Consider the following 57,671-nt stretch of genomic DNA (forward strand, 5'->3'; position numbering starts at 1 on the left):
GTTGATGGTGTACCTGCTAAAATTACTGGTGATTTTAATTCAGCTGCTGTATCTACCACTACTTGTAATGTTTCTAAGTTATGAATATTAAATGCTGGTACAGCATATCCTTCTCTTTGAGCTTTCTTTAACATTTCTCTTGTTGATATTATACTTTTCATAATGTACCTCCAATTTTCTTTTCTATGATTTAATTTTATCACTTATATTAAGAAAATGTTTTCACAAAAATCAAAGTTATTTTTCAAGCTACTCTGTAAGTTTGGCTATTTTACTTGATTATAATAAAAAAAGTATTTTGAAAATTGCTTTAATCTGATTTTCAAAATACTTTTTTATCTATATTATTAAATAATCTATTATTGCTCTTGAAATAATAGATAGTGGTAGCCTTGATGTTACTTCAAATTCTTTAATTGATGTTCTAGATTGCTTGTATCCAATTAATGTTACATCTGAATACTCTTCTAAAATACCTTTTCTTACACAGCAACATGTAACCACCCTTGCCCCTGATTTCTTTGCACTTTTAACTGATTCTAATATTTCTTTTGTTTCTGATCTTAATGAAAAAGCAATAACTACATCTTCTCTATCTATTGTTTTACAAATTTTCATCATTATATTAGGATCTACAATTAGAAAGGTATTATAACCTAAAAGTTGAAGCTTTAAATTAAACTCCTGTGCCACTAGCTCTGTAAGACCTCTTGCTAATATGTAAATACGTTTAGATTCTTTTATTATTTTAACTATATTTAAAACATTTGTTATGGAGATATTTTCAATAGTTTTAGTTACTTCTATTAAAGATTTCCCTAGTATTTCATTTACTTTTTTAGAATCATAATTATGCTCTTCCTTAGCTGAAATCTTATATCTTAACTCTGAAAATCCCTCAAACCCACACTTTTTAATTGTTCTTGATACAGTCGCTGGTGAAGTAAAGGATTCTTCTGCTACGTCTACAATAGACATATTAGATAACTTATTTGTATTTGAATTTATATAATCAACTACAGATTTTTCTGTAGGGGTAAGCTTCTCAAACAACTCATTGCTAACCTCTATTATCATTTTTATCACCTTACTTAATATATATTTTCTTTAATTATATAATATTTAGTATAACTAATAAATATATCATCTTATTTATAACTATTATAAATAATTATGAAATTGTATAATAATCAGCAATTTAAAGTTATTATTTAGATTGTTATAATTTTTATTATCATTTACGAGTATATTATATAAGTGTGGAATCTATTACAAGTAATTTTAGTAATAGATTCCATAATTATTATTTTAAATATTTATAAAAATCCCCTTCTTTATTTAAAAGCATATCAATATTGCTAAAAGGTATCTTGAATGTAATAAATCCAGCAGAATAAGGTCCTATTTCATATGGAGGATAGTAAATATATAAATTGTTTTCGTCTATATAAAAATCTTGATTTTCTGTTATGCCTTTAAACGCATCCTTAAATACATATTCATAATTAGGATCTTTTTTTATCATTTCATCTATTATTTTATTTAATTCATCTTTCCAATTTGAACTTACTTTAAATAAATCTTCTAATTTATAAAAATTACCTGTAATTAAATTTATAGTAGGTGTTTTCCTTGTAGGCATTCCATGAGCTGCACCTAATGGATAATAGTATCCAACTAAATCTAGTGTTAATATATTATTTTTATAGAATAGAATAGTAAAATTTCCATAGTAATCATAAGTTAATACATCTTCACTAGTTATAATTATATTTTCTACTTTTTTATCTTCATCATAAGGTCTAAATAAAGACATCTCTTTTAATTTTAAGTTTATGTTCTCTTCTACCTCTTTACTTTTCAATCCAGTTACACTAGGTATATATATTAAATAATTAATATTAGGTTTATATTTATTAATAAAAATTGAGTAATCTTTACTTAATTTAATTTCTTTATTTGGTTCATATACTATATTTTTATTTTTATCTAAATAATATGGTGAATAATCTATATCTGCATATATTAAATCTCCCTTTAGTCTTAATTCTCCACTACCTTCAACTATTGGTAAGTCCTTAACTACTACCCCATTTTTATCTATAAAAAATGTTTTTTTCTCATCTGATGCATAGGATAAACCATTAAAAAAACTGCCTACTTCTCTATATATAAATTTTGTTAAAAGTGTTCCACTTGTATCTGCAATAGCATAAATGCTTCTAGTTACGAGTTTATCTTTTCCTATTGGCAAGCCTAATGCTAATTTTTCTTCTCCTAAGTATCTAATGTCATTATATATTTCACCATAAATAGCTTTTCCTAATTTATCAATAACTCCAAATGTCCCATTTGCTTTAAATTCTAAACTAACTATAGCTGCTCCATCATTAAATTTATCAGCATATGCATATTTAGGTGATATAACTATTTCACCATCTTTATTTATATATCCATAAGGTCCACCTAGAAGTCTGGAAAATGTCATTAAGCCTTCCCCATATGGGCCAACGTACTGATAATTGTAAGTGTTAACCACATTTCCATTTAAATCTATTAAAGCGAATTCTTCATCCTTAACTTTCACTATGGCAAATCCATCATTAAAATCAGAAGCTTCCATATACTTATATTCGACTATCTCATTCCCATCTAAATCTATATATCCGTATTTATAATTGTTATCAATTTTTTTCTCTATTACAGCACGTCCATTATTATAATTTCCTATATAGTCGTACTTTGCTTCTGTTATTTTATATCCTTTTTCATCTAATACTCCCATTTTTGAATTTTGTACATAAACTGCTCTATTTTCTTTATAAGGATTTATACTTTCATATTTCTCAGTAGATATATAATTTCCTTTTGTATCAATTAGCCTAAAAATACTATCCTCTGAAACTATTGCTACCCCATAATTGTTAAAATCGTATGCGCTATTGAATTTAAATGGAATTATAATATTTTTATCTTTATTTATATATCCATATCTCTTACCATTTATAGTATTAGTAAGAGCTGGATACAAGTAAAAGTCCCTATTTTTAATATTTTTCTTTTTATTTTCTTTTTTATGTTTTTTTCTTTTCATATAGCCTCTCAAAAATTTATTAATAATAGCTATTATATTTATATATTTATGTATTAGACACACTATTTTAAATAATACCTCTATAATAGAAATAGGAGATAATTATTCTTATCTCCTACTTCCATTATAAAGATTTAAATAAACCTTTTCTCTTTATAAATTTTCCAAATCCTTTTTTTCCTATAAACTTATTATCTTTGGCTATAATTTCACCTCTTAATATAGTGTATATAGGATATCCTTTTACTTTAATTCCTTCATAAGCCGTATAATCAACATTTGAATGTAAATCGCTATTTGTTATGATTTTTTCTATATTAGGATCAATTATAACTATATCTCCGTCTGCTCCTACTTGTATTGATCCTTTTTTAGGATACAATCCAAATACTTTAGCTGGATTTGTACAGCATACTTCAACAAATTTATTTATAGTGATTTTTCCTTTCATTACTCCCTCTGAAAAAATTAAAGGCATTCTTTCTTCTATTCCTGGAGCTCCATTTGGACATTTTGTAAAATCATCTTTTCCAAGTTGTTTATCCTTGCTAAATGAAAATGGACAATGATCTGTTGCTATAGTTTGTATATACTCATCATTAATACCTCTCCATAAAGAGTTTATATCATCTTCTTTCCTTAATGGAGGACTCATAATGTATTTTAACCCTTCATTATTTTCTAAATCGTATTTGCTATTTTCTAAAACTAGATATTGAGGACATGTCTCAGCATATATATTCTGCCCTCTATCTCTTGCCATTTTTATATAACTTAACCCTAAAGCTGATGATAGATGAACTATATAAAGGGGGGCATCCTCCGCAATAGATGCTAAGTTGATCATTCTATTTACAGCCTCACCTTCCGCTTCTACAGGTCTACTTAATGGATGATACTTAGGAGTCTTTAATCCATTTTTCACATAATACTCTCTTAAGAGTTTTATACTTCCATGGTTTTCACAATGAACAGTTGTAATTCCTCCAAGGTCTTTAAGTCTGTTTAATACCTTTAAAACTTCTTCATCATTAACCATATAATCATATGTTAAATAAACTTTAAAACTTGGTATCCCTTCTTCATTAACTATCTCTTCCATTTCATTAAGTATTTCTTCATTTACATGCTGTATAACTCCATGAAAACTGTAATCTATTACTGCATTTTTATTAGCATATCCATGATATACATCAACTTGATGTTTTAAATTACATCCCTTTGGTCCAAAACCCATGTGATCAACTATGGTAGTTGTCCCTCCACAAGCTGCTGCTACTGTTCCAGTGTAAAAATCATCATTTGCAACTGCAATTCCTACATCTAAATTTAAATGAGTATGAACATCTACCCCGCCAGGTAAAACATATTTGCCTTTAGCATCTATTATTTCTTCACTAAATCTATTTATATTTATTCCAATTTCTTTTATAATACCATCCTCAATATATATATCTCCTATATATGTATCACTAGCTGTCACAATTGTACCATTTTTTATTAGTAATGACATTGGATTCACTTCTCTTTCTTACATGAATTTATAATATACAATACCGCTTACATTATTTATTATATATTAGCAATGAATATGCCAAATGATATTTGGTTATACCGACTAAATTTCTAGTCTAATTTAATATCATTTTGAGAATTAATTATTATTTTGATAAGCAATAAAGCTTTAGCAATATAAAATATCATTAAAGCTTTATTGTAAATAATTAATATTTTTATCTTAATATTGATTGTGCCATTCTTCTATAAGTATGCCTTATCCCCCTTATTGTAACTGATAAGGCCATTATATTTTCAGGTAAAGCTATTCCAAAAGTGCCGCAATCTCCAATATGTTGTATATCTGCTCCAGCCATTTTTGAAGTTAATGCTATTTGCTCTATAATACTTTTACTTGAGCCTTCTTGTGAAGTTCCTATTGTAGTCATAGCAAGAGCGTCACTTTCATGAATAATCCCAATTATTTTCTTTGCTAAGTCTAAATCATACCCTGGTACAGTTCCTGGAGCTGGTATTAATATCACATCTGCTCCAGAATCTATAAAGCTTTTTATAGCACCTTCATCATATATATTACCACTGCCTGCACCATGCATCTTTCCTGCAATTATCAATGTACTATTTCCTAATACTTCCTTAGCAAGTTTTATTCCTTCACAAATAGTTTTTTCGTTAACTCCTGTATTTGGATTGCCTGTTATAACTATATAATCAAAACCATACTCTTTAACTTTTTCAAGATTATTTTTATTTAATCTATAACCTCTTTCATAGTTACTTCCCTCTGGTACAGGCTCCAAATTTACTCCTACCATTCTACCAACTAATTTTTTTATATTTCTTATATAATCTTTATTTACTATATTAGATTTTATTTGATCTTCTATTTTATTAGCTAAGCCATCTATCCCTGAAAGTAAATTAGCTCCTCCATCTATTCCAAAAATAAAAGGCTTTTCAAAGTTAAACGTATTTAAAGTTATCATATCAGCTCCAAAACTTGCAGCAAGCTCTAAATTCGATACTTCTCTTATATATGGAGTATAACTTATAATAGTTTCTGACATAACAGTTCTTCCCTCTGAGTTCTTTATTATCTCCTTAAGTGTATTCTTATCTAAACTTTCGATATCACCTGTTGTTAATTCAAATATTCTTTTCATCAATCTACTCTCCTAATAATTCCCATATATTCTATTATACAGTATTTTGTTTTTAAATAAAAACATTAATCAAAAGGAACATTAATTCTATCTAAATACTATTTAGCAATATGGAGAAAATACATATTATATGCTATCCTAATAAATATAAGGGGGTAAAAAATAATGAAAAAACTAATTTTCTTTTTAACTTTATTATTTTCACTAACAATTCCTATTGTTGTATCTGCAGACAATAAATATTATTCAATTGATAATTTATTAATAAATGCAGAGATACAAAGCAATGGAGATGTTTTAGTAAATGATGAGTTTACTTATACTTTTAATGGAAATTTTAATGGTATTTATTTGAACTTAAATTTAAATGGTTCTAAAGGATATTCAATTTACAATGTAACAATAGAAGATAATGATGGATTATATAATTTAGAAAACAAAGATGATAAATCAAATAATAGCTATGAAATTATAAATACTGGTGATAAAGTTCAAGTAAAAATTTATTCTAAAAGTAGCAATGAAAAAAAGAAATTTAAAATTCAGTATTTAGTAAACTCTGCTGCTGTAAAGTATGAAGATTTTAGTTCATTAAACTGGAGCTTTTACACTGCCTCAAAAGAACATCCAGTTAATGATATTGAACTAAATATCAATTTGAATTCAACTAATTTTAATGCTAATAATCTGTATTACACAGTTTATGGTGATGGTAGCTTTAGTACTGAAACTACAGAAAATAAAATTAAAATTAATGGAGAAAATTTAACTTCTGATTTAGGTATTGATTTAAGGTTTCAAAAAGAATTTCTTACAATACCATCAGTAGAAAAAAATAATAATACAAATATTATAGACAAAAATATGAATAAACATGTAGAAAAAGGTTCTTCTAATATGTTATTACCTATACTAATTCCATCTTCATTAATTTTATTAATAGCTTTAACTTTCTATCTTTCAAGCAAACGCTCAAAAAAGATCTTCAATGAAGCTTTAAATGAATATAGATCAAATTTTGTTTTTATAGAAGAGGATGTATTAACTTCTCCGCCTTCTAATTTAAGTCCTACTTTAGTTGCATATTTATATGATAAGAATAATATTCAATGGTCTATAGTTCCTTCTACACTTATGTATCTTGCAAATAAAGGTTTTTATAAGTTAAGTAGTGATCTATCAGATGAAAATGAACTTGTTAATGTTAAGTTTAAAAGAATAAAGGATAGTTCAAGATGTGAATATTCGCATTTAAAGATTTTAATGGATTGGTTTAAGACATATGAAGATAGTAATAATGAATTTTCATTAAACTCTATAAAAACAAAAATTGATGTCAGTAAAAATATAGCTAAAAACTTTCATAATTCATATTGGGACTTTATAAACGAAATTAGATTAAATGGAAGATCTAACAATTATTATATAAATATTAAAGATAAAGAAGTATTGACTAACGATGCTTATAACGAATATCTTAAGTGGTTTGCTTATAAAAAATATTTATTGTCACTAATAAATAGTAAAAATATATCTAATATAAAAGAATCAATTATATATGCTTCTGCATTAGGAATAAGTTATTATGATTTGGAGATAGATCCAAAAGACATTAAAGAAAACTCTCTTTTTGATAATAATTTTAATACTTCTTTTTATAGTTATTATATGACTAATGCATTTTTATTTAATGAAATACACAATTCAACAAATAATAATTACAATAATAATTCAAACTTTAATAATAGCATGGATTTTAGTAACAATAGTTTTAATGATTTTTCATCTGGAGGAGGTTTCTCTGGTGGTGGTGGCGGAGATTCTGGTGCTTTTTAATATCAATCACGGAGGTCTATTTTATTAGACTTCCTTTTATATTTTAAATTTTTGTTAGTAAATTCTTAAATAAATCTTAAAAGCCTTCTATTTTTTTAGTTTCTTTAATAATATTAAAGTAAAGTAATATTATATTTTAAAAAGGAGTTTTATTATGAAAAAAAATATACTAAAGCTAATTACAGCTTGTACTGTTGCTCTTTCTTTATTTAGTTTTACTGTACAAGCTCAAAATAAGGAAAGAGTAACTTTTGGTATTGACTTAACAGATGCTCAGGAAGCTCAAATGTTAAAAGAATTTGGAGTTTCAGAAAATGAAGTTAGTATAGATAGAATAACTAATGATGATATAATCAAACAATTAGGTCTAGATGCTAATGATAAATCAAATTATCAAGGAGGATGCTACTCTTCTTCTTACGTTAAACTTACTAATAATGGTGGGATACAAGTAAAATCTAATAATTTAACTGAAGTAACCTCTCTTATGCTTTCAAATGCTCTAGTTACATCTGGAGTAACTAATGCTGAAATTAAAGCAAGCTCACCATTTCCTGTTACAGGAACCTCTGCTCTATCAGGAATATTAAAGGGTTTTGAAAGTGCTAAAGGTGAAGAATTATCATTAAAAAATAAAAAGACAGCTCAAGAAGAAATAGAAACTACTTCAGAGCTTGGAGAAGAAATTGGATATGACGAAGCTGCTAAAGTTATAAATGATGTAAAAACAAAAGTTATAAAAGAAGCACCAAAAAACAGTGAAGAAATTTCTAAAATAGTTGATAATGTTACAAAGAATTATACAGTTCAAATATCAGATGAACAAAAAGAAGAAATAAAAGCTTTAATGGTTAATATAAATGACTTAGATATAGATTACGATAATGTTAAAGATACTTTGAAAAATATAGGTAATCAGATATCAGAAGCACTTAAAAAGTCTGGCAAGGATATTCAAGATAGTGGATTCTTTCAAGGTCTTTTTGATGCAATAGGTAATTTTTTCTCTGAAATTTTTAGTTGGATAGAAAGCTTATTTAATAAATAATAAAAACTCCCTTTTGGGAGTTTTTATTATTTATACTATATCTGCTAACTGAAACCTGATAACTTTACTTAATTCATCTAAACTTAGTTCTACCTGATATCCTATTTTACCAGCACTAAAAATAAATGTTTCAAGCTCCTCAACAGATATATCAATTGTAGTAACGAAAGATTTCTTCATTCCAATAGGTGAACATCCTCCGTGAATATATCCTGTTAATGGCAATAATTCTTTTGATTTTATCATTTCAATAGATTTCTCACCAACACTTTTTGCTGCTTTTTTTAAATTTAATTCTTTTTCTACTGGTATTACAAAAACATAGTAATTCTTTGATTTTCCAACTGTTACAAGTGTTTTAAAGACCTGCTTAGGATCTTGTCCTAATGCATTAGCAACTTCCAATCCACTTATAGCATCAGTGTCTACATAACAATAACTATTATAATTACTTTTCTTTTTATCTAAAATTCTCATTACATTTGTTTTTTCATCCATATCGTATCCCTCCAAATAATATAATTATATCACTTTATATAAATATTACTATTTAAAGCATACCATAAAATAATTTAATAAAAAGATTATCATTTATTGAAGTTCAGGAACCACTTTTTTATGATTCATTTATTATTTTTATACTTCTATTTCATAAAAATAGAGTAAAGATAATACTTTACTCTATTCCTTTATATATTATATAATCAAACTAGCTGGTATATAAAATTTAATTTATGTGTTTTAGCGGACCATTAATTAATTAATTAATTTCTATACTGGCTATTTTTATATTTAAAATCATATACTCACCTTTATTACGTAATTCTCTATTTTATTAATCAATTTAAGAACATTTTTAATGATTAAACAATTTCCCTTTTAAATATTACTGAACCTTCATCTGACTTTGGAATCCAGCCTACACCTTCATGAGGCTTTGTTAATCCCCCTACTAATTCCCATCCTGCTTCTCCATAATTGTTAAGCTCTTTTTGTAATTCTTCTGAATCACCTAATCCTTTTATAGAGTTTATTTCGATAACTTTGTATTCCCACTTCATAAATCATATGACCTCCTTTCTATTATTAATATTAATACATAAAATATTATTCTACTTTTCAATAGGAAACCACTTTCTTGTTTTGTTTGCAATTTTAACTAAAGTTAACATTACCGGAACTTCAACTAAAACCCCAACTACCGTTGCAAGTGCAGCTCCTGATTGTAAGCCAAAAAGTGAAATTGCTACTGCTACTGCAAGTTCAAAGAAATTACTTGCTCCTATCATTCCTGCTGGTGCTGCAATACTATGAGGTAACTTCCAAAGTTTTGCCCAAACATATGCAAATCCGAAAATTAAAAAAGTTTGAATTGTAAGCGGAATTGCAATTAATAATATGTGAATTGGATTGTTTAATATAGTATCCCCTTGGAATGAAAATATTATTATTAAAGTTAAAAGTAATCCTACTATAGTTACATTATCAAACTTTTTTAAAAATACATTTTCAAAATAATCCTTCCCCTTGCTTTTAATTACTAAAGTTCTTGTACCGAAACCTAGTACTAAAGGAATTACAACAAATAATACAGTTGATAATATTAGAGTTTCAAATGGTATCGATACATCACTTACACCTAGTAAAAATGCTACTATAGGTGCAAAAGCTACTAAAATAATTAAGTCATTTACTGCTACTTGAACTAGAGTATAAGCTGGATCTCCTTTAGTTAAGTGACTCCATACAAATACCATAGCTGTACAAGGTGCTGCTCCTAATAAAACTGCTCCTGATAAGTACTCCTTAGCTAACTCAGGTGCAATAATTCCCTTAAATACTACAAATAAGAAAAATGCTCCTATTGCATACATTGTAAATGGCTTTATTAACCAATTTGTCACGCAAGTCACAATAAGTCCTTTTGGCTTTTTTGTAGCATTTAAAATACTTGAGAAATCTATTTTTAACATCATTGGATATATCATAAGCCATATCAAAATAGCTACTGGTATTGATACATTGTAATATTCAAACTTGTTTAATGTTTCAGGAATAATAGGTAAAAATTGACCAACTAATATTCCTACAACTATGCAAGCAGCAACCCATAATGTTAGGTACTTTTCGAAGACTCCCAGTCCCTTTCCTTTATTTTCTTCTCCCATAATTACCTCCTATATTTCATTATCTTTAATTCTTCTTGCTAAATCTTTTACTTTTTCCTCTATAGTTTTTGCGACTTTAATAAATTCTTTATCACTCTTACCAGTAGGATCTTCTAATCCCCAATCCTCAACATGGCTAGCTAATATAACAGGACACACAACATTACATCCCATTTTTATAGCAATATCTACACCTGGTATATCAATAAGTAGTTTAGACTTTTGAGTTTCATTCATATCTACTTTATACAATTCCTTAATTATTCTTACTGCATCTTGATTAATTTCAGGTTTAGTTTCAGTTCCTGCTGAATAACTTTCAAAAATCTCGCTTCCATATAGTTTACCTAATGCTTCTGCCATTTGTGATCTACATGAATTATGAACACATATAAATGCTACCTTCTTTTTCATCTTTAATATCTCCTTCTATTTAATTATTTCTAACAATTTGTCTCCTTTTACTTCTTCTGCTTTCCATTCTATTACTGCAAAGTTTCCATTTGATATTTCATCTACTTTGTTAATCCACTTTATTTCATTGCTAGCCTTAGATTTTAATATATCATTACTTGTATTAGTTGCATAAAGGCTTGAGTTTATAACCCACCACTTACTATTTATACCTGCTCTGTTTAAATCTTTCTGTAATCTCATAGCCTCATAAACAGGAGTTGTTTCAGCTAAAGTTACAATTATAACTTCTGTATCTTTTTCATTTCTTAGTTTAGGTAAAAGCTTTTTAACTGATTCTGGTATATCCCCTTCTGATCTTTGAATCTCTCTATGATAGCTTTGCGTTGAATCTAGAAGTAATAAGGTATGACCAGTAGGTGCAGTATCTATAACTACAACTTCATTTTCTGACTTTTCAACTATCTCAGCAAAAGCTCTAAAAACTGCAATTTCTTGAGTACAAGGTGATCTTAAATCTTCTTCAATATACTCAATATCAGTGTCACTCATTGTTTCTCTTGCTTTACTTAAAACTTCTTCCTTATACTTTTCTAGTTCTTCTTTTTCATCAATACTACTCAAAGTTATTCCATAACCTTCATCTATAACAAAGTTTAAATTAGCTGCTGGATCTGTTGTCGTTAAGTGAACCTTCTTCCCCTTTTTAGCTAATCCAATTGCTATAGCTGCTGCAATAGTTGTTTTACCTACTCCGCCTTTTCCCATTGTAAAAATAACCTTTTTATTAGTATTGAATAAATCATCTATAACATTATTTAATCTCGGAATAGATTCTGCATTTACTAAATCTGTGCTTACTTTAATATTATTATTTTTCAATAATGATCTTACGTTTTCAATCCCTGTTATATTATAAGGTCTTAATGGTATTTCATAAGTTATAAGATTTTTTAATCCTTTTGGAATCTCTTCTAATGCACTTTGTTGTTTATCATATAATGCAGTAGATAATTCATCATCATAATTTTGTAAAACTCCATTTATAACTAATATTTGATTTTTAACACCAATATCTTTAAGTTCATTTGATGCTCTTTCGGCTTCTTTTAATGGTGATGGTTCTGGTCTTGAGACTAGAATAAGTGTAGTCTTCTTGTCATCAGCTAAATTAGAAACTGCATTTTTATAAACTTCTTTTTTACTTTCAAGTCCTGATAATTGTCCTAAACATGATGCTCCATGAGTATTTTCACTTATAAAATTACTCCAAGCTGATGGTAATTGAAGCATTCTTAATGTATGTCCAGTTGGAGCAGTATCAAAAATTATATGATCAAACTCATTAGCTGCTTTTTCATCAGTAATAAATGAAGAAAACTCATTAAAAGCAGCAATTTCAACAGTACAAGAACCTGAAAGTTGTTCTTCCATATTATTTAGCACAGCTTCTGGTAATTTTCCTCTATATGGTGCTATAACACTTTCTTTATATTCTGCTGCTGCTTGTTCAGGATCAAAATTAGCAACTAGTAAATTAGGAACATCCTTTATTTGAACTCCTTTATTATTTAACTCTGTATTAAAAACATCTTGAAGATTAGATGCAGGATCAGTACTAATCAACATTATCTTCTTACCTTCATCAGCTAAAGATACTGCTGTTGCACAAGCTGTTGAAGTCTTACCTACTCCACCTTTTCCAGTGAAGAATAAATATTTAGTTAAGTTTATCTCTTTTATATCAAATGCTTTGTACACCTATATCACTCCTTTTAAATTTAACAGCATCCACCTTTACAACAGCAATTATTAGTTTTTTTAGATTCAGCTTTTAATAGCTCCGCAGATATTCCTAATAGAGTACAAAATTCATCATTAGTAGGATAACTACCTGCTTTTACAATCTCACCATCAACCATTGTTACTGGAAGGATCTCAACTCCCTTTTTCATTAAAACTTCATTTATTGTTTTGTTATCAACAAATATTTGAGGGTTGCTTGTTAAGTTGTATCTTTCAACTAATATTCCTTTGCTATTTAAGTTATTTATTATTGTAGAAACCCTTAAAAGTTCTGGATTTACAGATGGTCCACAAACTCCTGTGGAACAACACATTGCTGGATCAAAAATAATCATTTTTTTCATAATAATATACACTCCTTTAGATTTTTAATCTTTTTTACATACACATTCCTTTTGCTTACAAATGCATTCCTCGGTATCAGTAATAATATTCATTAAATTTAGAATTAACCTGTTAGCATTAGTGGTATGTAATTTATAATAATTCCATATGCCTTCTTTCCTCGATAATACTAACCCACATTCAGTTAAAACTTTTATATGATGAGATAATGTAGGTTGAGTGAAATTAAAGTTTTCTAGTAAATCACAAGCACATTTTTCACCACAAGATAAAATATCTAGTATTTTTAATCTATTAGGATCTCCTAGTGCTTTAAAAATTTTTGCATTTACTTCATAATTATTATTCATACTAATCCTCCTTATATAGATAACCTTCTATATATAAATATAGATTATTATCTATATACTGTCAATATCTAGCTTATTATTACTTATATTACAAAACATTATATTGATGTATATCTATATGATATGATTTAATATTGACTTTGTTACTATTATATAGTAACAAATTTATTGTTAAGATTAATAAAATATTATTTTTTATTACTAATATCAAATCTAGATGAAAAGCAGAAATAATAACAAAATTTCTTTTTTAAATATGCTATTGTCATCGCCATTTTATCTCAAAATTCATCTCTCAGTCCTTTATTAAATTGTAATTTCATACTATTATTTCTATTTATCATTGCGAATTTTTTGTTTAAATTTGTATATAATGTAAAATAATTTACTATCTTAGTAAGTTTATGGTAAAATATTATTATAAATAAAATATGTTAATTAAAAATACATAATACATTTTTAATATTTTAAATTCTACTATGGTTTTAACTCTTTAGATATATAAACAAGTTTTTTATTTCTTGTTTTTATATAATTGACTAACTCAAAAGGAGATTGAGATTTATGAAACTACAAAAAGAATTACCAGAAATTTTTGAAACCTTTGGAGAAATAAGAAGAAACTCATTTCTTACAGCCAAAGAACTTAAAGAAAAAGATATTCCTTTAATCGGTGTATTTTGCACATACTTTCCTCAAGAAATAGCTTTAGCTATGGGAGCTTCAACAGTTTCACTATGTGCTTCTTCTGATGAAACCATCCCAGATGCTGAACAGGATTTACCTCGTAATCTATGCCCATTGATTAAATCTAGCTATGGTTTTGGAAAGACAGATAAATGTCCATTTTTCTATTTTTCAGATTTAGTTGTTGGAGAAACTACTTGTGATGGAAAAAAGAAAATGTATGAATATCTTTCAGAGTTTAAACCTGTCCATGTTATGGAATTACCAAACTCTCAAAGTGAAGATGGCTTTAAACTTTGGAAAAATGAAATTATAAGATTGAAAGATACCTTAGAAAATCAATTTAAAACAACTATTAGTGAAGAAAACATAAGAAAAGCTATAAAAATAAAAAATAATGAAAGAAAAGCTCTTAAGGAGTTTTATGAATTAGGAAAGTTAGATCCTGTACCTTTAAAGGGACAAGATATATTTAAAGTTTTAAATGGGACAACCTTCTCTTTTGATAAAGAAGCTATTCCAAATCAATTATATGGTTTAATAGAAAAAATTAAATCTGAATATGATAGCAATGAAAAATATGAATCTAAACCTAGAATACTAATTACTGGTTGCCCTTTAGGAGCTGCAACTGAAAAAGTTATAAAAGCTATTGAAGATAATGGTGCATATGTTGTAGCTTTTGAAAATTGTACTGGAGCTAAAGCTGTTGATGAATTAGTTGATGAAGAAAATCCTGATGTTTATGATGCACTAGCTCGTAAATATTTATCTATTGGCTGCTCTTGCATGACTCCTAATCCAAATCGCATAAAACTTCTTGACAGGATGATTGAAGAGTATAGAGTTGATGCTGTTGTAGATGTTATTTTAACAGCTTGCCATACTTATAATATTGAAACACTAGCTATTAAAAGGTTCACAAATAACGAAAAGAAAATTCCATATATGAGTGTTGAAACAGATTTTTCTACTAGTGATATTGGTCAATTGAATACAAGAATGGCTGCTTTTATAGAAATGCTTTAATTTTATAAAGAGGTTATTAATGAATATATATACATTAGGAATAGATTCAGGTTCAACATATACAAAAGGAGTTTTATTTGACGGAGATAATATAGTCGCTAAGTATAAGATAAGAACTTCAGCAAAGCCTAAAGACAGCATTTATAAAGTTTATAATGAATTATACTCAAGTAATGTTAAATATGTTATAACTACAGGTTATGGTAGAGACTTATTATATGAAGCTAACAAAAAAGTCACTGAAATAACATGCCATGCTAGAGGAGCTGCCTTTTTAAATAGTACAACTAGATCTGTTATAGATTTAGGTGGGCAGGACTGTAAAGCTATACAGCTAGATAATTCTTTAAATATAGTAGACTTTATAATGAATGACAAGTGTGCTGCTGGAACTGGTAGGTTTATTGAAGTTATGATGAGAATTCTTGAAGAGGATATAAATAACATAGATTCCTTTGTGAGAGGAAAGAATAAAGTTAGCATTTCTAGTATGTGTACTGTTTTTGCTGAAAGCGAAATTATTAGTCTTCTTTCTAAGGATGTTGATAGAGGAGATATCGCATTAGGTATACTTCATTCTATTGCCCAAAGAACTGCTAATTTTTCTAGAAAGCTAACTTTGCAAGAAAATATCTTTTTTACTGGTGGACTTGCTAATTCAGAAGTCTTTAAAGAAATTTTAAAAGAATACTTAAATAAAAATGTTATAACTCACCCATTAAGTCAGTATGCAGGAGCAATTGGTGCTGCAGTTATAGGATATAATAAATATATTAAGCTTATGTAAACAATAAAAAAAGATATTATTTCGTATCTAGTGATGCGAAATAATATCTTTTTTATTTTTATGAGTTTACTACTTCTCCTCCATTAACATGGATAGTTTCTCCTGTTATGTATGATGTCCCATTGCAGGCCAAGAAGACATAACTTTCTGCTAATTCTACTGGTTGTGCAGCTCTTTTCATTGGTGTTTTACTACCAAAATTTGAAACTTCATTTATACCGAAAGAAGATGGAATAAGAGGTGTCCATACTGGACCTGGTGCAACTGCATTTACTCTAATTCCTTTATCTGCTAAGTTTAGTGCTAATGATCTTGTAAATGTTGTTAAAGCACCTTTAGTCATTGAGTAATCTATTAAAGTCTTATGTCCATGATAAGCAGTAACTGATGTAGTATTAATAATGCAATCTCCAGCCTTTAAGTGATTTAAAACTTCCTTTGTTATATAAAAAGCTCCAAATACATTTGTTTTAAATGTTCTTTCAAGCTGATCTTTAGTGATTTCATTTAAAGTATTACATACATGTTGTTCTGCTGAATTATTAACTAGTATATTAATAGTATTAAATTTACTTATTACAGAATTTACAGCTGAGATGCAGAAAGCTTCATCTCCTATATCACCCTTTATTAACAGACATTCCCCATTACTATCTTCAATTAATTTTTTTGTTTCGTTTGCATCATTATCTTCATTCAAGTAAATTATAGCTAGTTTTGCACCTTCTGTAGCATAAGCTAATGCTACAGCTCTTCCTATTCCACTATCTCCACCTGTTATTATTGCTACTTTATCCTTTAATCTATTAGATCCTGTACTATATCCCTCTGCTTTATATATTGGTTTAGGGTTCATATTTCCTTCTATTCCAGGTTGAACAATTTGATGTTGAGGAGGAAACTCCTTAGGAAAATTATTATTCATTTGACTTCTCCTTAATATTGAAATTATTATTTTCAGACTTAGTATTATCTATACTTTCTAAAAAATTAGTTTTATTAACTATGTTTTCTTCGAAATTTTCAACAGCATTTTTAGTAAAGTTACCAACCTTATGCATATTTCCATAAGTTTTTTCCATATCAATTACTCCTTTCAGTAAATATATATCTATATTTTTTGTTATTTAATATAAAATATACTTTTTATTAAATTTAAAATCTTCATATATTTATTAAGCAGTGATATAATATTTTTATAATTTCCTAAAGAATAAAAAATACTAGAGGTGGAAACGTATGCATTTAAAAGAAATTGAGAAGGCTAAAGAAAATATTAAAGACGTAATTAATAAGACTCCAATCTTATACAGTCCAATTTTCTCAAAAATTTCAAATTGTTCTGTTTATATGAAATGTGAAAACTTACAAGTTACAGGAGCTTACAAAATAAGAGGGGCTCTTAATAAAATACGCTCATTAAATGAAGATGAAAAAAATAAAGGAGTTGTATGCTCATCTGCTGGAAACCATGCTCAAGGTGTAGCCTATGCTGCTAAACTTTTAGGTGTTAACTCTACTATAGTTATGCCAGAAACTACCCCTTACTTAAAAGTTCAATCTACAAGAGATTTAGGTGGTAAAGTTGTACTTCATGGTTCTTGCTATGATGATGCTTTTATAAAAGCTAAAAGTATTGAAGAAAATAATAATTCAGTATTTATTCATCCTTTTAATGATATGAAAGTAATATACGGTCAAGGAACTATAGCTTTAGAAATACTGGAAGAAATTAAAGATGTTGATATAATATTATGTCCTATTGGTGGAGGTGGATTAATAAGTGGTATATCATTAGCTGCAAAAGAAATTAATCCATCAATAAAAGTAATAGGCGTTCAAGCTGAAGGTGCAAATGCAATGGAATTAAGCTTTAAAAGCGGCTCTCTAATTTCATTAAATTCAGTTAATACAATTGCAGATGGAATAGCAGTTAAAAGTCCTGGAGATTTAACTTATACCATAATAAAAGAATATGTTGATGATATTATTACAGTTTCAGATCAGGACATAGCAGAGGCTTTTTTAATATTGTGCGAAAGGCATAAATTATTGGCTGAAGCTTCTGGTGCCGCTTCTCTTGCCGCACTAAAAAAACTTAATATTGAAAATAAAAAAGTAGTCTCTATAATTAGTGGTGGAAATATAGATATGCTAACTATTTCATCTTTAATTAATGATGGATTAGTTGAAAGAGGAAGGTTATTTTGCTTTTCAGTAGAGCTTCCAGATACTCCAGGTCAATTACTTGATATATCTAGAATACTTTCTGAATTAAATGCAAATGTTGTTCAACTTGAACATAATCACTTTAAAGCTCTAAATAGAATAAAAAATGTATTAGTAGAAGTTACTGTTGAAACTAATGGATTTGAACATATAAATTTAATTAAAGAATACTTTACAAATATGGGTTTTAAAATAAATCAAATGTATTAAGGCATCCTCAAAAAATAAAAATAACTTAGATACTTAAATTGGTACTCTAAGTTATTTTTATTTTATTCTCTAATCAAATTTATTGCTAAATAGGAAAAAACATTTACTGTATTTCCTAATATATCCTCATCAAAATTAAACTTAGGACTATGAAGTGGATAAATTATATTTTTAGATATATTTCTAGTTCCAACGTATATAAATAATGATGGTACCCTTGAACTAATATAACAAAAATCCTCACCTGTCATTGATCCATGCTTTAAAATATTAACTTTATAATTTGTTTTATTTAATATTTCATTAGCTTTATAAATTAAATTTTCATCATTTATAACTGCTTTAATTGGTTTTAAAGATGTCAATTTATACTTTGCTCCTTGACTTAACGCTATTCCTTTTGTTAAATCTTCTAATAATTTAGTCATCTCTATAACCTTATCATAACTTTCTGCTCTAATTGTTCCTTCCATTAAAACTTTATCTGGGATTACATTATAAGCTCCTTCCCCTATAAACTTACCTATAGTCAAAACTGCATTACTAAATGGTGATGTATGTCTACTTATTATTTGCTGACTAGTCATATAAATTTGATTTGCGATTGCTATTGGATCAATAGTTTTATGCGGCTCTGCTCCATGTCCACCTTTTCCTTCTATTTCTAAAATGAACTTATTAGCTGCAGCCATTGCACTTCCATTTACAATTCCATATTCTCCTGAATTTAACTCTGGCCATATATGACCTGCAATTGCAAAATCTACTTTTGGTGGTAAATTTAATATATCTATAGTTTTTAGTAATTCCTCTGCTCCACCAACTTCTTCTTCTGCTGGTTGAAATAATATTTTTATATTACCACTTATTTTATCTTTTAACTTATTTAATACATATGCAACTCCTAACATCCATGTTACATGACCATCATGTCCACAAGCATGCATGACTCCTCTTTTTAATGACTTATAGTCACAATTATTTATTTCTTCAATTGGCAATGCATCCATATCGGCTCTTAAAAGTATAGTCTTCCCAGGATTTTTTCCTCTTATTATTGCTAAAATAGTGGTTTTATAAATATTATTACTAATTTCCTCTATTCCAAACTCTCTTAATTTTTCATATATATATTTACTAGTTTCATATTCCTTTAAAGATAATTCAGGATTAGAATGTAGTTTCCTTCTAATATTAGTCAATTCTTCTTTTATTTCATCTAAGATATTTTTTATTTCTTCTTGCATTAATACACCTCCCTCAAATTAAATATAATTATATAATATACATTCTATATATAAATGATAATTATTGACAATATAAAAAATAATACCCAATATTTCAATAATATTAGGCATTATTTTTTATATTATTTTTTATTTTTATTAATTCTCTTGTATAGTCTTGCATTGTGAATTATGTCCATAAAATCATCTGCCATCTCTAGCAATAAATTACCTTTAATCTTCCTTCTTTTAGAATTCTTTTGGAATCTTTTTGTAAGTTTATTCATTTGTAATACCTCCTAAGATTATACTATACATTCTATAGCTTTCCCTTAAGATAAAAATTTATTATAAATTAATTACATTATTGCATTAATTATAGAATTTATAAAATCTTCTTTTTTTGAATTTAAGTAATTTCCATAAAATTCATTGCAATTTTCTATATTTAACTCATTTAATTTTGATAGTATAAAAGCGTCTATATCATTAGAATATCTAGTTTCTATTTCACTTCTAATAGCCCTAAATGAATCAATGCCACCATCTTTTTTATATTTTCTAGTAAGAGAATCTAAATAAGTATTATATTCTTTTATTTTATATACTATTTTCTCAATATATTTCTTCTTATTTTTTATATAATTTTTTTCATATTCTAATTTTATTTTAAGAAGTTCTGAAATAGAATACTTTCTTTCTAAAACTTCTATTGAAGCATATTCATCTTGAAAAGAACTTTGTAATATAAAAAGTGCTAATTCATTATCATTTTTTATATTTTCTAATAATTCATTTCCTCCAACTATTTCAATAGCTTTTCTAAGTTGTTTTATTTTCTCTTCTAAAGTTTTATTATCAATAGTTAACATACTCTTCTCCTTAAATTAAATACTTCTCCTTTGTAATCCATTAATTATTATATAACCTAGAAACTCCATTGTCTATGTATTATTAAATTAAGAATATATAAAACTCACTATAATATATTGATACAATTTATATCTAAATTATATGTTACATCTTTTCTCTCTACTATAACCTTTATTTTTTCTCTTATTTCTTTATCCATCATAACCTTATCTAAAAGTTCTTTTGTAGGATTTATTGCATAAGGTATACCAACTGACTTAAACATAGTTATATCACCAGATGTATCTCCATATGCATAACTTTTGCTTAAATCTATATTATATTTTTGTTGTAATTCATTTATAGCACTTAGTTTACTTTCGTGGTCCCACATAGGTATAACTTCTCCACTATACTTATTATTTTCATCTAACTTGTATATTGTTCCTTTATAATCGTCCATATTATATTTCATAGACATTTCCTTAACTAACTCACTAGGTGACCCTGATATTGCAATTACTATGTGCCCTTGCTCTTTATGCCATTTAATTCTCTCTCTACTAAATGTATATACTCTATCACCTTTTTGTTCTATTACTTTTTTAGCAATATAATCAATGTGATATTTATCTATTCCTTCTATTGCTTCTAAATACACATCAACCATTTTTAATAAGTATGTATCATAATCCCCTTGTCTTTTATCCCACTTTATATATGCTGGTCTTACATCTTTATACCACTTGTTTTCACTAACTAATTCATATTTTATTATTTTTTTAAATACTTCAGTAATTAGTCCCTCTCTATATATTGTTCCATCAATATCAAAAAATGCTGCTACGTTTTTCATGAAACCCCTCCATTTTATTTTTATATCTATTATATCGTATTTTTTCTAAATTTCCATAATTATTGGTATTATTGTTGGTCTTCTTTTTGTTTTATCATATATATATCTTTCTAAAGACTTTTTGACATTAGTTTTTATTAAATACCATTCTAAAATATTCTTATCTAAACAATTTTGAAGTTCTTCAGTAGCTATTTCCTTTAACTCGTGTATTAGTTCTTCTGATTCTTTCACATATACAAAGCCTCTAGTTATTATATCAGGCCCTGCAATTATGCTATAGCTTTCTCTTTCTATTGTAACAACTATATTTACTAATCCATCTTGTGCTAAATGTTTTCTGTCTCTTAAAACTAATGTTCCTACATCTCCAATACCTAAGCCATCAACTAAAACAACTCCGCTATCAACTTTACCTGATATCGTAGCACAATCATTATTTATCTCTAACACTTCTCCACGTTCAACTATAAAGACATCTTTTGAGTCCATTCCAAGTCTTAAAGCTAAATCCTTATGGTGTTTTAAATGCCTATACTCTCCATGAACAGGCATAAAGTATTTTGGTTTTACTAATCTATGCATAAGTTTAAGTTCTTCACTATATGCATGACCTGAAACATGAACCTCTTCTAAATCTTCATATATGACATTTGCTCCTTTTTTAAATAACTGATTTATAACCTTAGATATTAATTTATCATTACCAGGTATTGGGGCAGCAGAAATAATAAATAAATCATCTTTCTCTATCTTTATTTTTCTATGATTTTCAAAAGCTATTCGCGCTAAAGCTGCCATAGGCTCCCCTTGGCTTCCTGTAGTAATAATAGTTATGTTTTCATTAGAATAATTCTTTATATCATCAATTTCTATCAACATATCCTCTGGAATATGAAGATATCCAAGTTCCACCGCAAGCTTTGAAATACTTTCCATACTTCTTCCTGAAAATGCAACTCTTCTGTTATTATCCAAAGAAGCATTTATAATTTGTTGCATCCTATGAATATTAGATGCAAATGTTGCTACAATTATCCTTCCCTTTGCTCCTGTAAAAATTCTTTTAAATGTATTACCTATTGATTTTTCTGACATCGTATGTCCAGATCTTTCTACATTAGTACTATCAGCCAATAATAGGATAACACCTTCTTTTCCTATAGTAGAAATTCTATCAATATCTATAACTTTATTATCTATAGGCGTTAAATCGATTTTAAAGTCACCAGTGTGAAATATTACTCCAATTGGAGTTCTTATTGCTAAACAGCATGATTCAGCAATACTGTGTGTACTTTGAATAAATTCAACACTTACTTTTTCTAAATGAATTGTTTGGCCTGGATCAACACTTATTAAGTTACTTTTTTCTAGTAAGTCATGCTCTATAAGTTTATTTTTAATAATTGCAAGTGCTATTTTTGTTCCATATATAGGCATATTAAATTGCTTTAATATATATGGAATAGCGCCAATATGATCCTCATGGCCATGAGTAATAAAAATACCCTTAACCTTTTCTTTATTTTGCATTAAATAACTTATATCAGGTATGATTAAATCAACTCCGTACATTTCTTCATCTGGAAAACCAATACCACAGTCTACTACTATTATTTCATCTTCAACCTCAATTGCTGTAATATTTTTCCCTATTTCTCCAACTCCACCTAAAGGAATAATCTTAACAGATAAATCTTCACTCATTTTAAAAACCTCCTATTCTAATTAAGAATAGTATTTCCAAAATATTAATTTAAAATTATAGTATAAGATTAAATTTTAATAATTTATAGTAAAAAACTATCTTTAGAATAATCTAAAGATAGTTTAAATTAGTATTAATTATTATAATATAGATTTTCACTTTGATATTCAGGATCACAAGTTATATCTATTCCAAGTCTTCTAAATGTTTGTTCATCATTCGTAGGTATTATTGTTGTTGAGTGTGCTTGACATCCTTTTAGCATAGTTAATTTTTCAAGTGCAACTTGAGCTGTTGGATTAGTTGCTGCACATATACTTAAAGCTATTAATATTTCCTCGCAATTTAAAACTGTATTTTTTATTCCTAAAGTTTTTGATTTTAGATTTTTAATAGGTTCTAATATAACAGGAGATAATAAATGCATATCATCTGATATATTTGCAAGATATTTAATAGAATTTAAAATAACTGCTGCAGAAGCATCCATTACATCTGAACTTTTTCCTGTAACAATTTTTCCATCTTCTAATTCTAAAGCAACTGATGAATATCCTTCACTTTTCTTTTTTAAACTTCTTTGTTTTAATAAATATTCTCTAGCTGGTATTACTACACTTCTATCAGTTTCCTTTAAATTTAGTTCTTCCATTATTAATTTTGATCTATCAGAAGTTTCTTTATCTACATAACCTTTTTTATATTCACAAACAGTTTTAAAATATCTTCTTATTATTTCTTGTCTTGATGCTTCTTTAACAACTTCATCATCTACTATTCCATAACCTACTCTATTTACTCCCATATCAGTAGGTGATTTATAAATTGATTCTTCTCCAGTAATTTTTTCAATTATTCTTTTAAGTACAGGGAAGCTCTCTATATCCCTGTTATAATTTACAGCTACTTTATTATAGGCATCAAAATGAAATGAATCTATCATATTTACATCTTTTAAATCTACAGTTGCAGCTTCATAAGCTATATTTAGTGGGTGCTTTAGTGGAACGTTCCAAACTGGAAATGTTTCAAATTTAGAATATCCTGCAACATTTCCTCTTTTATGTTCATGATATAATTGACTTAAACATGTTGCAAGCTTCCCACTTCCTGGTCCTGGCGCAGTAACAACTACTATAGGCTTAGTAGTTTCTATGTACGGATTTTTTCCATATCCTTCATCACTTACTATAGTGTCAACATCTGTTGGATAACCTTTGGTAGCTTCATGCTTATATACTTTTATTCCTCTACGTTCTAATTTATTTATAAAAACAGTTGTAGCCGGTTGTCCATCGTATCTTGTTATAACAACACTATTTACATCTAACTCATAAGTTCTTAAGTCATCTATTAATCTTAGAACTTCTAAATCATATGTAATACCAAAGTCTCCTCTTATTTTGTTTCTCTCTATATCTCCTGCATAAACACAAATTACTACTTCAACCTTTTCTTTTAACTTTTGAAGAAGCTTTATTTTAGCATTTTCATCAAATCCAGGTAAAACTCTTTTTGCATGTAAATCGAACATAAGTTTTCCACCGAATTCTAAGTATAGTTTATCATAGTTATTTACTCTTTCTAAAATATACTTAGATTGTTCTTCTAAATATTTCTTATGGTCAAATCCTACTTTCATCCTATTGCCTCTTTTCTTTATTTTCTTTATGTTTTTCATTAAGTATTAATTATACATCAAAAATTTTTTTCTTTCTATATTAAATTATATAAAAAAGTCGTCAAGGCGAGCTTGCCGAGCTGTCGACTTTTTAGCGCATGTGCATTTCCGAAGCTTGCCTGAGGAAAATCTTGCACGCGCACTTTATTCTATTTTTACTCTATGCGCTAACTTTAATAACTTATATGCTATAAATAATTTATCCATAGATTTTAAAAATATAATTTCTTATAGAGTAAAAAACATATGCATATTTTTATTCATATGCATATGCTTATAGGTAATATCATTATTATTTTTCCTTTTATATTACATTCAGGTTTTTTAGGAAGAATTATATTATTTTCTTTTAATACTTCTAAATATGGATCAATAGAATCTATTATTTGTTGATAGTACTCTTCTTGCGCTGATTTTCTTAATAAACTTATACATTTATCATTATCTTCCTTTATCATCATGACCTTCCCAAATACTTTACAAGAACAATGCACTAAATCAAACATATGGGAGTGATTACTTAAAAAGTTATTTTCATTTATTGTAAGTATTAAAGATGCACTATCATTTTGAATTAACAAATCATGAGCTCCATTTGCTGTTATAGATTTTCTTAGCCCTTCTAAAAGCTTACAAATTATACCGAAATTTAAATTTTTTAATTCTTTTTTTTCTAAAAAAGTATTTAAAAAATCTACTCCATAACAGTTAATACTATCAAGTAAAGTATCTATATATATAGGCATGGAAGTTTCTTGAACACACCCATTTATTTGTATATAATCTCCCTCTTTAATTTCACCATTTACTATGAACCTGGATCCAAATTTTTTCACATCTTTACTCTTATGCATTTTATTCAATAAATCATTATGCAGTGTAAATACAGTACTTATCTTCTTTACTTCTTGCTCACTTCTATCAAAATCTCTTCCTTCAAATCCTAGGCTTCGATCTCTTGCATTTTCATAATTATCTTCACAAGTTTTATGTTTACTTTTATATCCTAATATTTTATCTTTTTGATACCTAAACTCTGAACCATTGGACTCTCTATCACCTATTCTAACATTTCCTCCAAATGTTCTATCTTTAATTCTCCTAAAAGTTCTTATATCAATATATCCATTTAATGTTAGTGAATTCAAATTTTTTATTAGTGCTTCATCTAAATATACTAGTAAGTCTAACATTAGCGTCCTCCTAAAGCAATTATATACTTTTACACCATATTATATTAGACTAAACTATTTTTAATAACTTAAGAAATTACTTTTTATTTTTATTTGATAAAATATTTTCTATTTCATTAAGGAGTTCTTTATCACCTTTTTTTAATTTTAACTCTCCATTTTTGTTAGATTCTAGTATCTTCAATATTGTTACTTCATCTTCTAATTCCTTTATTTTTTTATTCAATTTATCTTTATTCTTTTTAGATAAATCTGATGAATAAACTTCACTTCCACAAACTGAACAATTTCCATATAATTTTTCATAAGTTATTTTTCCTATATTAAAATCCTTAGTTTCCATATAACTATTCACTTCAATTGGTTGAATCTTATTACATTTTTCACAAAAACATCTATTTTCTAGCATAATTTCACCTCTATTATATTGTACCATATGAAAGTACTGATTATATAATCTTTATATTGTATTTTATTTGATAAACATAATATAAACTAAACTATGATTCTCAAAATTCAAGTGAAATTTTCTTATATTATAAGTATTCTTAAATGTATATTTTCCCATTAATTCTTCTATCGAACTCAGTCCATTCACCTGATTCTAATCCTTCTGATATTATGCTTATTTTATTTAATGTTGCATCTACATAATCTGCATAATGTACTATATAAGACTCTAAGGTATTAGGTTCTTTAGGTGAACCAAACTCTGCTTTACCATGATGTTGAACTACTATAGCTTTTAATCTATTTATAAAATTTTCTGAATAAATCTCTTTATTATTATTAAAAGCATCATCCAGCATATTTAATCCAATAACTATATGACCTTGAAGCTCACCTTCTAAAGTATATGAAAATGGGCCATCATAATTCATTTCTCTTATTTTTCCTATATCATGAAGTTTTGCACCTAATATAGCTATTTCTTTATTTTTACAATTGTATTTATAAGCAAAATCTCTTGCAAGAGAAGTTACAGCTAAAGTATGTTCTGCTAACCCGCCAATATAATTATGATGATTAAAAACTCCTCCAATTGCTCTAGTGAACTTATTTAAAAAGTCTTCATTATTAAAAAAATATTCATTTATAGATTTTGCTTCTAAGCTTTTAAATTCTTTTTCACTTATCTCATTTAATTCTTTCATTATTTCATTTATTGGACGTTTTACTGAAGGTAAATAATCAGATATATCTATGTCTGAAATTTTTTTAATAAAATTAACCTTAAACTTTGAAGCTAATTTACCTTTTATTAAAATAACATCGCCTACTTTAAGTTCAGTGCCTATATTTTTTATATATGATTTTACTTCTCCAGAGCTATCTCCAATTACTGCAATTAAATTCTCTAAATCATATGAAAGTATTTTTATAATCATAAAAGTACTTTCAACAGTTTGATTTTGTTTTATATCTTTTAAATATAATTTTTTCATATGTATCACCTTACTTATGTTATTATTTCTAGATTATTATTAGCTTATATAAAAAAAAAATTCTAATATAAGAGTTAAATAAAAATATAACTCTTATATTAGATCTTTTAAAAACTTTTCTAGTAATACTCCTTCCCTTCTAGGATAGTTGTATTTCGAACTTTCAATTATGCAATTTCTTGTAAAATTTATTGAAGATTTTACTGATTCAAAAATATCTTTTTTATTAACAATATTAGAAAACAAAACGGATGAAAAAATATCACCTGTACCTGGATAACTATACATTTCTTTATTATGAACTATTAATTTAAATTCATTTTTTTCTGAATCATAAACAGCAACTCCTAATTTATCTTCATTAACTGGAACACTGGTAATTATTATAGTTTTTGCACCTAATGACGCTAATTCAATACAAATTTTATAAATATCATTATCACTTACTTTATTTCTGTATTGATTTCTTGATAATAAACATGCTTCAGTATAATTTGGTGTTATAATATTAGCAAATTTAATAAAAGTTCTTATATTATCTACATAACTACTGTCAAAATTAGAATACAATTTGCCATCATCTCCACAAATTGGATCGAATAAAATTGGAATATCATTTTTATATCCAAAGCTCTTTATAAAATTAATACTATTATGTAGGTTTTCTTCATTTCCTAAATACCCAATGAATATTCCATTAAATTTTATATCTAAAATTTTATAATGATTTATTAATTCATAAAAAAAGTTGTTCATATTTTGTATTGCAGGTGCTCCAAACCCACCAGTGTGAGTAGAAAGAGTTAATGTTGGTATTGGACATACTTCTAAACCTGAAACACTTAAAATAGGAACTATATTAGTTAAAGCTGCCTTACCTAAAACACATAAATCATGAATAACAGCTACTCTCTTTATAGGTTTATTCATAATAAAACCTCCTATCTTAGATTATATTAGTCTTTGAGACAATTTTTTTTATGGCTGTAGCTAAAGGTACTGCTATAATTATTGCTATAGTCGTTGTTGTTATTGATGTAACTAAAGAAGCTATTGCATTTCCTAATGTCATTCCAAAAATAAATAAATTAGCTAAAAAGTATCCCACTAATGATATTATGCCACCAGATATAAATGCAATTATATTACATTTTAAACTTTCACCATTTCTTTTCTTTGAAAATGATATTTTACCTGCTACATATCCAGTTAAACCCTTTATTATAAATGTTGGGATTGTCCATACAGCAAAATCACTTAACAAGTCAAATAATGCACATCCAATCCCCCCTGCTAATCCAGCATCTTTTCCAACTAACACTGCAGATATGAATATGGCTGTAGTTCCTAAGTGAATCATTGATGTGCTAGTTCCTATAGGTATCCTTATATTAATAAATGTACCTACGTAACATAATGCAGCTAATAAAGAAATTACTATTAATCTTTTTGTATTAAATCTCATATTTAAATCTCCTAACTTTAAACTATTTTTTATAATAACCTAATAGAATTAATTTATCTTTCATATTTATGGTAAATTTATTAACACAATAAGTCAAATGTATCGTTACAATTTATAAATAATAATAAAAGGATGCATAATGCACCCTTTTATTATTATTTTACTACCAACAGCCGCCTAGCAATAATATCCATAATAATGGGAAACAGCCGCCACATCCAAATCCACCGCCGAATCCACCGCCGAATCCACCACCGAATCCACCGCCAAATCCGTCACAGCAGCAATTTCTTCTAACGCAGCAACAATTTCTTCTACTACAACAATTACTCCTACAACAGCTAGTACAACAAGATCTTCTTGACATGTTTATCAACTCCTACTCTTTGGTTTATTACATTCTATTCATTATATATTGCTTATGTTCTGTTATATTTTTTATATTTTTTATTATCATTTACGAGTATATTATTTAAATGTACACTTAATAGTTTTTATGATAAAATACATATTAGGAGGTTGTTTTATGGAAAAAAGAAATAGACTTGTGGCACCTAGAAATGTAGTAAATACAAAAATGCTTTATAGTTTTTATATATTAAAGGAGTTATCAAAAGGAAATGTTATATTTGGTAATAGAGTCCTTGAAGAGTTTAGAAATAGATTTTCTGAAACCTCGTTGCCATTTCCAGTTTCATCAAGTACCATATATGAAACACTCTATGATTTAGAGTTAAAAGGATATGTTAAAAGTAATTGGACAGGAGATGAATTTCTAAATAAAAGAAGTAAAAAGATATATTCAATAACAGATAGTGGAATTGAATATTACAAATATCATATTTCTGACTACATTGATAATTTAAATAAAACTAAATCTACTTTAGATATAATGATAGAAATGCTGATGAAATAATCAGCATTTTTTAATGCCTAGAAATTATAAAAGTTTAAAGCTTTAAAAATGTGATTATATAAGGCTTTTACTAATTAAAAGTGGACATATGCATTTAACTAAGAGTCCAAATAGTGGAAGTTACACTACTCAGTGCCCAAAGCTTGCCTGAGAAAAATCTTGCACCAGCACTATATTCATATTTTTTACTCTTTAGGAGATAACTTTAATAGCTAAATATCTTAAAATAGTTATCAATAATAAATTTAGAAATATAATTTCCTAAAAAGTAAAAAAAATTAAGGGTAAATATCTATTTACCCTTAATAATATTTAGAGCTTAAATCCCTTAAAAAACATTCCTTACAACAATATATATTTAAATTATCTTTATTTATATATGCAACTTTAATATTAATATCACTATTACAATATATACAGTTTGCTAATAACTCATTAGTATTTTCCACTTCAAAATCTTCAATGTTAATTTTCTCTATTAATTCCCTTAAGAGATTCATTATGATTCCTCACTTATATAATATAATAGTAATTATTATGATATATAAGCATTTTTTATGAATGAATATTTTAATTAATTATAGTAAGTCATTATCTCTTGCGATTTTTAAGTATTCTTGTATTGAATATTCATTACAATAAAATAAAGGGAATTTTAAATTATAATTTCCCCATACCGTTATTGGTCCTTTAGTAAAGTAGAAAGTTATAAAAAACAACTCCTTAACACAAAGCTTCGTTAATAATTTTATATATCTCTTATCAGTTATTTCAAAAAATATATCTTCTTCACTACCTTCCTTTAAGATATTATGAAATAGCTCCTTTTCATCATAATTAAGATAAGATTCTATATATTTAATACTATCTGAATTTAACTTGTTTTTATAAAAATCAATTATTAATTTATCTTTATCAGAATTTAAATGAAAAAAATCTTCTAATGTATTAATAAAATCATTTTCTATATTGATTTGGCTTTTATTCTTCCTAGGATAAAGCTCAACATATTTATAATTATCAAAACCCTCTAAAATATTTTCAAATTTTAACTTTATAACCATGTTAAATTCGTTCTTTTTTATTGCTTTAATTCCCATATTTTCCTCACTAATTAAGTTATTCTATCCCATTCATTAAGCTGCTGTCTTACTTTACTCATTAAGGAATTCAGACTTTTAGTTTCTATTTCTGCAACTTCATTTAAAGTATTATTTCTTATTACTTGCCTATATTTTAATACCTTATTATGATTATCATTCCATACCTCTATTATTTTTCCCTTTTGTATTTCCATAGTTTATCTCCTTATAAAGACTTATTGTAAATTAAGGCATCTGAAAATAAATAACAAGTCAAAGATGAGAAGTATATTTTGAGTTAGACAAGGAAACAGGTTCCGCAGATAGTAGCACTATCTAAGGGCTCTGTTGACGCAGTATAACACAAAATAGACGAGCATTCTGACTTATTTATTTTTTGAAGATGCCTAAACTTTAAAGATACCTTTCATATTTCCAACTGCATCACTATAACAAATACCTACCTTATCTTTAGTAATTTTCCCTTTTTCAAATAAATATGCATTGTAATAACTTGTATCATTTAATATATCTCTAATTATATAAATTGCTAAAATATCTTTTTTTATGCCTGTAGTCGATGTTGCAATTATATTATTAAGATAATCTATTCTTGTCTTGGAAGATGTTTCTATTATTTGGATATACACACAATTTGGATTTTCTTTTACTTTATTTAATAAATTTTGTATTGCAGATAAATCATTTTCTAAATCGTTCTCTCTAAATAACTGTAACTTAGTTACTCCAGATGCCATCTTATTAAAATCATTATCTTTCCATGAAAGTTCAATTTTATTAGAAGCTATTTTGTCATTTTCATTTAGTCCCTTATAAATAACTGAATAACCTAATAATTGCCCTAACATTATAAAATATCTCGTTTCTTGCTTGACTATATAAAACTTGATACTATCCTTTTTTAAATTAAAATTTATATAATTTTTTATAAACCCATTAAATACATTCATTAAATCAAAATCTAACATTTTATCACCTTATTTCAATTTATATATATGTATTTTATCATTTATATTTATAATAGCAAATATAAACGGTAAAAGTAATAATTTTTTATGCTTTTAATATATTCTTTATATTATTTTCATTTTTATTTGTTATTATAATTATACCTTTTAAATAGCTCTGTTAGCTGAAGATGTTGATATGAAAGTCACTATATTCCATATAGTTTCTATGATGTTATCACAAAGTATTTTTTGTACTCACTCTCTAAGTAAAGCATTTACTTTGTAAAATATTTATTAACATAGTGTCATATTAACAATTACAGCACTATAATAATATATAATCTCTTTGCACTGCATATTAATCTACAGTACAAACTGATCAGGCCGATGAATTATTTTATTTATGGAGCCGGGCCATATTGGCAACAGGATATTATATACCTGTGGGACAGTATATTGTTCTACAGGTATTTTTTTATTTACCTTAAGAACAATAACTGAAAATAAGATCTTTAATGCATTGCCATAGAGCTATCAAACAAAAATTCTTAGAAAATCTAAGAATAAAAATGGAGGTAACTTTTATGACAGAATCAAAAAAATTAAAGAAATTTGTAGGCTTAACAAATGAAGAAGTAAAAAAAGCACAAGAAAAATATGGGAAAAATCAATTGGTTCCTGAAAAAAAACAGAATTTCTTACTAAAAATTTTAGAAGTATTAAAAGAACCTATGTTTCTACTTTTGCTTCTAGCAGCAGCAATTTACTTTATTCTTGGTGAACCACGTGATGGAATAATAATGCTAATATTTGTAACTGGGGTTATTAGTATCGACGTAATTCAAGAATGGAAAACAGATAAGACATTAAAATCACTAAAAAATTTATCAGCACCTCATATTTCTGTAATTAGAAATGGATTAGAAATTACTATTAATAGTGAGGATTTAGTTCCTGGTGATTTAATGATTATAAATGAAGGAGTGAAAATTCCTGCTGATGGTAAAATTATAAAAACTAATGACCTTTGCGTAGATGAGTCATCTTTAACAGGTGAAGCAGAAGGTGTTTTTAAATCTATTGATAACTATGATAATAAAGATTATTGGAAAAGAAATTATTGTTATGCAGGAACTTTAGTAATTCATGGAAGTGGATTAATTGAAGTAGAAAAAATAGGTGCCGAAACTGAGTACGGAAAGATTGGAGTAAATGTTGTAGAAGCACCAGAAGCCCCTACACCAATGCAAAATCAAACTAGAAAATTAATTAAAATTTGTGCATACATTGCTGCAATCTTATTTATATTAGTTTGCCTATTAACCTATATAAATCTATCTGAACTTACAATCAAAGATAGGATAATAGAAAGTATCTTATCAGGAATAACTTTAGCAATGGCTATGATACCTGAAGAGTTTCCTGTGATTTTAACAGTGTTTTTATCAATGGGGGCATGGAGATTGGCTAAGAAGAAATCTCTCGTAAGAAATTTAAACTCTGTAGAGACACTTGGTGCAGTATCAGTATTGTGTGTTGATAAAACAGGTACTATTACTATGAACAAGATGGCTGTTACTGATATATGGTCAATTAATAGTGATATAGATGATTTAATTAGAGTTATGGGAATGGCTTGTGAAACAGATGCTTATGATCCTATGGAACAAGCCATGATTAAATATTGTGAAGATAATAATATTTCTAAAGATGAAATTTTTAACGGAAAACTTTTAGCTGAGTATTCTTTCACAAACGAAAGAAAAATGATGGGCCATATATGGGAGCAAAATAATAAAATTATATTAGCTTCAAAAGGTTCTCCAGAAAGTATTTTAACTCTTTGTAAACTAGATGATAATTACAGAAAGACTATTGAAGATAAAATTTTTGAGATGTCTTCAAAGGGTTTAAGAGTTATAGCTATAGGAAAAATGTTATTGCCAAATGAGGATTCTATACCTAATGAGTTAGAAGAATGTACTTTAGACTTTATAGGATTAATAGGGCTTCAGGATCCCCCAAGGGAATCTATAGAAAATGATATATCAAGCTGTATAAAAGCAGGTATTAGAATTGTAATGATTACTGGTGATAACGGTATAACTGCAAGTGCTATTTCAAGACAAATTGGTATTTCTAATAGTGATGAAGTTATAACTGGAGATATGATTAATAATATGAGCGATGAAGAGCTTAGAGAAAAAATTAAAAATGTTAGTATATTCTCAAGGGTAGTTCCATCTCATAAGATGAGAATAGTTAAGGCTTTTAAAGAAAATGGAGAAATTGTTGCTATGACAGGTGATGGAGTTAATGATGCTCCTGCCCTTAAATATGCTGATATTGGAATAGCTATGGGTAAAAGAGGATCTGAAGTATCTAGAGAAGCTGCAGATTTAATACTTTTAGACGATAATTTCTCAACAATAGTTGATACAATTAAAGATGGTAGAAGAATTTATGATAATATAAGAAAAGCAATAGGATATGTATTTACTATCCATATTCCCATTGCATTGGCATCACTTTTAACACCTTTTTTAGGAATAACTTCCTCTGCATTATTATTACCAGTTCATGTAGTGCTTTTAGAGCTTATTATAGATCCAACATGTTCTATAGTACTAGAAAGACACCCCGCAGAAGATGATGCTATGAATCGTAACCCTCGTAACCCAGATGATAATATTCTAACTCATAGTATATTAATTAAAAGTATTATCCAAGGAATAGTACTATTTGCAGCATCTTTTGGAACCTACTATATATATTTAAATGGCAATTCTTATGATGCCTCTGTAGCACGCTCAATGGGACTTTCTATAATAATGATTTCTAATTTACTTTTAGTTCAAGTAAATAATTCTAATCACGAATATGCCTATAAATCCTTTATTAATCTTCTTAATGATAAGGTTATGTGGGCAGTCATCATAGGAACTATACTAGGACTTGCTGTAATTTTATATACCCCATTAGCACAAGTACTAAATTTAGCAGCTTTAAGCTTTAATCAACTTATTATAGTTTTATCTGTATCAATAGTTTCTATAATGTGGTATGAAGCCGTTAAATTTATTAAAAACAAAAAATAGATAAATAATATAATGTAAAATAAAAGATAATAGATATATTTTAATTTATACAAATATATCTATTATCTTTTTATATTTAAAATATATTAAACATAGCTATCTCTTTTTTGAGGAATCTTCAATGTCACAACTGCTCCGTTTCCCTTTCCATTCTCAATTAAAAAGCTTCCATTATGAGCCTCTAATATGCTTTTAACAATAATTAATCCTAATCCATGATTTTTATTTTCTTTATTATAAAAAGTATTTTCATTATTTATCTTATTGATTTTTTCCCCTGAGATACCACATCCATTATCTGAAATTATTATAATAGCATAAGGATCTTTATATACCTTTGGAACAGTAACTGTTATATTACAGACTTCTTTATTATGCTTTACACTATTTATTATTAAATTTATTATGGCTCTTAAAATCAAATATTTATCTGCAAGAATAGTAGCACCTTCATCTTCTATAAGTATATCAATACTAGAACTTTTAATAACATTACTATTTATACAATTAGCTATTGCTTCTCTTACTAAATTCCCTACTCTTAATTCCTCTATCTTTAATGGCTGCATATTGTATTGTAATGATGTTGCAAGATTTAAGTTTGTAACAAGTTCTTTTATTCTTATAGAGTTTTCAGTTATTATTTTCGCTTGTTCCCTTGTTTCTTTAGACAGCTCATTATCTTCTTCAATCACTGCTGAATATCCTAAAATCATAGATAAAGGTGTTCTAACATCATGTGAAATTGATGCAATCCAGCTTTCAATAGCATTATCGCGAAGTTTTATTTTATTATTTTTATCTATAATTATTTTTGATGTTTCATTTATACTTTTTGCTAAATCCTTATACATTCCTTTTTCATTTAATAATACTTCTTTTTCTTCCTTTAATGAAAATACTGCTTTTATTAATTTAGTTAGTGGCTTATTTAATACCTTAACTAAAACTATAGATAAGATAACAGTAACCCCTATATTAAGTAAAATTATATATAAAAAACTAGTTAATTTAGAGTCTTTAAAATTTGATGGTATAAAAAAATTATATTTTTCTATAGAATTTTTAGGATATCCTAGTATAACTAAATTCTCATCACTTTCCCACAAAAAAACTGGATAATCATTTAGATAGCTCTTAGATAGTACTGCAATATCTTTTATCGAATAATAATTTCCTATATCTTTTGGTTTATTATTGCTATAAATAACTTCACCACTTGGACTTATAAGTTGTACCCACATATCATTGTTTTTTATTGTTTCTGAAGTTTTATCAGATAACTCATTTTTGTTCTCACTTAATTCCTTTGCAATATCTTCTACTAATTTAGTGGGCTCTTTTATATATGAACTATAACGAGTAAAATAAATAATACTACCATAATTTAATGCAATTACTATTGAGACAACTAAAACAATTGTAGCTATATATCTTAAAATAAACTTTAATGAACTATTTTTCATAATAATCACCTGTTATTTATTATTAAGCTGTATCCAAGGCCTTTAACGGTAATAAGAGCTTTAGGTTTAGAAGGATTTTCTTCTATCTTTTTACGAATATGTCTTATATGTACCATCAGTGTATTTTCATAACCATATGAATCATCTTCCCAAGCCTTTTCACAAAGCACATTACTAGTTACTATTTTATTTGTATTTTCATATAAAACAGTTAAAATAGCGTGCTCCTTAGCAGTTAAATAAAACTTTTCATTATCTTTTACTACTTCAGCTTTTCCTAAATCAATTGTTGATGAATTAAGATATATAATTGGCAATTCTTCTTTTAAATTCTTAGAATATGTTCTTTTTAATATTGCATTTAACCTTAAAGTAAGTTCTCTTGGTAAAAATGGCTTTACTATATAATCATCAGCTCCAAGTCCTAAGCCTAAAAGCTTGTCCTCTGCTTCTCCTCTTGCAGTAAGGAATAATACTGGTATTTCACAGTACTTCTTAAATTCATTAAAAAGTGAAAATCCATCTCCATCTGGCAACATAACATCAAGAATTGCAATATCAGGATTATTATTAATTAATTTATTCATTGCTTCTTCACAGGATTTAGCTGTATATATATCATTAAAACCATCTTTTTTAAATATGGTTTCTAGCATTTCTAACAATTGAGGCTCATCATCTACAATTAATATCTTTTTTTTCTTAATTGAATACATAATTCTTATCTCCCTTTTTAATATTTCTCATTATATCATATTAATTTTATACAACTTAAGCTTATATGAAATTTAAGGTTGCCTTAAGGTAGTATATAGCTTATCTTAACATTCTATTGATAGACTAAATTAACTTGAAAATTTAAATTAATATATTTGGGATGGTGAAGTAAATGAAAAAAATATTAAAAAAGATATTAAAATTTACTAAGTTTAGCATAATTGCTGCTATAGCTCTTTTTATAATTTTTATTTCTGTATCTGTTATAAATAATAAAATACAATTAAAGAAAGAATCTAAGATTTTAAACCCTCCTGGCAAACTTGTAGAAGTAAATAATAAAAATATCCATGTATACTCTGAAGGCGTAGGTGATTTAACCTGTGTATTTATGTCTGGATTAGGTAACGTTGCCCCAGCAATAGACTTAAATCCCTTATATAAAGAAATGTCTAATGAATATAGAATAGCTATTGTAGATAGATCGGGTTATGGCTTTAGCGAAAGTTCAAATAGTCCTCGAGATATTGATACTATTTTAGATGAAACAAGAAAATCTTTAACCTTAGCTGGTGAAAAACCTCCATATGTTTTATTTCCTCATTCTATATCTGGATTAGAAGCAATATATTGGGCACAAAAATACCCAAGTGAAGTTAAGGCTATAATTGGACTTGATATTGGATTCCCAGAAGGGTATTTAATGGAAAGTGAAAGAATGAAATCAAACTTATCTATAATGAAAGTCCAATCTCTTTTTGCTAAACTTGGAGTTCATAGGTTTTTACCTTCTCTTAGTCTTGATGAGAGCGTTTTAAATTCAAATCTTATTTCAGAAGATGATAAAGAAATATATAAAGCTCTAACATATAAAAATTTATCTTCTAATGATATAATTAATGAATTTGCTTTATTAATAGATAACTCAAATAAATCCAATAGTCTAGATTTACCTAGCAAAACGCCTATTTGCATTTTTCTTGCTACTCCTTTAAGAGAAGAAGAGAGATTAGAAAAGAAGGATTTTATAGAAGGAAGATTTAAATATTACAATGATTATATATCTAAATTTGAAAAAGGAGAATTAATTACTTATGAAGCTAAACATTCTATATATTTATATTCTCCTGAAAATATTGCAAAGAAAAGTAAAGATTTTTTAAAAAGTATAGATAACTAATAAAAAAGTGGACATATGTAAGTTTACTTATTCCGTCACTTCACTCCAAGTCAACACAAACTTGCATATATCCACTTATAAACTAAAGTTAAGGACAGTATAAAACAAATCTACTTTTTAACATTGAATTACTAAAAATTATTTTTGATAAAAATAATAAAACACCTACCTGAGTAAGTGTTTTATATAAATATTATTTAATTTCCAAAGTACCAAACTCTATAAAATTGTCTTTATAAAGATGAGGATATTTTTTTTGTATATCACTTTTAGACATACCTTTTGTAGCATCTTCCATTGCAGCTCCTAAATCACTGTAATCTTTAAGATTATATTTTAAATTTATTTTATCTAAATTCAAGCTCTTTTCTACTGGAATCTTAACTTTTGCCTCAAAAGAATATTTAGATGGCACCTGCTCATTGTTTAGTTTATCTGTAACTATTATGTCTTTAAATTCATAACCATCTGCTGCTGTTGCATACCATCCAGTTTGAAATAACTTTACAGCTTTATCAGTAGTATTTTCAACTTTTAAGTCAATAACAACATAATCATAATCAGATACCTTTTTAGCAGTTAATCCTGTTTGAAAATATTCTCCCTTTTCATTATAGGACATATCTGCATTCATATCACCTATAGGTGCTTCTTTTGAAACTTTTAATACTGTGTACTTTAATCCATCTAAAGACTTTTCATTTGTAGATTCTTGTTTTTCATTGCTGACTTTAGTATCACTTTCCTTTGGCCCCTCGTTCTTTGTTTTAGCACTACATGAAATAAGGCCTATACTTGCAATTAAAGCTATAATTAAAACGTATATTTTTCTCATAATTTACCTCCATAAAATATATTTTAAAGCATTTTACATCTAAATGTTTGTAATAAAGCTTTTATTATCGTTTCTCATTTTCTAGCAATATTTTTCAAAAGGTATCCACTCCAAAGTTGTAGATAGATTTATCCTCTTTTTCTTTAATTATATTTTCTATTTTCTCTCTGTCTAGAAGTTCCATAAATAACATAAATCCTATCAAATCTGGTAAAACCTTATTGATAAATTTAGAATCATCTACAAACTCTGATTTATTTCTATTCTTTCTTTTATGACTATGTATATCTATGAATAGGTCCCATTTTAAACACAAGCATGCTACTATAAAAAATATTATACTAGGTACTGCTAATAGGATATTACCTACAACACCTAATATAGGATATCCTTGTGTACCTTTAGATTCTAAATACTTTATAGTAGGTTTTAATACTACGGCTATAATACCTATCCCCTTCCAGCGTATACAATTAAAACACTTACTTATACCATTACTAAACTTCTTCATCTGATTTGACCTCTCAATAATAATTTACTTCTTTTAATCTAGGAAATAGTACTGAAAACTTCTTATCTTCCGTGATTTGATTAATAGTGTACTAAATTCATAAATCATGAAAACTAACCTTTAATTTACTTCTGTATTAAATTATACCATTTTCATAATTAGAAGTACATGTAATATTGACTTTTTACAGACTTCATGAAATTTCTGGAACTAGTCAATGGGAAACCAATATCTCCCTATAAAACGCCAAGAATTTATACTTTCTTATAATATATAAAAGGTTTATTGAAATATAAAAAAGAGCCCTGTTAAGAGCTCATTTCTTATTTAACTTTTCATCAATAAACTTATTATACTGATTTAATGCTGCATTTAATACCTTGCTCGCTGCTACTACTTCCTGATCAACTAAATTCCCCTGTTTTTCGTTTATTAAACGCTCTAGTTGTTCCCTTAATATATCTATATCTTTTAATAATTCATCTAACTCAGACATACTAACACCTCCTTAATTAGTATTAACTACGAAAGTGTTTTTAATCCTTTTGGTATATAATTTTAATTAATTTATTACTAAGTAGTTACTTTATTTGTTTTTTTAGTAACTACTTCAGCTGAAACCTTTTCTGTTAAGTCTCCAGCTTCTGATTTTATATTTAGTAATATCTTAGATACAACAGAAAAAAGAGCTCTATTTTAGAATAAAAATTCTAAAATAAAGCTCTTTAATTTACACAAATTCGCCTATTGTCTCAATACTAATTATTTATTTTTTCTCTTCATCATAAATATTCCAGCAATTGAAGTTAGTACTCCAATAACTCCTACAGCAGAAGATGATGTTCCTCCTGTGCTTGGTAACTTTCCACCATTATTATCAGAACCATTTATATTGCTATTACCATTATTGCCTCCAGTTCCTGGCTTTGGAGTTTCAATTGGTTTTGGATCTGGTGTTACAACTGGTGGTTTTGGATCTGGTTTTTCTGGTGTTTTTATATCATTCATTTTGTTATTTAAGATTTCTATAATATTAGCAACCTCTTCCTTTGTACCTGAAATCAATGTATCTTTAGCCTTTTTAATTGCTTCTTGTAATGACTTCCAAGCATCTTTTTCATAATATTTTTCTTCAAGCTTTTCTGCTTCCACAATTAATTGCTTTAATTTTGATACATCTACTAATTTATTATCTATATCTCTTAAATCTTCTACTGCCTTATTAACTTCTTCCTTACTTGAATCAGATTTATTTAAAACAGCCTTTGCTTCTTCAACTACACTCATATACTCATTCCATGAATTTATAGTGTAATTTACCTGATCATAATTAGGTAAGTTTTTAATTTTTTCTTTTAATATTGTCAAATCAACTAATGATTTTACCTTTTCGTCTGTTTTCGCTATTACTAATTGAATGTCTGCATCAGTTGCTTTAACATCATTTAATATTTCAATAGCTTCCTTAATACTAAGTTCATAAGCACTCCAAGATGATTTTGTATAAGAATCTTTATCTTTTTCATTAAATTCATTAATAATATTAATTAAAGATTTTCTACTTTCATCTAATGGAATTAAATTTTTAAATGCATTTCTTAATTCATTTATTAATGATGTTACTTCTTCTGTTGTTGCTAGTGGATTTGCTAGTAAAACCTCTCCTCTTGCTAATACATCATTAAATTTATTAAAGCTATCTTCTACAAATAATGTAGAATCTAATGCCTTATATTCTCCTACTGTTACTTTTAAATCCTTAATATAAACAAGACCTTTCTTAGCAGACGCTAAAGCATTAACTGCATTATCAATTTCGTCTTGAGTTACATCTTCTGCTTTAAATATTTCTGTTGCTACATTATATGCATTTGTATATAACTCAAAACTTCCCTTTGTATAATCTTCCTTATTTCCTTCAATTACTTTATACTCTCTTATCGCTTCTTCTAAGCCTATCTTTGAAACTTCATAAATTAACTTTGCATCAGCCCATACAGCATGGTCATTAGAATCTGCTCCATTAGTTTCTGTAATAAGAGATACTGTTTCAGCTCCACGAATATCTACATTTACTGGAATAGATGTTTTGAACATTACACCATCTTTACGGAATACTTCCTTGCCATCTACTTTAACTACATAATTCACATTACCATTTCCACCTTGCTCCATGCCAATTCCTGCAATTGCTGTAAATTTTGTAGCATTCTTACCCTTAACGTTAATCTTTACTTCTGAAGGTGCATGAGATCCAACTCCTTTTGTAAACGGAGTTTTTACTCCATCTATCCAAACTCCAAGTGGGTTACCGCATGTACAGAAATCCCTTTTATTTGAGCTGTATCCACTCTTATCCACTATCCAATTCATATCACTTACATGAATTTCATCAACAATATTAAATTGAATTTTATATTCCTTTTTTATACCAAATGAAGAAACTGCTTCAATTATTGCAACTGGATTTTCAATGGTTGGTTGTGTTATTTTTACATCTACATTTTCAGCTGTTTTAATAGCCTCTACCTTTGGAAGTGCAATATCCTTTTTATTAATTAACTCATAATTGTAAGTTGTCCTTATAGGGTCAAACTCATCTAACTTAATGCCATCTAATGTAACTCCAGTAACCGGCATTGTTGAGTTTACATTTAATTTACTATTTTCCATTCTTTCTTTTACAAATTCATCTTCATTAGCAGCTTCAGTAGCAATAGGTGTAATTCTAAATGAATGTGTATAAGTTTGTCCCTTGTTTAGTATATATTCCCCTAAAGGTCCAGGTCCACAACTTGCATTACCAAGACCTCTTTGTGCATAATCTACTGTTAAAACTGTATCTTCAATAGTTGGCACTTGGAATGGATGTCCAAAACTCTTCCATACATTATTTATATCTTCTGCCCTATAATGTAATGCACTTGTTTCCATCTTATCATCAGCAACTACCATTATACCTTTTCCATTTTCTCCATTTGTTAAAGCTGTCCATCTAACATCTGTTTTATTTCCATTCTCTTGAGGTCTAGTATATTTACTAGAGAAGGCATTTGTAACTGTATCTTTATAAATACCAAGCTTAGCACCTGTTTTTCTATCTATATAGTTTTCTTGAGGCCCTCTTCCATAATACACTAGATTTTCATATCCTTTAGGAACAACCATCTTCATACCAATCCTTGCAATTTCTCCAATAGAACTTGAGTTTGAAGGGGTAAAGCTATTACTTACTACAATATCACCATTTGCATAAATCATATAATCAATACTATTCGGAGAGTCTATACCTTCAATATTTCCATCTATACGTACTGATACTACTTTTTCCTTAGCATCTATTGTATAATTTTCAACTTTAAAATTATCTGCTGCATTTTTCATACCATCAGTAAAATCAGGATCATTACTTACTCTTGCTCTCCAATAATTTGGCTTTGGACCTTCTTTTAGTAGTACATCTCCATTAACAACATAGTTTGTTATATAACCAGTTGTTTTATCAATTGTAACTGAAAAGGATTCTTTCTCTTTTCCACCAGTAATAACTGTTTCTTTTTCTGTTTCTTCTACATTTATTGGATTATAATCACTTACATCAATAGCAGGACGTGCTACTTCAGGTGTATAATTTAATGTTAATTGCTCAAATGCTACTTCATCTCCCTTATGACCATAATAATCTCCAGCCCAAGGTTTATCTTCTTTTAATGTAACATTAAATTCTAATGTATAATCAGAACCTTCTATTACTTTAATTTCTGGTAATTTTAATTGAATTGTTTTTTCCTCACCAGCTAAAATATTTTTTTCTTCTTCTGAAAGCTTTCCTTCTGCTTCAATACCATTATCTGTTAATAGATTCCAATTAACATCATATTCATTTAAATTTGAATTTAAAAACTCATTTACAATTCTTACTTTTCCATTCTTTGCTTCTCCATCATCATAAAAAGATACCTCTTGATGTACCTTTTTAACTTCATATAATTCAGCTGATGGAGTCCTGTCCGCATTCATTAGACCATTTCCACAAAAATCATTATCAGTAACCTTTTCTCCCCAGTCACCACCATATCCAAAGAAATACTCTCCCTCTGGATAGTTAGTTGATTCTTTTCTAACTTCATTATCTGCAAAACTCATAGAATATACTATATTTTCCTTTGGAGCTTTATAATTTTCACTAATTTCTTTTTCTGTAAGTGCTTTATTTAAAACTTGTACACTATCAATTAAACCATTGAAAACACGACCATTATATTCTGGATCATCCCCAATTCCAATATTATAACTTTTGCTATCCACTGGATTTTGCTTTGAAATATTCTTTTCTCCAGCTTTCTTTCCATCTATATATATAGAATATTTACCATTTGCATATGTCCCAACAATATTAGTCCATTTACCTATATTTTCTTTTGGGAAATCAACTGTTAGTGTTCCAGCGCTCCAACCATCTACAAAAAATTCAATTTTATTGCCAGATTTGCTAACTTTTAAATTGTAACCACTATCGCCTTTTGAAATAATTGCCTGATCGCTTCCTGTCATTCCATCAAGCTTTACCCATGCAGATAAAGTTAATTCGTTGCTATTAGCATTTACACTTGGAACAAAAGCTCTTCCCTTTAATGCTTTTCCACCTTCTTCTCTACCTTCTTCTAAAGTTCCCTTTACTTCAGATTCAGAGCCATTAGAATTTTTCAAATAATATTTTGTAACATTTTCAATTTTTGTTGAAATAGATTGGTCAATCCAATCCCAAATAAATCCACCTTGCGCATTTTCATAGTTCCTAAATACATCCCAATATTCTTTAAAGTTACCAAGAGCATTTCCCATTGCATGTGCATATTCAGATTGAATATATGGTGCCTTATTTGCAGTATTCGTTACATGACCAAGTACTCCTGATACTGACCAATATTGAGATGAGTAAATATCAACAATAGATTTTTCAGGATTTCCTTTAGTATAACGATTATCTCTTTCATATTTTCTCAATCTTGATGGATCTCTCTTTAAAATCCATTGTGTAGAATTATAGAAAGGATAATTTTCATCCATAGGATAGGTTCTATAAGTTGCCTCATTTCCCAATGACCAAATAACAACAGATGGATGGTTTTTATCTCTTTCTACCATATTTATTGTTCTGTCCATAACTGAATTATTCCACTCAGCTTCAGCAGATGGAATTCCTGCCTCTGTTGCACCCTTATGAGATTCAATATTTGCTTCATCACATATATATAATCCTAGTTCATCTGCCAATGCATAAGTATATGGATTATTTGGATAGTGTGAAGTTCTAATTGCGTTTACATTAAATTGCTTCATTATTGTTAAATCTTCTTTAATATCATCTTTTGTAATAGCACGTCCATCAATAAGATCTGACTCATGTCTATTTACTCCTCTAAACATTATCTTTTTCCCATTGATTTGTGCTTGTTCTTGACCTGCCTCATTTATATCTACTTTATCAATTTCTCTAAACCCTACTCTTTGAGAGGTAACTTCAATTATATTTCCATCTTCATCTTCTAATTGAATTAATAGCCTATAAAGATTTGGTGTATCAGCAAACCACTTTTTAGGGTTTACAACTTCTTTAGAACCTGTTCCTCCTTGTCCTGTATCTTCTGCACCTTCTTCAACTGTTGATTTTCCTGCATTTACTTTTACATCAAAAGAAAGTGGTTCATTCCAAAGCTTTGTATCACTATCTATTTCATATAAATCAGCCTTTACTGTGTACTTACCTGACTTTTCTGGATTTAAACTCCTTATATCTGCATCTAATGTAAGTACTGCATCTTTATACTCTTCATCTAAATCTGTTTTTACAAAAATATCACGTATTTCAACATCTGCTTTTGAATATAAAAATACATCTCTAAATATACCACTTAAACGGATAAAATCCTGATTTTCTAAATAACTTCCTGTTGACCATCTATAAACTTCAACTGCAATTGTATTTTCTCCTGGTTTAAGATATTTAGTAATATTAAATTCATCAGCAGTATAACTATCCTCTGCATAACCAACTCTTTCTCCGTTAACATATAAATAAAAAGCTGATTCTACCCCCTGAAAAGATACAAAAGTTTCTCTTCCATCCCAATCTTCAGGTAAAGTAAAACTTCTTTTATATTGTCCAACACTATTTTTTACTGTTGGTGCAACAGGCTTATTTGTTCCATTTGTATTATAATTTACATTTTCATAATTCGCCCATGGATAAGTTTGATTTGTATAAATTGGTTTATCATATTTAAAGTTCCCATTTTCATCTCTTTGAGTTTGAATATTACTTGGAACCTCTATTTTATCCCAATCTTTTGTATCCCAATTTTCTTCATAATCTTTAGCTCCACTTCCTCTTAAACCGTTTTCACGATCTGCAGGTTTTTCAGCCCATTTAAAATCCCATGTTCCATTTAAAGTTTTATACCACTTAGAATTTGTTTCATCAATATCATCTAATACTGACTTCTCACTTCCTAATGCTTTTTCAGCTGTTTCATACGGAAAAAACATAGATCTTGCAGCTTCACGATTTACTTTAACAGTGCTAATTTGATCATACCATTCTTCTCCAGCAAATTGAGAGTCTGCTGCAAATGCAATTGTTACTCCATTTAAATCAACTAAAGATAATACTATTGTACTTGCCAATACTAATGAAATAATACTATTTCTTCTTTTCATATTTCCCCCCAAAATTCTCACTTTATTTTTATTAAGTTGTTTATATAACTTTAATTCTGTTACCAACTCCCCCAGTCTTTTTTTGTAAACGTTTGATGAGAAATCATCTACTATAAAATCAAATAGGATATTTTGTATTTCATTTTTAATTGTACCATTTTTTACCAATCGATTCAAAGCAATTACTTTAATCTTTATGTAATTTATACAAATTTTATTCTAAAAACTCACAAAAAAGGTCAGCAGTTTTGCTGACCTTTTGCTTTATGCTTTTATCCTAACACAATATTTTCAATAGTTCTTTAACTTCAATTCTTTCTTTAGACTTATTTTTTGTTTTTATCAATTACTTTATTTTTAAACTTTATGTTATTTACTTCATTATTAACAAATTTCATAAAAATATAATCTTTAAAATCTTCTCCATTTTCACATGAATCTCTTATTGCATTAACTACTTCTAAGAAACATCTATGAACATAAAGCAATGACTTCCTAGATATAATAATCTTATCATTTTCAGGCTCATAAGCTACATCTTTATTTTCACTAATTACTATATTAAATGCACCTATTTTTCCACTATGAAATACGATTAGTTCTTTAACTAAATCAAATACATTCCTTTCACCATCATTTAGCTCTTCCACTGATATTTCTCTATAACTTAATTTATATGAATCAGCAAATATGTTCTTTTTCATTAATTCATCATCATCTTTAATATATTTATAGTATTTTTCATTTAGTATTATTAATTTGATTTTATCTATCTTAGATAAATCACTATATAGTCCGTAATATTTTTGACGATCTGATTTTGTGAAAAATACTAATTTAAAATTATTACTCAAAGCATAACGTACTGTTTTTATTATTGTCTCCTTATATATAAGTTCCCCCCGCATACTTCCATGTTTTGATGTCAATAATCTATCTAAGTACTTATCCTGAACTACCTTGCCCTTAATTGTCTTTATTATCTGTTGCAAACTACTACTGTAAACTTCTTTACTAATATTTTTCCTTTCTCTAATAAGATTTTTCTTTAGAATCCTATCTTCTACTAAAATATTATATGAAAATAGTAACTTACTATCCTTTGCAATTTTCATACCATTTAAATAAATTGTTCCATTATTAACTTTAGAATCTTCTAATATTACCTCTCCATATTCTGTGAATTCTATAACGTTATAGTGTCCATATCTATATTTTAAAAAATTATGCTTAGCCTTATTTATAATATCTTTACTACATTCACTTAAAATGATTTGTGTTCCTTTAACACTTCCATTGTTAGCATATACTTCTATAAAAAGAGATACCTCTTTTACTAGATTACATTTACTTTTATATATAGGCTTAAATATATATTGGCTTGTAATAATTTCAATATTTATATTTCTTGTTGTCAAAACAGCTATAGCATCCTTTAAACCAATTCCAAACTTTCCTATTTTACCTTTCTTTATTGACTTCTTTCCTTCATTCATAAGGAAATTATCAGGTATTATTTCATTTCCATAGTTTGTAATACTCCAAGTATCCTTAGAAATTTCTTCAATGAGTATATCTTTATCTCCAGTTTCCGTTTCATCAATTGCATTTGCAATCAACTCTATAACAGCCAAAACTTCGTTCCAGTCAGATAAGTATGATTGTCCAATATTTAAATCTATATCACCTATATACCTCATAAAACTTTCCTTTATATTACTATTAATAATAATATATTACTTATTACTTTCTTTGGTTACATTTTATATAATATAAACATCATTAAATATGCTAATTCAATCTAACTAGATAGCTATAAAAAGCATTATAAAATAACTATCATTTTCATATCTCTTTACATATAAATTAATATTTATATTTGCAATTCTCACAATAATTACTAAACCATTACGAAACGGAAAATAATCGATGCCTGTGATATATTTTTAATGGCTCGAAGGATAAGTTTTAAAATTAACTATTCGGTAAGTGTCAAAATGCCATGTTATCATCTCCTACAACTTTCATATATGTAGAAGATAAATTTATAAAAATAATATATTTTAGCTTTTTTAAAAACTAATGTGTAAATAAGAATAAGCAAAAGGATGCCCATTGGACATCCTTTAAAATTGTATTATATTAATTATTAATTACTAATATATTTATTTAAATCTTCAATTGAATTCATATCGAAAATTTCTAATGCAATTGTATCTATAACAGATTCATCTAACTGTAATAATTTTTCCTTATAATAATCTGGTATATTATTAAATTTTTTGGAAAGCAATTTTATAATGATGTCTACTTTCCCCTTATTTTCTGCTTTTTCTTTCATTTCTTTTATAAGATTAGAATTGTTAGCAACCACTTCAATAACCTCCTCTTTGTTTGCTAGTAAAACTTCTTTTGAACTCTTTGCAATTGTATCTTCTGTGGTTTGTGTTATCCAATGTATTAATGCTTTACGTTCCCTGTTAGAAATTTTATCAAAGGTTAGAGCAATAAGTTTTATTCTCTCTAAAAATTCTTCTTCATTTACCTTTTGATCTAGTAAAAATATAGCACCAGTTATATTCTTTAAATTAAGCAACTGTTCTTTTGAATAACCATTATTAACGTCTATTAAATCATATGTGAAATCAATTAATCCTTTAGAAAATATCTCTTCTTTAGATATCATATTTCTAAAAGATACCTTAGCATCCCAAGGTCTTTTGCCATTGTATAATACAATTGGCACTACTGCTGGAACACTTATATTTTTCTTTTTGGCTTTAATTTCTTTAGGATCAATTTCTCGTCTTAATATTTCACTAATATAGAAAAATAATCTTATAGGCATGCTGTAATCTACAGTAGATTGAAATTCAAGTAAAGTAAAAAATATTACCTCTTCATCTTCAATCTTTGCTCTATAAACTATATCTGATTCTTTGTCATGATAATTTGGCAATATGTATGACTTATCTACTAGTATTAAATCTTCTGGTTTTATCTCACTTGCCCAAGAAAATTTCAATGTATCTTTAACAAGATTTACAAAAACATCTTTATTAGAATACAAATCTTTGTAGCCTTTATCATGAATATTATTCATATTTTTTCTCAACTTTACACCTCTATTATAATAAAGTAAACTGTAAAAATCCACTTTATATTTTTAGCTGCAACTATATTAATATTATATCCCTTAATAAAATTTATATACGAACTTATGTTCTTATAATTCTTAATTTCTATACTTATATAGATTTTTGAATAGATACTTACATATATTTTTTATTAGTTTATAATCATTTACGAGTATATTATTTAAGACTGTCATTAGCCATTTTTTTCTTACTTATACATAAAAAAGTGGACATATATAAGTTTACTTATTCCGTCGCTCCGCTCCAAGTCAACGTAAACTTACATATGTCCACTTACAAACTGAAAATAAGGAAAGTATAAAATAAATTACTTTTTTCACATTGAATTACTAAAACCCTTATATAATCATATTTTCAAAACTTTAACTTTTATGCTTTCCCTAAACGTTAAAAAATTGCTAAGGCGACTTTGGAGGCATCTATTTCGTTATTTTAATTATTAATTATTTTTCTATTAATTACAATAATTAATCCTATAAAACAAGGTATTATTATATATGAAAAATCATATACACCAATAATGTATAAAAAGTCAAATATAAAAACAAAAGGCAATAAAATAATATTTACTATTGGAGATAAATAACCTAATGGCAACAATTCAATCGGGGTGCTTAACTTATACGCCGATAACAAATAATCTTTATCTATAATTAATACACTAAACAAAAGCAATATAAATATATAATAAAAAATAACACTACTAGATCTTACGTTAAATTTCTTAGCTAAAACAGTAAAAACTATTACATTTATTATTAAAAGTATTATAGATATTATCGCTGCATATCCAGAATTCATTCTAACATATATCTCATATTTATTATTAAAATCAAATAAATATCCTATTACTATTGTTTGTATAAATAATAATAAATGTATTAAAGTCAGCTTATAAATATCCTTCATATGTCCCTCACAAGTTTAAAATAATATTAATTTTTATTAGAGATAATAAAAATCATTATATTACTAATATTACCATATATATTTTTTTCTTAATACTATCTGTACTAAACTTCAACATTTATTTAAAACATAACCCAAAATAAAAAAAGTAACACCTAGGATATTATTCCCAAGTGCTACCTTTAATACAGATTGTCTTATTTCGTTCCATAAGCAGATTTAACTTTATCTGGTAATTCATTTTCTGGAATTTCTTCATAACTTTTTACGTTATCATCTTTTATAAAGACTTTTAAATATTTATCTTTTTCTAATAGTTTATTTGATGTAAATGTTATTAACTTTTCGTTACCATTCTTATCATATCCATTTATCTCATATTCGTATATTGTTCCTCTAATATGTTGCTTATATTCCTCTGTAGTTTTTAGATAATATTTATCAGCTCCTAAGTTAAGTATAGTTGTTCTATCAAACCCCTTCGACACTCCAAAAATAACTCCTGATATTACTAATACTACTACTATCCCACCTATAATTTTTTTCATCGTAGGTTCCTCCTTTATTATTTCTTTCAACAGATTTAATTATATGCTCTTCTCTTATATATTCATATTTATAACTCTTACATTAACCTTTCATTTTTGTAATATAAATATTTATTGCAAATAAATAAGTTCACCTATGTAAATTTTGCTGATGACCTTGCGACCCTCCAAGTCATCACAAAATTACATAGGTGAACTTCAAAGCTGAAGGAAGGAAATTATAAAAATTTATTCATAGAGTAAGCTTTTCATAATTTTCTATAGAGTAAAAAAGGTCAGCTATTTTGCTAACCTTTTGCTTTATTATTCTATTACTAAGTAGTTACCTTATTTCTTTCCTTAGTAACTACATTAGCTGAAACTCTATCTTTTATAAAATGATAGTTCATATGAAGATTACTTTATCACTAAATATTCATATATAAAGTATTTACATTATCTAATAACTCTTTAACTTCAATTCTTTCCTTAGAACTAATTAAACCATTAATAAAGGTTTCATTTTCTATTAACTTCATTATTTGAGTTATTAATTTAATATGATTTTCATTATTTACACTAGCAATAGTAATAAAAATTCTTACATTGTTATGTTCTCCTAAAGTAATTGGATTTTTAAATGTATTTATAGTTACTCCAAAGTTATTTACGTATTTATCTGGTTTAGCATGAGGTATTGCAATTCCATCATCAACTACTATATAAGCTCCTAGCTTTTCAACGTTTTCTATCATTGCATCTACATACTCTTTACTTATGTCTTTATTTATTAATAGAGGCTTTGCACTTAACCTTATTGCTTCCTTCCAACCTGATACATCTAAGTTTAATTGAATGTTTTCTAACGGAATAAATTCATTTAAATTACTGAAGTCTTCCCTTACACCTTTTATATAATTACTTAATTCAGATCTTAATTTTTCATATTCAACTATCTCAGAATATTTCTCAACTATATCAATAATCCCATCTACTGAAGGTATTGATTCTTCAACTATTCTTTTAGGAAATATATTTTTAAATCTATCTAAATCTTTATTAAATAATATTGGTGAGATCTTTACTACTGGCACTTCAATATTATCATCTAAATTAATTGTAGAAATTATATAGTCTATATTATTATTACTTAAATATTTGTTTATTCCATGAATAGATGTTACAGCTACAATATTAACATTGAAATGATCTCTAATTTTTGTCTCTAACAACCTACCTGTTGCAAATCCAGCAGAACAAACTATTAAAACATTTTTAATCTTTTCTTCATCTTCTTTTTTAACTTGTTCTATTGCAGCTACTATATACATTACTAAATATCCTATTTCATCTATGGATAATTTACACTGAAACTTATCTTCAATAAATTTAGATGCTTCTTTAACTATTTGAAATTCCTTTGCATAATTACTTTGAATAGTATCTATTATAGGATTTGTACTTAAAATATTATATTTTAATCTAAAAATAAGACTTTTCATATGATTTATTAAGCTTTCAAGTAAACTATTATCCATTTTAAATTCTTTATCTAAAGCAATTCTTACATTTTTAATTAACCTATCAGTAATATGGCAAGCATTAAAATAATCTGCCGATTCAAATAAATTCTTTTTATTCTTACTTCCAGATAATATCTTACTAGTGATTAAGTTAATTTCATTATCATTTAATACTACTCCATGTTTATCATTAAGGTTTTCTGCAAGCTTCTTAGCTGCTTTATACTCATTTTGATAAACTTTGTTAAAATCAACTTGCAATTCATCTATTATTTCATCATTTTTATAAGACCTATTTACAATAACAAATATTACAATAACTAAATTTGTATAATCTTCCTCAGAAAAAACTCCAACCTCTTCTTCAAGACCATTAATAAGTTCTTTTATATAATCAATATTTTCTATACTTATATCAAACCTAGTTAAGTTATCATAAATATTTTTACTATTATTATTATAGATTTTTTCTAGTGTAGTATTAATATTGTACTTATTGCTATCTATTAATAAATCTGTCATGGCTCTTCTAATATTACTTTCTTTACCCTGAATTTTAAATCCCTTATTGGACACCTTAATTATTTTAATGCAATATTCTTCAAGCCAAAGCTTTACCCTTTTTATATCTGAAAATAAAGTAGTTTTGCTTATTAACAACTTATCCTGCAATACTTTATAATTACATTCACCTTTAGAGCTTAATAATTCATATAACAAAATTGCTACTCTTTCTTCTGTGGAATAAATGTAATTACTTAAATTAATATTATTTAGATGATTTCTTAAGACTTCCTTTTCCTCTTTTGATAAAGAAAACCTTAAAGGTGAATTAGGCTTCTTATCTATTTCCTTAAAATTTATTCCTCTTAAGAAGCTATTTATTTCATCAATATCATATCTAATCATTCTATTAGAAATAGAAAATCTATTTGCTAAATCATCTACCTTTATATCATTATTAGAGTTTAGAAATAAATTTAAAATTTCCACACACCTTGTATTCACTAAATCTCCTCCAAAATGCCTAAGGCAAGGCTAAGTTGCCTTGCTTAAGCATTGTTCTTTATCTATACAGATTCACCATCATCTGTAACATTGTTTATTACTTTTGTTTTAGTTTTCATAAAGTTTGGAACTATAACTGCAATTATTAAAACCCCTAATAAAGCAATTACTCCAATAGAGCCTAACCATGTGTATAACTTACCTATAGCAATTCCTATTACACCAAAGTCAAAGTCTCCAAATGTAGTGTTTTGGAATCCTAATTGACCAAGTACAGGAAGCAATAAAGCTGGAATAAATGTAATTAATAATCCATTTACAAAAGCTCCAACTACAGCTCCTCTCTTGCCACCTGTTGCATTACCATATATACCTGCTGTTGCTCCACAGAAGAAATGAGGTACTAGCCCTGGAATAATTAAAACTCCACCTGCTACTCCTAAAAGTAACATTCCAATTACACCACCTATAAAGCTAGCTACAAATCCAATAACTACTGCTGTTGGAGCATATGTGAAGAATACTGCACAGTCAACTGCAGGAATTGCATCTGGTATAACCTTTGTTGCAATACCTTGGAATGCTGGTAATAAATCTCCTAAGATCATTCTAACACCTGCATAAACTATTGTAACCCCTACTGCAAATTTCATTGCTGACATAAGTGCAAATAAAATCATGTTTTGACCACCAGATAAAGTAGATACAAATTCTGAACCTGAAGCTATAGCTGCAACTAAATAGAAAACCATCATTGTTAAAGCTGTTGATATTGTAGTATCTCTTAAGAAACTCCACTTTTCAGGTATGTCCATTTTTTCTGTACTATTTTCTGGCTTACCTACTTTTCCACCTATCCAAGCAGAAATATAATAAGCTAAGCTACCAAAGTGACCCATTGCAACATCATCACCATCTGTAACCTTTAAAGTATATTTTTGTCCTATTGCTGGTAAAATTGAACTTACTAAACCTAAGAATGCTCCACCTATTAATATTAATGTCCAACTTTCAAATCCAGCAGTTTGTAATACTGCAGATAATAAACATGCCATAAAGAAACTATGATGACCAGTTAAGAATATATATTTAAACTTAGTAAATCTAGCTATTAAAAGGTTTACAATTAATCCTGTAATAAGTATTGACATAGTTTCAACACCAAGAACTTTTTGAGCCACTGAAACTATAGCCTCATTATTTGGTATAACTCCACTAATATTAAATCCTTTTTGAATCATTTCTCCTAATGGATTTAAGTTAGATACAATAAAATCTGCTCCTGCTCCTAACATTAAATAACCAAGTATAGGTTTTAATGTTCCTGTCATAACCTTGTGAGCTGGTCTTCTTAAAGCTATTAAACCTACAAATGCCATTAAACCCATTAATAATGCTGGTTCTTTTAAAATATCTTTAAAAAATGATAATATAATTTCCATAATACCCTCACTCCCTTAATAAATTATTTATTTAATTCTTCATATTTATTCTTTATCTTATCAAGTACGTCTTCTTTAATTTTCTTTTTATTAATGTAACTTCTAACAATAAGTGTTTTATCTTTATTAAAATTTGGTGCAAGTTCTTTTACAGTAACAAATAAGTCACAACTTTTTCCTCCTGCTGCACCTACATCACAAGATTCTACTTCTGCTTTTATCCCCTCCTCATCACATATTTCTTGTATTTTCATAGCTAACATCAAACTGCTTCCTATCCCATTTCCACAAACAGTAATTATCTTCATAAAAAATACCTCCTTTTATTTGTTCTTCATATAACTTTCAATAATTAAATTTCTAAGATCTTTATCTGACTTACAGTTATCAAGTTTATTTATTAAATCTTCATCATCTAAAACATTACTTAAATCTTTAAGTAGTTCTATATGAACCTTACTTTCAGATGCACATAAGGCTATAACTAGCTTAACAGGATCAAAATCATCACTACCAAAATTAACTGGTTTTTCAAGAGATATAATTGCTAATCCAATATCCTTTGCTCCATCCTCTGGTCTTGCATGAGGCATAGCTATACCTGGTGCCATAACAATATAAGGTCCCATAGATTCTACAGTTTTAACCATAGCATCTATATATGACTTTTCAACTTTATTATTTATATATAAAAGTTCACCTGCTTTTCTTACTGCATCTTCCCAATTACTAGCTTTAATATTAACTTTAACTAAATCTTCTGTTAATAGTTTTTTTATCATGTCTTTTACCTCACTACTATAAAATTGAAAAACCTAAACTATTTGCATCTTTAAAAAAGTCCTTTACTGTATCTATTGAATACTCAGTTAAATCCTTTCCTAATAAATTTGATTTATTTAAAATGCTATTTTGAACTGTGATAATATGACAGCCTAAATTGTCTGCTTCAATGATATTGTATAATTCTCTACAGCTTGCCCATAATATTTCAACATTTGAATAATCCTTTGCTAGGTTAATAGCTTCAGTAATAATACTACTTGGATTTACCCCTGCATCAGCAATTCTTCCTGCAAAAATTGATATTATAGCTGTACTATCCTTTTCTAAACAATCTAAAACTTCCTTTACTTGCTTAGTAGTAAAAATTGCAGTAATATTTAACTTAACCTTATCTTTTGATAGTTCTTTTAGTATATCTTCATTAAAATCACCCTTAGTATTTACAACAGGAATTTTAACATAAACGTTTTCACCCCAGGTGTAAAGTTCCCTTGCTTCATTTATAATAGATTCTTTATCATCACTAAATACTTCAAAGGATATTGGCATATCTTTAATATTTCTTAAAACCTCTTTTCCAAACTCTTTATAATCTTTAACTCCTGCAGCTCTCATTAAGGATGGATTAGTAGTAAAACCACTAACAATTCCTTTATTATACTCATTTAACATAGAATTTAAATCAGCTCCATCTGCATAAATCTTAACCTTTAAACCTTTAATCATTTTGTTCTCCCCCTTTATTGTTTTTCTTAGGCATCTTCAAAAAATAAATAAGTCAGAATGCTCGTCTATTTTGTGTTATACTGCGTCAACAGAACCCTTAGATAGTGCTACTATCTGCGGAACCTGTTTCCTTGTCTAACTCAAAATATACTTCCCATCTTTGACTTATTATTTATTTTCAGATGCCTTAATATAATGATATATTTAATTTATGAATTAAAGAATATCTATTTGTTTCCCTTTGATTGGGAAATGAAAAATGGACATATGTAAGTTTGCTTATTCCATTGATCTGCTCTAAGTCAACGAAAACTTACATATGTCCATATACAAACTGAAGGTAAGGAAAGTATAAAACAGACCTACTTTTCCTCATTGAATTACTAAAAGCTTTGTATAATTATATTTTCAAAACTTTCAACTTTTATACTTTTCTGGATACTAAAAAAGGATGTACACGTTATTCATAACCTTTTCTTCATTATTAACTAAAGCTACTAAGCTTCATTTATAGATCCAAAATTAGCTTTTATAATTAATAAATGATTTTATAGCGTGAACAAAGTTAAAGGAGTTATATATTTAATATAATTTCTTATTAATTGTATTCACATAGTCTTCGTAAAGCTTTGTAAATGCAATAATTCCTATAGATTTTGCTGTATCTTCATCATAATATTCCTTTAGTGCTTCTACTTTATCAATTTCTATTTCATATTGAATAGTAATTATTTTACTTTGAAAATATCCCTTATGTTCTTTAATAAATTTTATGAGTTCTGTAATTAATTTTTCTTGATCTAATTCAAAGTTAGTTTTATCACCATAATAACGTACTTCAACAATACAATCTCCGAATCTATGTTTTGTGTGATTTAATAAATTCCATCTTATAAATGAGTTGTTCTTTACTCTGTTATATATCATGAAATCATTAATAAATAAGTCAACTCCAGAAACTTCTCCATCTAGTGCTTTAAATA

The 57,671-nt window shown here is 27.2% G+C and carries 54 protein-coding genes and 1 riboswitch (1 of these 55 running past the window's edge); of the genes, 8 read left to right on the plus strand and 46 right to left on the minus strand.

Features of this window, described 5'->3' with window-relative positions; translation table 11 throughout:
- The 5 genes from ACYUEX_RS06125 to ACYUEX_RS06145 form a co-directional block, all read right to left on the minus strand.
- The coding region (locus ACYUEX_RS06125; protein ID WP_460287676.1) for a class II fructose-bisphosphate aldolase at positions 1-161 on the minus strand (161 nt) is incomplete at its 3' end.
- Between the two features lie 178 nt (positions 162-339).
- Entirely contained in the window at positions 340-1,077 is a 738-nt protein-coding gene (locus ACYUEX_RS06130) for a MurR/RpiR family transcriptional regulator (protein ID WP_460287067.1), read from the minus strand.
- Positions 1,078-1,303: 226 nt separating this feature from the next.
- Complete coding sequence (locus tag ACYUEX_RS06135) at positions 1,304-3,094, minus strand: WG repeat-containing protein (protein ID WP_460287068.1); 1,791 nt, start codon at positions 3,092-3,094, stop codon at positions 1,304-1,306.
- Between the two features lie 124 nt (positions 3,095-3,218).
- Positions 3,219-4,607, minus strand: coding sequence for a dihydropyrimidinase (hydA, locus tag ACYUEX_RS06140; RefSeq protein ID WP_460287069.1), 1,389 nt, complete (start codon positions 4,605-4,607; stop codon positions 3,219-3,221).
- 220 nt (positions 4,608-4,827) lie between these two features.
- Positions 4,828-5,775 (minus strand): DUF7916 family protein, encoded by a 948-nt coding sequence (locus tag ACYUEX_RS06145; RefSeq protein ID WP_460287070.1) that lies wholly within the window; start codon positions 5,773-5,775, stop codon positions 4,828-4,830.
- A 165-nt stretch (positions 5,776-5,940) separates the two neighbouring features.
- Here ACYUEX_RS06145 and ACYUEX_RS06150 point away from each other — a divergent pair, with 165 nt between their 5' ends.
- On the plus strand, positions 5,941-7,611 hold the full coding sequence (locus tag ACYUEX_RS06150) for a DUF2207 domain-containing protein (protein WP_460287071.1): 1,671 nt from the start codon (positions 5,941-5,943) through the stop codon (positions 7,609-7,611).
- Between the two features lie 154 nt (positions 7,612-7,765).
- Positions 7,766-8,659, plus strand: coding sequence for a DUF1002 domain-containing protein (locus ACYUEX_RS06155; protein WP_460287072.1), 894 nt, complete (start codon positions 7,766-7,768; stop codon positions 8,657-8,659).
- A gap of 30 nt (positions 8,660-8,689) precedes the next feature.
- Here the strand turns inward: ACYUEX_RS06155 and ybaK are convergent, their stop codons facing one another.
- From ybaK to ACYUEX_RS06190, 7 genes are all read right to left on the minus strand, one after another.
- Positions 8,690-9,157, minus strand: a complete 468-nt coding sequence (ybaK, locus tag ACYUEX_RS06160; protein WP_460287073.1) for a Cys-tRNA(Pro) deacylase — start codon at positions 9,155-9,157, stop codon at positions 8,690-8,692.
- A 365-nt stretch (positions 9,158-9,522) separates the two neighbouring features.
- Positions 9,523-9,720 carry a DUF4177 domain-containing protein gene (locus ACYUEX_RS06165; RefSeq protein WP_411167708.1) on the minus strand — a complete coding sequence of 66 codons (198 nt, stop codon included), beginning with the start codon at positions 9,718-9,720 and terminating at the stop codon, positions 9,523-9,525.
- Positions 9,721-9,771: 51 nt separating this feature from the next.
- Positions 9,772-10,827: an ACR3 family arsenite efflux transporter gene (arsB, locus tag ACYUEX_RS06170; RefSeq protein WP_460287074.1), complete on the minus strand. Its 1,056-nt coding sequence runs from the start codon at positions 10,825-10,827 to the stop codon at positions 9,772-9,774.
- A 9-nt stretch (positions 10,828-10,836) separates the two neighbouring features.
- Positions 10,837-11,241 (minus strand): arsenate reductase/protein-tyrosine-phosphatase family protein, encoded by a 405-nt coding sequence (locus ACYUEX_RS06175; protein WP_460287075.1) that lies wholly within the window; start codon positions 11,239-11,241, stop codon positions 10,837-10,839.
- A 15-nt stretch (positions 11,242-11,256) separates the two neighbouring features.
- Positions 11,257-13,002 carry an arsenical pump-driving ATPase gene (arsA, locus tag ACYUEX_RS06180; RefSeq protein ID WP_460287076.1) on the minus strand — a complete coding sequence of 582 codons (1,746 nt, stop codon included), beginning with the start codon at positions 13,000-13,002 and terminating at the stop codon, positions 11,257-11,259.
- A 20-nt stretch (positions 13,003-13,022) separates the two neighbouring features.
- Positions 13,023-13,391 carry an arsenite efflux transporter metallochaperone ArsD gene (arsD, locus tag ACYUEX_RS06185; protein ID WP_460287077.1) on the minus strand — a complete coding sequence of 123 codons (369 nt, stop codon included), beginning with the start codon at positions 13,389-13,391 and terminating at the stop codon, positions 13,023-13,025.
- Positions 13,392-13,415: 24 nt separating this feature from the next.
- Complete coding sequence (locus ACYUEX_RS06190) at positions 13,416-13,742, minus strand: ArsR/SmtB family transcription factor (protein ID WP_460287078.1); 327 nt, start codon at positions 13,740-13,742, stop codon at positions 13,416-13,418.
- A 564-nt stretch (positions 13,743-14,306) separates the two neighbouring features.
- On the opposite strand from ACYUEX_RS06190, the gene ACYUEX_RS06195 reads away from it, so the two are divergent.
- The gene (locus ACYUEX_RS06195) at positions 14,307-15,458 is read left to right on the plus strand and encodes a double-cubane-cluster-containing anaerobic reductase (protein WP_460287079.1); all 1,152 of its coding nucleotides are present in this window, start codon (positions 14,307-14,309) and stop codon (positions 15,456-15,458) included.
- 19 nt (positions 15,459-15,477) lie between these two features.
- Complete coding sequence (locus ACYUEX_RS06200) at positions 15,478-16,245, plus strand: acyl-CoA dehydratase activase (RefSeq protein ID WP_460287080.1); 768 nt, start codon at positions 15,478-15,480, stop codon at positions 16,243-16,245.
- 58 nt (positions 16,246-16,303) lie between these two features.
- Here the strand turns inward: ACYUEX_RS06200 and ACYUEX_RS06205 are convergent, their stop codons facing one another.
- Together ACYUEX_RS06205 and ACYUEX_RS06210 are read right to left on the minus strand one after the other, a co-directional pair.
- Positions 16,304-17,170 carry an SDR family oxidoreductase gene (locus ACYUEX_RS06205; RefSeq protein WP_460287082.1) on the minus strand — a complete coding sequence of 289 codons (867 nt, stop codon included), beginning with the start codon at positions 17,168-17,170 and terminating at the stop codon, positions 16,304-16,306.
- Positions 17,163-17,327: a hypothetical protein gene (locus ACYUEX_RS06210; RefSeq protein ID WP_460287083.1), complete on the minus strand. Its 165-nt coding sequence runs from the start codon at positions 17,325-17,327 to the stop codon at positions 17,163-17,165. Before ACYUEX_RS06210 ends, ACYUEX_RS06205 begins: the two co-directional genes overlap by 8 nt.
- A 157-nt stretch (positions 17,328-17,484) precedes the next feature.
- Between ACYUEX_RS06210 and ilvA the strand changes: the two genes are divergently transcribed.
- Positions 17,485-18,684 (plus strand): threonine ammonia-lyase, encoded by a 1,200-nt coding sequence (ilvA, locus tag ACYUEX_RS06215; protein WP_460287084.1) that lies wholly within the window; start codon positions 17,485-17,487, stop codon positions 18,682-18,684.
- A 62-nt stretch (positions 18,685-18,746) separates the two neighbouring features.
- On the opposite strand, the gene ACYUEX_RS06220 is transcribed toward ilvA, so the two are convergent.
- The 12 genes from ACYUEX_RS06220 to ACYUEX_RS06275 all read right to left on the minus strand — a co-directional run bounded on the left by ACYUEX_RS06220 (position 18,747) and on the right by ACYUEX_RS06275 (position 29,480).
- Positions 18,747-19,931, minus strand: coding sequence for a M20 metallopeptidase family protein (locus ACYUEX_RS06220; RefSeq protein WP_460287085.1), 1,185 nt, complete (start codon positions 19,929-19,931; stop codon positions 18,747-18,749).
- 122 nt (positions 19,932-20,053) lie between these two features.
- Positions 20,054-20,197, minus strand: a complete 144-nt coding sequence (locus ACYUEX_RS06225) for a hypothetical protein (RefSeq protein ID WP_411167719.1) — start codon at positions 20,195-20,197, stop codon at positions 20,054-20,056.
- Positions 20,198-20,269: 72 nt separating this feature from the next.
- Positions 20,270-20,782, minus strand: coding sequence for a hypothetical protein (locus tag ACYUEX_RS06230; protein WP_460287086.1), 513 nt, complete (start codon positions 20,780-20,782; stop codon positions 20,270-20,272).
- A 107-nt stretch (positions 20,783-20,889) separates the two neighbouring features.
- Positions 20,890-21,618: an HAD-IB family hydrolase gene (locus ACYUEX_RS06235; RefSeq protein WP_460287087.1), complete on the minus strand. Its 729-nt coding sequence runs from the start codon at positions 21,616-21,618 to the stop codon at positions 20,890-20,892.
- Between the two features lie 45 nt (positions 21,619-21,663).
- Positions 21,664-23,328, minus strand: a complete 1,665-nt coding sequence (locus ACYUEX_RS06240; RefSeq protein ID WP_460287088.1) for a ribonuclease J — start codon at positions 23,326-23,328, stop codon at positions 21,664-21,666.
- Between the two features lie 134 nt (positions 23,329-23,462).
- A complete protein-coding gene (locus ACYUEX_RS06245) occupies positions 23,463-24,971 on the minus strand; it encodes a DUF1846 domain-containing protein (RefSeq protein WP_460287089.1) in 1,509 nt (502 codons plus the stop codon).
- A gap of 299 nt (positions 24,972-25,270) precedes the next feature.
- On the minus strand, positions 25,271-26,203 hold the full coding sequence (locus ACYUEX_RS06250) for a hypothetical protein (RefSeq protein WP_460287090.1): 933 nt from the start codon (positions 26,201-26,203) through the stop codon (positions 25,271-25,273).
- Between the two features lie 76 nt (positions 26,204-26,279).
- The gene (locus ACYUEX_RS06255; protein ID WP_460287091.1) at positions 26,280-26,612 is read right to left on the minus strand and encodes a hypothetical protein; all 333 of its coding nucleotides are present in this window, start codon (positions 26,610-26,612) and stop codon (positions 26,280-26,282) included.
- Between the two features lie 139 nt (positions 26,613-26,751).
- Positions 26,752-27,648 (minus strand): HD domain-containing protein, encoded by an 897-nt coding sequence (locus tag ACYUEX_RS06260; protein WP_460287092.1) that lies wholly within the window; start codon positions 27,646-27,648, stop codon positions 26,752-26,754.
- A 93-nt stretch (positions 27,649-27,741) separates the two neighbouring features.
- Entirely contained in the window at positions 27,742-28,578 is an 837-nt protein-coding gene (locus ACYUEX_RS06265) for a pyridoxamine kinase (protein WP_460287093.1), read from the minus strand.
- Positions 28,579-28,594: 16 nt separating this feature from the next.
- Positions 28,595-29,113: an ECF transporter S component gene (locus tag ACYUEX_RS06270; RefSeq protein ID WP_460287094.1), complete on the minus strand. Its 519-nt coding sequence runs from the start codon at positions 29,111-29,113 to the stop codon at positions 28,595-28,597.
- A 163-nt stretch (positions 29,114-29,276) separates the two neighbouring features.
- Positions 29,277-29,480 (minus strand): ground-like protein, encoded by a 204-nt coding sequence (locus tag ACYUEX_RS06275; RefSeq protein ID WP_460287095.1) that lies wholly within the window; start codon positions 29,478-29,480, stop codon positions 29,277-29,279.
- Positions 29,481-29,639: 159 nt separating this feature from the next.
- On the opposite strand from ACYUEX_RS06275, the gene ACYUEX_RS06280 reads away from it, so the two are divergent.
- Entirely contained in the window at positions 29,640-30,029 is a 390-nt protein-coding gene (locus ACYUEX_RS06280; RefSeq protein WP_411167730.1) for a PadR family transcriptional regulator, read from the plus strand.
- Between the two features lie 302 nt (positions 30,030-30,331).
- Here the strand turns inward: ACYUEX_RS06280 and ACYUEX_RS06285 are convergent, their stop codons facing one another.
- From ACYUEX_RS06285 to ACYUEX_RS06300, 4 genes are all read right to left on the minus strand, one after another.
- Entirely contained in the window at positions 30,332-30,529 is a 198-nt protein-coding gene (locus ACYUEX_RS06285; RefSeq protein ID WP_460287096.1) for a hypothetical protein, read from the minus strand.
- Positions 30,530-30,607: 78 nt separating this feature from the next.
- Positions 30,608-31,129: a hypothetical protein gene (locus ACYUEX_RS06290; protein WP_460287097.1), complete on the minus strand. Its 522-nt coding sequence runs from the start codon at positions 31,127-31,129 to the stop codon at positions 30,608-30,610.
- A 14-nt stretch (positions 31,130-31,143) separates the two neighbouring features.
- Positions 31,144-31,326: a hypothetical protein gene (locus ACYUEX_RS06295; protein WP_460287098.1), complete on the minus strand. Its 183-nt coding sequence runs from the start codon at positions 31,324-31,326 to the stop codon at positions 31,144-31,146.
- A 192-nt stretch (positions 31,327-31,518) separates the two neighbouring features.
- On the minus strand, positions 31,519-32,100 hold the full coding sequence (locus ACYUEX_RS06300) for a hypothetical protein (RefSeq protein ID WP_460287100.1): 582 nt from the start codon (positions 32,098-32,100) through the stop codon (positions 31,519-31,521).
- 347 nt (positions 32,101-32,447) lie between these two features.
- A riboswitch (NiCo riboswitch) is annotated at positions 32,448-32,536 on the plus strand.
- 130 nt (positions 32,537-32,666) lie between these two features.
- Here ACYUEX_RS06300 and ACYUEX_RS06305 point away from each other — a divergent pair.
- The gene (locus ACYUEX_RS06305) at positions 32,667-35,180 is read left to right on the plus strand and encodes a cation-translocating P-type ATPase (protein ID WP_460287101.1); all 2,514 of its coding nucleotides are present in this window, start codon (positions 32,667-32,669) and stop codon (positions 35,178-35,180) included.
- A gap of 86 nt (positions 35,181-35,266) precedes the next feature.
- Here ACYUEX_RS06305 and ACYUEX_RS06310 read toward each other — a convergent pair whose 3' ends face one another.
- A complete protein-coding gene (locus ACYUEX_RS06310; protein ID WP_460287102.1) occupies positions 35,267-36,646 on the minus strand; it encodes a sensor histidine kinase in 1,380 nt (459 codons plus the stop codon).
- A gap of 5 nt (positions 36,647-36,651) precedes the next feature.
- Positions 36,652-37,362 (minus strand): response regulator transcription factor, encoded by a 711-nt coding sequence (locus ACYUEX_RS06315; RefSeq protein ID WP_460287103.1) that lies wholly within the window; start codon positions 37,360-37,362, stop codon positions 36,652-36,654.
- A 173-nt stretch (positions 37,363-37,535) separates the two neighbouring features.
- Between ACYUEX_RS06315 and ACYUEX_RS06320 the strand changes: the two genes are divergently transcribed.
- Positions 37,536-38,543: an alpha/beta fold hydrolase gene (locus ACYUEX_RS06320; RefSeq protein ID WP_460287104.1), complete on the plus strand. Its 1,008-nt coding sequence runs from the start codon at positions 37,536-37,538 to the stop codon at positions 38,541-38,543.
- Positions 38,544-38,736: 193 nt separating this feature from the next.
- Here ACYUEX_RS06320 and ACYUEX_RS06325 read toward each other — a convergent pair whose 3' ends face one another.
- The 14 genes from ACYUEX_RS06325 to ACYUEX_RS06390 all read right to left on the minus strand — a co-directional run.
- The gene (locus ACYUEX_RS06325) at positions 38,737-39,378 is read right to left on the minus strand and encodes a hypothetical protein (protein ID WP_411167737.1); all 642 of its coding nucleotides are present in this window, start codon (positions 39,376-39,378) and stop codon (positions 38,737-38,739) included.
- A gap of 94 nt (positions 39,379-39,472) precedes the next feature.
- On the minus strand, positions 39,473-39,889 hold the full coding sequence (locus ACYUEX_RS06330; protein ID WP_460287106.1) for a hypothetical protein: 417 nt from the start codon (positions 39,887-39,889) through the stop codon (positions 39,473-39,475).
- A 316-nt stretch (positions 39,890-40,205) separates the two neighbouring features.
- Positions 40,206-40,385, minus strand: a complete 180-nt coding sequence (locus ACYUEX_RS06335) for a Spo0E family sporulation regulatory protein-aspartic acid phosphatase (protein ID WP_411167739.1) — start codon at positions 40,383-40,385, stop codon at positions 40,206-40,208.
- A gap of 266 nt (positions 40,386-40,651) precedes the next feature.
- A complete protein-coding gene (locus tag ACYUEX_RS06340) occupies positions 40,652-46,609 on the minus strand; it encodes a glycoside hydrolase family 2 TIM barrel-domain containing protein (protein ID WP_460287107.1) in 5,958 nt (1,985 codons plus the stop codon).
- Positions 46,610-46,935: 326 nt separating this feature from the next.
- Complete coding sequence (locus ACYUEX_RS06345; protein WP_460287108.1) at positions 46,936-48,309, minus strand: hypothetical protein; 1,374 nt, start codon at positions 48,307-48,309, stop codon at positions 46,936-46,938.
- A 449-nt stretch (positions 48,310-48,758) separates the two neighbouring features.
- Positions 48,759-49,724 (minus strand): Rpn family recombination-promoting nuclease/putative transposase, encoded by a 966-nt coding sequence (locus tag ACYUEX_RS06350; protein WP_460287110.1) that lies wholly within the window; start codon positions 49,722-49,724, stop codon positions 48,759-48,761.
- Between the two features lie 475 nt (positions 49,725-50,199).
- On the minus strand, positions 50,200-50,676 hold the full coding sequence (locus ACYUEX_RS06355; protein WP_460287112.1) for a hypothetical protein: 477 nt from the start codon (positions 50,674-50,676) through the stop codon (positions 50,200-50,202).
- Positions 50,677-50,873: 197 nt separating this feature from the next.
- Positions 50,874-51,224 carry a YxeA family protein gene (locus ACYUEX_RS06360; RefSeq protein ID WP_460287114.1) on the minus strand — a complete coding sequence of 117 codons (351 nt, stop codon included), beginning with the start codon at positions 51,222-51,224 and terminating at the stop codon, positions 50,874-50,876.
- Positions 51,225-51,631: 407 nt separating this feature from the next.
- Complete coding sequence (locus ACYUEX_RS06365; RefSeq protein ID WP_460287116.1) at positions 51,632-53,734, minus strand: BglG family transcription antiterminator; 2,103 nt, start codon at positions 53,732-53,734, stop codon at positions 51,632-51,634.
- Between the two features lie 62 nt (positions 53,735-53,796).
- On the minus strand, positions 53,797-55,176 hold the full coding sequence (locus ACYUEX_RS06370) for a PTS ascorbate transporter subunit IIC (protein ID WP_460287118.1): 1,380 nt from the start codon (positions 55,174-55,176) through the stop codon (positions 53,797-53,799).
- 23 nt (positions 55,177-55,199) lie between these two features.
- Positions 55,200-55,484 carry a PTS sugar transporter subunit IIB gene (locus ACYUEX_RS06375; RefSeq protein WP_460287120.1) on the minus strand — a complete coding sequence of 95 codons (285 nt, stop codon included), beginning with the start codon at positions 55,482-55,484 and terminating at the stop codon, positions 55,200-55,202.
- A gap of 15 nt (positions 55,485-55,499) precedes the next feature.
- A complete protein-coding gene (locus ACYUEX_RS06380; RefSeq protein WP_460287122.1) occupies positions 55,500-55,958 on the minus strand; it encodes a PTS sugar transporter subunit IIA in 459 nt (152 codons plus the stop codon).
- A 16-nt stretch (positions 55,959-55,974) separates the two neighbouring features.
- On the minus strand, positions 55,975-56,688 hold the full coding sequence (locus tag ACYUEX_RS06385) for a transaldolase (protein ID WP_460287124.1): 714 nt from the start codon (positions 56,686-56,688) through the stop codon (positions 55,975-55,977).
- A 582-nt stretch (positions 56,689-57,270) separates the two neighbouring features.
- On the minus strand, positions 57,271-57,671 hold the 3' end of the coding sequence (locus ACYUEX_RS06390; protein WP_460287126.1) for a hypothetical protein. 655 nt of this gene lie beyond the right edge of the window; the window shows 401 of its 1,056 coding nt (coding positions 656-1,056); its start codon lies beyond the right edge, outside the window; the stop codon is at positions 57,271-57,273.

Source organism: Clostridium sp. CTA-7 (assembly GCF_054768095.1).

What these genes read in the sequence shown, in the direction of transcription:
- ACYUEX_RS06130 (WP_460287067.1), bottom strand. Translation starts at nt 1,077, where the DNA reads ATGATAATAGAGGTTAGCAATGAGTTGTTTGAGAAGCTTACCCCTACA.
- ACYUEX_RS06135 (WP_460287068.1), bottom strand. Translation starts at nt 3,094, where the DNA reads ATGAAAAGAAAAAAACATAAAAAAGAAAATAAAAAGAAAAATATTAAA.
- hydA (WP_460287069.1), bottom strand. Translation starts at nt 4,607, where the DNA reads ATGTCATTACTAATAAAAAATGGTACAATTGTGACAGCTAGTGATACA.
- ACYUEX_RS06145 (WP_460287070.1), bottom strand. Translation starts at nt 5,775, where the DNA reads ATGAAAAGAATATTTGAATTAACAACAGGTGATATCGAAAGTTTAGAT.
- ACYUEX_RS06150 (WP_460287071.1), top strand. Translation starts at nt 5,941, where the DNA reads ATGAAAAAACTAATTTTCTTTTTAACTTTATTATTTTCACTAACAATT.
- ACYUEX_RS06155 (WP_460287072.1), top strand. Translation starts at nt 7,766, where the DNA reads ATGAAAAAAAATATACTAAAGCTAATTACAGCTTGTACTGTTGCTCTT.
- ybaK (WP_460287073.1), bottom strand. Translation starts at nt 9,157, where the DNA reads ATGGATGAAAAAACAAATGTAATGAGAATTTTAGATAAAAAGAAAAGT.
- ACYUEX_RS06165 (WP_411167708.1), bottom strand. Translation starts at nt 9,720, where the DNA reads ATGAAGTGGGAATACAAAGTTATCGAAATAAACTCTATAAAAGGATTA.
- arsB (WP_460287074.1), bottom strand. Translation starts at nt 10,827, where the DNA reads ATGGGAGAAGAAAATAAAGGAAAGGGACTGGGAGTCTTCGAAAAGTAC.
- ACYUEX_RS06175 (WP_460287075.1), bottom strand. Translation starts at nt 11,241, where the DNA reads ATGAAAAAGAAGGTAGCATTTATATGTGTTCATAATTCATGTAGATCA.
- arsD (WP_460287077.1), bottom strand. Translation starts at nt 13,391, where the DNA reads ATGAAAAAAATGATTATTTTTGATCCAGCAATGTGTTGTTCCACAGGA.
- ACYUEX_RS06190 (WP_460287078.1), bottom strand. Translation starts at nt 13,742, where the DNA reads ATGAATAATAATTATGAAGTAAATGCAAAAATTTTTAAAGCACTAGGA.
- ACYUEX_RS06195 (WP_460287079.1), top strand. Translation starts at nt 14,307, where the DNA reads ATGAAACTACAAAAAGAATTACCAGAAATTTTTGAAACCTTTGGAGAA.
- ACYUEX_RS06200 (WP_460287080.1), top strand. Translation starts at nt 15,478, where the DNA reads ATGAATATATATACATTAGGAATAGATTCAGGTTCAACATATACAAAA.
- ACYUEX_RS06205 (WP_460287082.1), bottom strand. Translation starts at nt 17,170, where the DNA reads ATGAATAATAATTTTCCTAAGGAGTTTCCTCCTCAACATCAAATTGTT.
- ACYUEX_RS06210 (WP_460287083.1), bottom strand. Translation starts at nt 17,327, where the DNA reads ATGGAAAAAACTTATGGAAATATGCATAAGGTTGGTAACTTTACTAAA.
- ilvA (WP_460287084.1), top strand. Translation starts at nt 17,485, where the DNA reads ATGCATTTAAAAGAAATTGAGAAGGCTAAAGAAAATATTAAAGACGTA.
- ACYUEX_RS06220 (WP_460287085.1), bottom strand. Translation starts at nt 19,931, where the DNA reads ATGCAAGAAGAAATAAAAAATATCTTAGATGAAATAAAAGAAGAATTG.
- ACYUEX_RS06225 (WP_411167719.1), bottom strand. Translation starts at nt 20,197, where the DNA reads ATGAATAAACTTACAAAAAGATTCCAAAAGAATTCTAAAAGAAGGAAG.
- ACYUEX_RS06230 (WP_460287086.1), bottom strand. Translation starts at nt 20,782, where the DNA reads ATGTTAACTATTGATAATAAAACTTTAGAAGAGAAAATAAAACAACTT.
- ACYUEX_RS06235 (WP_460287087.1), bottom strand. Translation starts at nt 21,618, where the DNA reads ATGAAAAACGTAGCAGCATTTTTTGATATTGATGGAACAATATATAGA.
- ACYUEX_RS06240 (WP_460287088.1), bottom strand. Translation starts at nt 23,328, where the DNA reads ATGAGTGAAGATTTATCTGTTAAGATTATTCCTTTAGGTGGAGTTGGA.
- ACYUEX_RS06245 (WP_460287089.1), bottom strand. Translation starts at nt 24,971, where the DNA reads ATGAAAGTAGGATTTGACCATAAGAAATATTTAGAAGAACAATCTAAG.
- ACYUEX_RS06250 (WP_460287090.1), bottom strand. Translation starts at nt 26,203, where the DNA reads ATGTTAGACTTACTAGTATATTTAGATGAAGCACTAATAAAAAATTTG.
- ACYUEX_RS06255 (WP_460287091.1), bottom strand. Translation starts at nt 26,612, where the DNA reads ATGCTAGAAAATAGATGTTTTTGTGAAAAATGTAATAAGATTCAACCA.
- ACYUEX_RS06260 (WP_460287092.1), bottom strand. Translation starts at nt 27,648, where the DNA reads ATGAAAAAATTATATTTAAAAGATATAAAACAAAATCAAACTGTTGAA.
- ACYUEX_RS06265 (WP_460287093.1), bottom strand. Translation starts at nt 28,578, where the DNA reads ATGAATAAACCTATAAAGAGAGTAGCTGTTATTCATGATTTATGTGTT.
- ACYUEX_RS06270 (WP_460287094.1), bottom strand. Translation starts at nt 29,113, where the DNA reads ATGAGATTTAATACAAAAAGATTAATAGTAATTTCTTTATTAGCTGCA.
- ACYUEX_RS06275 (WP_460287095.1), bottom strand. Translation starts at nt 29,480, where the DNA reads ATGTCAAGAAGATCTTGTTGTACTAGCTGTTGTAGGAGTAATTGTTGT.
- ACYUEX_RS06280 (WP_411167730.1), top strand. Translation starts at nt 29,640, where the DNA reads ATGGAAAAAAGAAATAGACTTGTGGCACCTAGAAATGTAGTAAATACA.
- ACYUEX_RS06285 (WP_460287096.1), bottom strand. Translation starts at nt 30,529, where the DNA reads ATGAATCTCTTAAGGGAATTAATAGAGAAAATTAACATTGAAGATTTT.
- ACYUEX_RS06290 (WP_460287097.1), bottom strand. Translation starts at nt 31,129, where the DNA reads ATGGGAATTAAAGCAATAAAAAAGAACGAATTTAACATGGTTATAAAG.
- ACYUEX_RS06295 (WP_460287098.1), bottom strand. Translation starts at nt 31,326, where the DNA reads ATGGAAATACAAAAGGGAAAAATAATAGAGGTATGGAATGATAATCAT.
- ACYUEX_RS06300 (WP_460287100.1), bottom strand. Translation starts at nt 32,100, where the DNA reads ATGTTAGATTTTGATTTAATGAATGTATTTAATGGGTTTATAAAAAAT.
- ACYUEX_RS06305 (WP_460287101.1), top strand. Translation starts at nt 32,667, where the DNA reads ATGACAGAATCAAAAAAATTAAAGAAATTTGTAGGCTTAACAAATGAA.
- ACYUEX_RS06310 (WP_460287102.1), bottom strand. Translation starts at nt 36,646, where the DNA reads ATGAAAAATAGTTCATTAAAGTTTATTTTAAGATATATAGCTACAATT.
- ACYUEX_RS06315 (WP_460287103.1), bottom strand. Translation starts at nt 37,362, where the DNA reads ATGTATTCAATTAAGAAAAAAAAGATATTAATTGTAGATGATGAGCCT.
- ACYUEX_RS06320 (WP_460287104.1), top strand. Translation starts at nt 37,536, where the DNA reads ATGAAAAAAATATTAAAAAAGATATTAAAATTTACTAAGTTTAGCATA.
- ACYUEX_RS06325 (WP_411167737.1), bottom strand. Translation starts at nt 39,378, where the DNA reads ATGAGAAAAATATACGTTTTAATTATAGCTTTAATTGCAAGTATAGGC.
- ACYUEX_RS06330 (WP_460287106.1), bottom strand. Translation starts at nt 39,889, where the DNA reads ATGAAGAAGTTTAGTAATGGTATAAGTAAGTGTTTTAATTGTATACGC.
- ACYUEX_RS06335 (WP_411167739.1), bottom strand. Translation starts at nt 40,385, where the DNA reads ATGTCTGAGTTAGATGAATTATTAAAAGATATAGATATATTAAGGGAA.
- ACYUEX_RS06340 (WP_460287107.1), bottom strand. Translation starts at nt 46,609, where the DNA reads ATGAAAAGAAGAAATAGTATTATTTCATTAGTATTGGCAAGTACAATA.
- ACYUEX_RS06345 (WP_460287108.1), bottom strand. Translation starts at nt 48,309, where the DNA reads ATGAGGTATATAGGTGATATAGATTTAAATATTGGACAATCATACTTA.
- ACYUEX_RS06355 (WP_460287112.1), bottom strand. Translation starts at nt 50,676, where the DNA reads ATGAAGGATATTTATAAGCTGACTTTAATACATTTATTATTATTTATA.
- ACYUEX_RS06360 (WP_460287114.1), bottom strand. Translation starts at nt 51,224, where the DNA reads ATGAAAAAAATTATAGGTGGGATAGTAGTAGTATTAGTAATATCAGGA.
- ACYUEX_RS06370 (WP_460287118.1), bottom strand. Translation starts at nt 55,176, where the DNA reads ATGGAAATTATATTATCATTTTTTAAAGATATTTTAAAAGAACCAGCA.
- ACYUEX_RS06375 (WP_460287120.1), bottom strand. Translation starts at nt 55,484, where the DNA reads ATGAAGATAATTACTGTTTGTGGAAATGGGATAGGAAGCAGTTTGATG.
- ACYUEX_RS06380 (WP_460287122.1), bottom strand. Translation starts at nt 55,958, where the DNA reads ATGATAAAAAAACTATTAACAGAAGATTTAGTTAAAGTTAATATTAAA.
- ACYUEX_RS06385 (WP_460287124.1), bottom strand. Translation starts at nt 56,688, where the DNA reads ATGATTAAAGGTTTAAAGGTTAAGATTTATGCAGATGGAGCTGATTTA.